We start from the raw sequence: 44850 nt of genomic DNA, 5'->3' as shown, positions 1-44850 counted from the left end.
GCCCGCCCGGAACTCCGGATCAAAGCGCCGCCGCGTGACTGCTGCCACGACCAAACCTCTCCCGGTTCGGTCTCCACGCTATGAGGGGAAGGCCACCTGTGCGGCTGGCGAGAATGCCACAGCCACCGATCAGCGGGCCGCCGTCGCGATGGCGAATGCCGTACCAGACAAAGCCATACTCCTGCTTCGTCTTGAGCCTGCGCTCAAGCCAGTCCACCGTCTCAGCCCGCGACGTGAACGGCCCCGCCCCGATCGTGTGGGTTAGCGGATCGCTGAATAGGCCGTGGAACTCGTCAGTGTCGTTGAGCGTGCAAGCAGTCAGCCGCAGCCTGATGGTCTCAATCTTGTCGCGCACGCGATGCCCTTCTCGAACGCCTCCAGCTCCGGGATGATCGCGAAAGGAAGAGGTCCATTAGCGGCTGAGGTGGAAGCTGATCACCTCGCCCGCCATCGATCCAGGCCAAGCCGAGCAGACCAGGGCCACCAGCGTGGACTCCACCTTGTCCCCGTGGCTCTGGCCCGCTTCCCCTGCTGGCATGAACCCCGGCCTCAAGCTCTTCACAGTTGCTACACGCGCGGATCAACCGGATCTGCCATCAGCACCACCCGGTCAGCCTCGATGTCGAACCCAAGATCCGGATGGTCGCGAGATCCCTCCGCGGTCATCAACACGGACTTCCCGAGACGCCGTCCAATCGCGCAGAAGAAATCCACCAGGACGTCCAACCGCTCCTGCCCCTGCAACTCTCTGAGATCGACGTCGAAGTCGATGGACTCGGTCTGATACATGCGGAAGATCATCAGCATGTCGGGGCTCGGCCAGATTCTCAGCTCGGGCGTGACTCTCAGCTCGGGCCTGCCGCCGGCGTAGGCAGCCGCGGCCATGTCAGCAGCCGAAGTGAGCTCCATCGGCTCGCCATCTACCGAGAAGGCGTACTGCCAGCCCTGCGCCCGGACAAGATCCAGCAGCACCTGCCAGTCCTCGACAGTCGTCCCCTCTACGATCACGTCAGGCAACGCTCCGGTGACCTCAGGGTCGAAGAGAACCTTCACGTCATCCCAGAGCAGGTCAGGCACAGCACTCATCATCCCTTAAGAACGCGTCTCCGGCGGGGGCTTCGGCTTCTGGATGATCAGCCGGGCGAGGTGCGCGCGTCGCGCGGAAGACCAGGTCGCGGGCCTACGCCTCTACGGGCCAAGATCCCGGCAATTCCCAAGCTGACACAGCGGGTTTGACTTCCGTCACCTGCTCTCATGACGAAGGCTCGACCGGCTTCGCGCCGGGTGCCGCGCACGGTCAACCGGATGCTGTCGGGAGCCCCTTCCTTCTGCGACCACCAGGTCCGCCGCCGACGGCCGCGTCGAGTCCGGTCTTGCGCCAGCCGGTGATGAACACGTGTGCGCCCTCGACCGCCAGCCGTACGGCACTGGCCGGCTAGTATCTTCCGCATCGATCGTTGCAGAAGGGTTAGACTGCGGGAGTGGAGACCAGGCAGCGCCGCCCAACCGGCCGACCGCGGGGATTCGACGCCGACGAAGTGCTCGAGCGCGCCCTGCTGGTGTTCTGGGAGCAGGGGTACGAGGGGGCCAGTCTGGCCAACCTGACCGACGCGATGGGCATCTCCACCACCAGCATGTACGCCACCTTCGGCAACAAGGAAGAGCTGTTCCGCAAGGCCCTGGAGCGCTACACCGAAGGCCCGAGCGCATACCTGGCCCGAGCCCTGGACGAGCCGACCGCCCTCGGTGTCGCCACGGCGATCATTGCCGGCACTGTTCGAACCACCACTCGCCCGGCAGGTCCCCACGGGTGTCTGGGTGTCCAGGGTGCCCTGGCCACCGGCGACTCCAGTCGTGGAGCCCGAGACCTCCTCGTCGCGTGGCGCGACAGTGGCTACTCCTGCATTCGAGAACGGTTCCAACGAGCCGTCGATGACGGCGACCTGCCACCGGAGGTCAACCCGGCACTGCTGGCCCGCTACATCACCGCCTTGGCCTATGGCATCGCCGTGCAAGCCGCCAGCGGCGTCGGCCGCGACGAACTCCAGGACATGGCCGACGCCGCCCTGCGCAACTGGCCGCCCTGCTGAGAGCCGCCCGGTGTTCGTCTTCGCGAACAACCGTGTCATTGCCAACCTGGGTTCGCGCCAAGGACTTCAGGTACTGCTGGCGGAGAGTCCCTTGCCAGGTGCCCGGCTGACCCCTGAAGCAACGACTCCTGCGTTCTGCGCAGCCTGTCCGGGCTGTGACGCTTCCTGATGTTCACGAGCGAGCCGTCCCGGCCAGTTCCGCATGTCTCCATCCCCACAGGTCCGCGCACTTCCGCAGTGATCGATGCAGAACGTGCTACGGTGGAATTCCGCATCGATCGATGCGGAAGTTGTGGTAGGTCGCCTCCCGTGGGACTTCTCGAGGGCAAGCACCGGGATCGCCATACCCGGTGCCGTACAGAAAGGGACAGTTGATGTCCGACAGTGATCTGCGTGGGTTCTACCTGCGCTACATCAGTGAGCTCAACGCCCACAGGTTCGATCAGATGGACAAGTACATCGACGACCGGACCACGTTGAACGGTGAGCCCGCCACCCGGGACGACCTCATCGCCGTGCAGAAGGCTGACGTCGACGCGGTTCCGGACCTGCACTGGGAGCTCAAGGAACTGCTCTTCGACGGTGATCGCCTGGCCGCGCGGCTGGTCAACACAGGAACGCCGGTGAAGGAGTGGCTCGGGGTGGCACCCACCGGCGCCTCGTTCGAGATCACCGAGTACGCCATCTACCAGGTGCGCGACGGGCGGTTCGTGCACATGACGGCCCTGCACGACGCCGGTGAGCTACTCCGGCAGCTTACCGGCTGACCCTTCGGGGCCGACGTCGGCGACGTGGAGAGCAGTCGCATCCAACGGTCCACTCGGGCCACACATTTCGAGAGGGAACCCATGACCGTCACACTGATCACCGGAGCCAACAAGGGCATCGGTTTTGAGACAGCCAAACAACTTCTGGAACTGGGGCACACCGTCTACATCGGTGCGCGCGACATCGAGCGAGGCGAGAAGGCCGCAGCCGCCCTCGGCGCACGGTTCGTGCAGCTCGACGTGACCGACGACGCCTCGGTGCGCAGCGCGCTGGCGACGATCAACGCGGCCGAGGGACAGCTCGACGTCCTGGTGCACAACGCGGGCATCCTCGGGAACGAACCCCTCGACGGTCCCACGGCCCTGCGGGTGTTCGACACCAACGCGGTGGGGATCGTACGCGTCACAGAAGCGGCACTCCCCTTGCTGCGCAAGTCCTCGAACCCCACCGTGGTCACCGTATCGAGCAGCGCCGGATCGTTCTGGGCGGTGAACAACCCTGACCGGCCTGAGTTCCACCTGCCGCTGGCGCTCTACTCCGCGTCCAAGGCGGCGGCGACCATGCTGACGGTCCAGTACGCCAAATCCCAGCCCGGCATCAAGTTCAACGCCCTGGAGCCCGGCACCACAGCCACCGACATGACCGCGGCCTTCGGGATCGGAAGATCGCCGGAGGAGAGCGCCAGAGCCGTCGTACGCCTGGCCACTCTCGATGTGGACGGCCCGACAGGAACCTTCCAAGACGAGACCGGGGAACTGCCCTGGTAGTCGCCACGCGGGCGTAGTCCGGTGGCGGCGAGGAGCCGGTGGAGCGAGTCTCCTCCGACCAATTCGTGGCAAGCGGCATGCTCCCGGAGCGGCGGGAAGACGAAGGCCCCTTCTCCTGGTGGAACGAGATGCGGCCACGGTTCTTCAAAGGCTTTCACCGATGCCTGCCTGCCCTTGCGACCGCAGGCAACGACTTGATCCTGGAACATGTCATCGAATACCGGACCTGGCGCGAGGAACTATCACGCCTATTGACTGACTTCGACGTGTTCCTGGTCGGGGTGCATTGCGATCTTGCGGAGATCGACCGAAGAGAACACGAGCGCGGGGACCGTCGTGCCGGGGAAGGCCGTGGGCACGTCGAAATCAACGGCATGCATACGTTCGGTCCGTACGACTACGAGGTGAACACTACGAACGGCGTATCAACCACCCTCGTGCAGTCAGTCGTGACCGCTTGGCGCTCGAGAGGCGCGCGACGTGCGCTGACCACCTTTTAATGCCTCCGGCGAGGGCACTTCGACTCCTGGCCCGCTTCCCCCTCAGGGGAGACGGCAGCAGTCGGGAGGATGAGACGGATGGCGTTTGCGCGTTGGTCGCAGGCTGATCGTCGTGCCATTAGCAAACATCGGCAGCGGGAGGCCCTTGATATCCAGCCGGCCGTGGCTAAAGGATCGCGCGCTAGCATGCGGCGATGGACTGGGGCGCCTTCGAGAAGGCATGGCATGACAGCGGATGCCGCATCCTGAGTGACCTTGCGGCGGCGTGTCCGGGCGAGCGGCTGTACGGCGCGGCGTTCCATCTTTTCTACATGGACGGTGCCAAGATCCTCCCGCCCGCCCTGGCCGCCAACACTGAGGCAGCGGTGCGCGAGGACTATGGGTACTCGACACGGTTCGTCCCGCCGGAGTGGCGGTGGGATGTCCTGGACGCCGCGAGCGATGCGATGTCGCCGTGGTATCAGCGTCTCACTGAGGAGTATCTGGCGCCCGCTACCACCGAGCCCGAACGGGATGCGGCGATGGACGCACTCGAGGCGGCGCACGACAGCGCGATGGCCAATGCCTGCAAAGCGATGACCACGACAGCGCGCCGGGGCGGCATTCACGGCTCGCTTCCGCCCGGGTTCGTCGTCGTCATCCTCGAAGGGCAACGCGGGGATGAGGAGGCCGGTCTGATCCGGAAGAGCGTCGACCCGCAGACGCTGCCGACGGTCCCCGAACTGGCCGGGTATCTGCGGCAGCTCGACGAGACGTGAGCCCCGGCCTGGCCTTGCTCATTCCAGGGGCCGTCTTCTCCGAGTCCTGAGAGGTCCTGGCCCGGTCGCAGTGCCATGCAAGACCTTTTCAGGTAAGCCTCCGGCGATTACCGGCTCTATCAGCGACTATGCCAACCTCTATGCCCATGCAGATCAGATCCGGTACCCAAGACGACGCCGAGCAGATCGCAGAGCTCCACACTCGTAGCTGGCTGACTGCCTATGCCGGGATCATGCCCGCCAGCTATTTGAATGGGCCGCTGCTCGACGAGCGCAAGGCCATGTGGAGCATCCGACTCGCCACCCTCGCCTCGGAACCGGATCGCGCCCGCTGCCTGCTCGTTGCCGTCGATGGCAACGTCCTGCTGGGATTTGCCTATCTCGACGCCGGAACCGACGGGCGCCTCTTGCTCGATAACCTGCACGTCCAGCCGGAGCGCAAGCAGTCCGGCATCGGTCGCCAACTCGTGTACCACGCTTTTGGCTGGGCCTCCGAGCAACACCCTGACAAGACGGTCTACCTGGAGGTGTTGCGCGATAACGTGGCCGCGATCACCTTTTACCGGCGTCTCGGCGGCCATCCCACCAATGAGTTCATGGAACGCTTCCCTACAGGATTCGAACTACCTGTCGTCGAGTACACATGGGGTCCTGACATCGTCCGAACCCTTGCCGACAACCGTTCCACTACCGATCAGCTCGCGTCCTAGAGGCGCCCGGCGGGGCATTCTGGCTCCGAGATGATCGACGCGTCGGGATTGAGATCCGTGGACGGCTGAGGTGGAAGCCTTCCGATGCGCCGGCGGACGCGTACTCCGTCTTCAGTCGCCCCGGTAGAGGGCCGTGAGCAGTTCGATCGCCGCCTGGATCGCCGGATGCGGGTCGTCTCGCCACCAAGTGAGGCGTACGGCGATGGGCTCGGCGTCGCGGACCGGCCGGTAGACGACGCCGGGCCTGGGGTACTGGTGCGCGGTGGACTCCGCCGTCATGCCGACACAGCGTCCACTGGAGATCACGGTCAGCCAGTCGTCGACGTTATGGGTCTCCTCAGTCGCCGGGCGGGAGCCGGGCGGCCACAGCTCGGGTGTGGTGGTGCCGGTCCGCCGGTCGATCAGGAGGATGCGCTCGCTGAGGTCGGCAAGGCGTAGCGACCGGCGTGTGGCCAGGGGGTCCTCGGCGGACAGGCCACACAGGCGCCGCTCCAGACCGATGATGGCACTCTCGAAGCGGCGGTCCTCCAGGGGATTGCGGATGACGGCGAGGTCGCAGGCGCCCTCCGCCAGGCCGGCGGTCGCGGAGTTGACGCGTACCAGGTGCAGATCCGTCCCGGGGTGCGTCGCGGCCCAGCGGCGCTGGAACGCGGGCGTGTGGCGGCCGACCGCCGACCAGGCATAGCCGATCCGCAGGATGCTGTGGCCCGAGGTGGCCTCCTGGACCAGGTTGTGCACCTCACTGAGCACTCGCCTGGCCTGGGCGACCACCCGCAGCCCGGTCGTGGTCGGTGTCACCTCGCGTGAGGTACGCCTGAGCAGCCTCACCCCCAGGGCGCGTTCGAGCGAGGCCAGAGTCCGGGACACCGCCGCCTGGGAGACGCTCAGAGCGATGGCCGCGTCGGTGAAGGTGCCCTCGTCGACGATGGCGACGAGGCACCGCAACTGCCGCAGCTCCACATCATCCATGACTCAAGTGTATAGATCCCGCAGTAAACGCATTTTGTGCAAGCATCGCCAGGTCCCACCATCTAGTCATGCGAAGCGCGTCCGACACGGTTTCCCTGTCTTCGGGGCCCTTGATCCCAGCGCCGTCCAGGGGGCGGCTGGCCGGCGTGGTCACGATGGCCGGCAGCGGCCTGTCGAACCAGGTCGGCGCCGCGATCGGTGCTCTTGCCTTCCCCGTACTTGGGCCCGTGGGCGTCGTCGCGGTCCGCCAGTACGTCGCCGCGTTCGTCCTGCTCGCCGTCGGCCGCCCCCGTCTGAGGGACTTCACCTGGGCGCAGTGGCGGCCGGTGCTGGGGCTCGCCGTGGTGTTCGGGACCATGAACCTGTCCCTCTACACCGCCATCGATCGCATCGGCCTTGGCCTGGCGGTCACGTTGGAGTTCCTCGGCCCGCTCACGATCGCCCTCGCCGCCGCGCGTCGCCGCGTCGACGCCTTCTGCGCGGTGATCGCCGCGGCCGGTGTCGTCGTACTGATGCGCCCCCAGCCCTCGGCCGATTATGTGGGGATGGGCCTGGCCCTGCTGGCCGCGTGCTGCTGGGCGGCGTACATCCTGCTCAACCGCACCGTCGGCCGCCGCATCCCGGGTGCGCAGGGCTCGGCCACGGCGGCGGGGATCTCCGCGCTGATGTTCCTGCCGGTCGGCATCATCCTCGTCCTGCACCGGCCGCCGACCGCCGCGGCCGTCGGCTATGCCGTCGCGGCCGGTGTGCTCTCCTCGGCGGTGCCCTACCTCGCCGACCTGTTCACGCTGCGTCGCGTACCCGCCCAGGCGTTCGGGCTCTTCATGAGCGTCAACCCGCTCCTCGCGGCCCTCGTCGGCTGGATCGGCCTGGGCCAGAACCTGGGCTCGACGGAATGGGCGAGCATCGGCGCCATCGTGGCCGCCAACACCCTCAGCGTCCTCGTACGCCGCGGCTGAATCCGCGCTATTACGCGGCGATGACGGCGACCCCGGTCCTGCCCCCGTCGACGTCCACCACGGTTCCGTGTACGAAGGCCGCTTCGTCACTGGCGAGCCAGACCACGGCATGCGCGATGGCATCCGGTGTGCCGATGCCGCCGGCCGGGGTGCCCTTCATCATGATCTCGCCCGGATGGGGCTCGCTGCCTTTCGCGGCCGGGGGGAGGATCACACCCGGCGAGACGGCGTTCACCCGCACCCCCATCGGGCCGAACTCCGCGGCCCATGCCCGCGTGAGCGTCTCCATGGCGCCCTTGGCGGAGCTGTAGAGTGCGCCGAGCGGAACGCCCAGGCGAGCGATCCACGAGCCGAGGTTGATGATCACTCCGCCACCTGACTCAATCATGGCCGGAACGACGGCGGCGGTGAGGAAGAACGGCGCCTTCACGTTCACCCCGTAGACCTTGTCGAACGTCTTCTCGTCAGTGGCGGTGGTGCTGGGGGCCGGATAGATGCCGGCGTTGTTCACCAGGATGTCGATCCGCCCGCCCAAAGTCTCACGGGCCCGATCTGCCAGGTCCTGGGAGGACTCCACGCTGCCATCGAGGTCCGCCACCAGGAAATCGGCCCGGCCACCGGATGCGCGGATCCCTTCGACGACCTGTGCCCCGCGTTCCTGATTGCGCCCCGACACGATGACGTGGGCCCCCTCGGCGGCGAACGCTTCGGCGATCGCCTGTCCGATATTGCTGGTCGACCCCGTGACCAGCGCCGTCTTGTTCCGCAGTCGTTCACTCATGACGCGACCTCCCTTGTCTCGCAGTGCGTGGCCAACTGTGCCTCGCAGAAAATGGACCGGCAAGTCCAGAGTCGCTCGGACCTTATGCCAGTAAAATGGACCCGTTAGTCCAATGATCTGGAAGGGGCTGGATGCCGGACGCGCCGACCGCGAAGGGCCGCGCCACGCGTGCCCGCATCGTCATGGGCGCGGCCGAGTTGCTGCGCGAGCAAGGTGTCGCTCTCACGACGCTCGACGACATCCGCGGCCGCACCGGTACGAGCAAGAGCCAGCTGTTCCACTACTTCCCCGCTGGCAAGGACGAACTGCTGCTGGCGGTGGCCCAGTTCGAGGCGGACCGCGTCCTGGAGGACCAGCAGCCGTACCTGGGGCGCCTGGACTCGTGGGAGTCCTGGCATCAGTGGCGGGACATTGTGGTGGAACGCTATGAACGCCAGGGCGACCACTGCCCTCTGGGGTCCCTGTTCCTGCAGGTCGGGCGGTCAACGCCCGGTGCACGGGCAATCGTGACGGAGCTGATGCGCCAATGGCAGCGGCAGCTCGCCCGCGGCATGCGGGCCCTCCAAGCGAACGGACTGGTCGGGCCGGCCCTTGAGGTGGACCGGACGGCCGCCGCGTTGCTGGCGGGCATCCAGGGAGGCGTGACCATCATGATGGCCACGGGCGACTCGACCCACCTCAAGGCGGCGCTCGACACCGGAATCGAACACCTCCGTGCGACCACTTGATCGCCGTGAGATCTAACTACATCGGTCTGAAGAACGTGCGGAGAAGCGTTCTGTGAGCGGCTTGTAGTCGTGCTCGGGGAACAGGACCGGCAACGCGTCGAGCATGTTCTCCATGCGATCGCGCACGCCCTCGAACTCTTCATTGTCCAGCGGCGCTCGGGTGAACAAGAACTGCCAGGAGAAGGCGCCCTTTGTCAGCTGAAGCATCTCCAGGTACTCCGGGTAGCCAACGTCCATCTTCCAGGCGCCATAGCGAGGCTCGGCCACCCACCAGATTTCGGGTTCGTCCCCGCCTGGAAGCAGCCGCAGCGCGGCATAGTGACCCGTACCCGTGATGGGGTGGCAATCGATAACGCGCAGCTGCGATGACGGGAAAAGCTCCTTGCCCGTCCACGACTCAATCCACTCCTCGCCCAGCCCCGGGCTGCCCGCCCGTGCGAGGTGGGTGAGGTAGAACTCACCGTTGACGTACGGCCGCCCTTCACCCATCCACTGGCGCCCCAGCTCCCGAAAGCGCAGATCGCACTGCTCCAGCGCGGCGGGCGCCTTGACCTCCTGCTCACCCACGAGAGCCGCCCACGAGGCGGCGACATCGGTGAAACCCGTGTCGAGCTCACCCTGCGAGGCGTGAAGGATCTTGATCTGGGGATGGTTGTCCAGGTCGCGGCAGACCTTGCTCCAGCCACCTTCGTACGTCGTCAGTTCCGTCATCACGTACCGTCCCAACCTGCTATAGGCCGAACAGGGTCGCTGCGTTGTCGTGGCATACGGCCCGCAGCCAGTCCGGTCCGAGTCCCAGTCGTTCCAGGGCCTGGAGCTGGTGCAGGTACGGGTAGGGGGTGTTGGGGAAGTCGGAGCCGAGCAGGATGCGGTCGCCAAGCGCGGTGAGACGTGGCAGGGCTTTGCGGGGGAACGGCATGAATTCTTCGGTGAAGTCGGTGAACGCCATCGTCGTGTCCAGCCGTACCTGGTCGTACCGTTCGGCGAGGTCGAGAAACTCCTCGTACTCGGGCATGCCCATGTGCGCGACGATCAGCCGCAGTTTCGGGTGGCGGGCAAGCACCCGCGCGATGGGCTCGGGGCCGGTGTGCTTGCCGGGCGCCGGCCCGGAGCCGCAGTGCATCACCACGGGGATGCGGGCCTCGGCCAGCAGCGCCCATGTCCGCTGGAGACGTTCGTCGGCCGGATCGTACGCGCCCACCTGCACATGAGCCTTGAACACCCGCGCCCCTGCTTCAACGGCCTCGCGGGCGTATGTCTCGACGTCCGGCTCGGGGTAGAGGGTGGCGGTGTACAGGCAGTCGGGGGTACGGCGGGCGAAATCGGCTGCCCATTCGTTCAGCCACCTGGCCATGCCGGGCTTGTGGGGGTAGAGCATCGCGGTGAAGGCCCGGACCCCGAACTCCCGCAGCAGAGCCGTCCGCTCCGCCTCCTGCTTCCGGTAGGTGATCGGCCACTTCAGCCCACCGATCAGCGGCCCGGTGCCGTCGAAGTAGTCCCAGACCTTGTGCAGGACACGCTCTGGCATGAAGTGGGTGTGGACGTCGATCAGCCCGGGGAGACCGAGCCCGGCCCAGAAACGGTGGACCTCAGCGGCCTCCTCGCCTAAGGCCATGGGGGTGGAACTCACCCGGTACCGCCTTTCTTGTCGAACGACCGGACGGTGCTCTTATCTCGCCACCTACGCATGGCCCCGATCTCTAGACGACGACTCTATGCACAATGAGATGCCATCGCCGTGCTGAGGGCAGGGCCATAGGCGGCTCTTCAGACGAAAGGAGGCACGGTGCGTATCGCCATACCGTTGTTCGATCGGTTCACAGCGTTGGACGCGGTCGGCCCGTACGAGGTGCTGAAGTTCCTTCCCGATGTTGAGATCGTCTTCGTGGCCGCGGCGTCCGGGCCCATCCGGGACGTGCCGAAGTGGCTGGCCATCACCGCTGACGCCACGTTCGCCGAGGTTGACTCATGCGACGTGCTCCTAGTGCCCGGAGGCCCAGGCAGCAGGGCGCTGCTGGACAACCGCCCGCTTCTGGACTGGATCGGCCGCATGCACAAGGGAAGTTCCTGGACGACCTCGGTGTGCACCGGCTCGTTGCTGCTCGCCGCCGCCGGACTGCTCCATGGGCTGCCTGCGACAACTCATTGGGGAGCGGTCGACGTGCTGGAGTCGTTCGGCGCGACCTACACCCCCGAAAGGGTGGTGTTTCATGGCAAGATCGTGACCGCCGCCGGCGTCTCCTCCGGTATCGATATGGCGCTGGCGCTTGTGGCGCGCATCGCTGACCAGACAACCGCGGAGGCTGTGCAACTCGCCATCGAGTACGACCCCCAACCACCCTTCGACGCAGGCTCACCGGCGAAGGCCCCTCAGGCCGCCAAAGACCTGCTCGCTCGTGGAATCCGCTGAAGGGGGTTCGGCCCCGGACGCACGGGCGTCCGGGGCCGGTCAATGGCGAGAACGCCGTCAGGAGAGGCGCTGGATGGTCCACATGTTCTGGGAGATCCGGGATGGGTGGCCACAGCTCGACGGGTCCCACTCGGTGTTGATGGTGACCCAGCCGGCGGGCAGCTGGTTGGAGCAGACGGTCATGATCGTGCCGACGGGCTGGTCGTAATAGGACGCGATGTTCCACACGTTGTAGGTGATCCTCGACGGATTTCCGCAGCGCGTCGGATCCCAGAAGTCGTTCGTCTTGACCCAGCCGGTGGGCAGGCTTCCGGCGCAGACTGTATTGACGGCCGCGCCGGCCGGGCTGACAGGCAGGAACAGGAGCGCGGTCAATGCGCTCAAGATCACACTGATGAACTTGAGGCTTTTCAAGGTCTTACCCCCTTTGACTCGACCTCCGCCGGTACGGCGGCTGGCTTGATCACCATTCGCCTCGAGCGGCGCGCTGGATGAGATCCGCCGTGAGTCGGTATGACGCCTCGGGTCGTGTAGGGCGGCCTCAATGCTGGATCAGACCGCCGACCGGGACCGGAGCGACGTGGCCGGTCGCCGAAACGGTCTGCGCCAGGGCGAGGCCGATGTCGACGAGCGATGATCGACGCCGACAAGCGACGGCGGCGGGGATCACCCTTGAGCCCACGCCCAGCAGGCGTTCCACCACCTCGTCGTAGCCGGTCTCCTCAGCGACCTCCCGGATCACCGCGTCGAACGGATCCTCCCCGTGTTCGACCCTGCCGCCGGGAAGAGTCCAAGCAGATTCGCCTATGGGTGGTACGTGACGAGCGAGCAGCACCCGCCGGTCCTCGATGCACACGGCGTACGCCGCCAGCCGGAAACTCATCCGCACCTCTCCTGACGCACCGGCACTTCGTGCCGCTGAAGCGTTTCGTTACCGCGTGTTGGCAGAATCTCCTTATGCCTAACCTGGCCAGGGTTTTAGCACAGGTACTGATAAGCGCTGTCGCGCTCTCCCTACTGACGGCCTGTGGAACCGAAGCACCGCCAATCGCGGACCCACCCGTGAACAGGCCCAGCTCGTCATCTCCCAGTCCCAGTCGCGCCATCCCCTACGACGAATCGACACGCGGCGGCGGAGACGTGGCACCGCATCAAGCCGAGAACAACGCGTGGAAGTATCCCCCAGACCTAACACCTTCCCAACAGGGGATCGCCGACGCCGCCGCCAAGCGAATACGCCCAGCTCTGCAGAAACTGCGGGCCGCGCAGGACTTCGATCCAGACTCAGTAAAGGCTGCCTTTGAAGCGCTGGGCTACCCAGCGGATTCGATAGGAGCTCATGCATTTGACATCCCGACATTGTGGACGGAGCCTACGCCACCACCTGGAGTGGTCTTTGGCCTCAAAGTACGAGTCGGAGTTTGCCTCACCGGAGACGTACGCCCCGAGCGAGTGCTGATCGAATCGCGCGGCCCAAATGTAGAAACGGGCTGCATGCCTCTGCCGGTAACGCATTAGCTGTGCGTCAACAGCTCAACCGAGCGGCTCACCTTGCTCGGCTTGGGGCCGCTCGCACGAAGATGCCAACTGGCAGACATCCCCCCAGGCGGGCGCTGGTCTATCTGCAGTCCTCTTGCGCTACCCAAGCGCATCGCGGCATGGCATGATTCATTGCGATCATTCGACACAAAGGGGGAGCTTCCGAATGAATGCCAAGGCGCTGATATTCGCTGGGTTACTTATGGCCGGCTCCGGCGTTCTCACGGGTATCCTTCCGGTCACCTCGAGTGGAGAGAGATGCGGATCCGCTTTCGTTGGAGTGCCGCACGATGAGTCTCTTCGGATGTACTCCGAAGAATTCATGATTGCCGGATGCGACGACGTTCGGAACCTTGTGAGGATTCCAGCGCTCGTCCTTATAACAGCCGGTGGCGCCACAATCTGTGCGGCAGGCGCAACACGTTGGCGCATCAGCCTGGCAAAAGGCTAAAGCCTCCCAGCGGGCCGCTCCGTTGAAAGCTCCCAGGCCCGCGGCGGTGATCACGATCGCCCCGACCACCCACCGTGCCTTCCTTGCCCACACCGATGGGAAAAAGGACATCCAGTGACACCTCAGGTTCAGTGGCCGCAGCGACGTGAGGACGTTCTCGAGGCACTACGCGTCTTAGGCGACCACGACTTCCAAAACCACCACTGGCGATCAGGGCGGGGATGGCCAGACCTCACCGCTGCCGTGCACTGGTTGATCGACGACACGTTCATCGACCAAATGGGGGCCCACGCATTGATCCCCTACCTCTTCAGCGATGACCAAGAAGCCGACCTCGTACAGACCGTGGTCGATGCCCTCTTGCCCATACTCGATGACCTCGGCCCTACCGCTCCAGGCAATGCCTATCTCGCCCATCCTGGGTGGATCAACGTCCTGAACTCGGCTGGCGCCGCCTACCTGGCCTTGTCCGCCGGCAAGCTATAGGAGCAGCTCCCGTAGAGGGCTGTCACAGAAGCCTTCGCGAAGTTGCTCAGGAGTGCCGACAGTCCAGGTCACTGATCAGGTCGGCGTCACTTCGATCTGAGCGATCAGATGGGCAGGGTCGCGGCCAGTGGTGCGCCGACCTGGATGTTGAAGGCGCATGCTTCGACAAGCGAGTTCGTGATCTCTCGGGCAAGCTTGGCTTGCTCTGCGAATATGTCCTCGTCGGTGTCGAAGTAGGCCTTGCCGTGCTCGGCCAGGAGGCCCTGCCAGTGCGCGGACACCAGCGCGGTGCCGGGTTGATCCGAACCGGCGAGCTTCGCTGCCAGGTGAGCTCGGCCGCTTCTTCGTCATGATCCCGCCGGCTGGTGTCCGTGTAGAAGTGTCCGACTCCCGGTTAGGTGAAGACCTCCACGACGGCCCCCGCGTCCATGGCGGCCTTCTCCCATGCGACGACAGCGGCGGGAAGCGCGAACTCATCCGGATCGGCGACGTGCAGCTGCACGGGTAGATCGGCCCGCGCTGACGCGGGAATCCCTGTGATGCCGTGCAGGAGCAGCACACCGGCCGTGTCACGTCGGTCGGGCAGCAGTTCCCCGACCACCCCGGCGCCCATCGAGACGCCGGCGAGGACCGTGCTCGCGGGCATCTTCCGGACCGCGTCGCGGGCTCGCTCCACGATGACCTTCCAGCCGACCCGATTCATCAGGGTGAACCCATGGTCGATCGTCGTAGCGACCTGGCCTTCGTACAGGTCGGCGGTGACCACTTCGTGGCCGGCGGCACGAAAACGCTCAGCCAAGGCCGTCCGCCGGATCAGGGAGCTGCCTCCCCAGACGAGCGAGAGGGGACAGGGCCATGAACACCGGAGACAGGGCCAGAGCGACAGCGGTCAGCAGCAGGCTCGTTCGCAGCCCCAGCGCGCCGGCCAGATAGCCGCCGAGAAGCGACCCGAGCGGGGTCAGGCCCATGCCGACGAAGTTGAGTGTCGCGACGACTCGCCCCTGGATCGGGATCGGGGTGATGGCCTGGCGCACTGTCACGACGGTGACGTCGACCACCTGGCTGAAGACGCCGAACAGGAAGTTGACCGCCATCAGCGCGCCGATCGTGACCGCGGAGGAGCCGCGCAGCGCGGGGACGCACAGCATCACGCCATCGGCGAGCACCGCGGCGGACACCAGTACGACTCCGTACCCGTACCGCCTCGGCAACCTGGCCGACAGCAGGGAACCCACCAGCGCGCCCGGCCCCATCGCCGCCACTACGAGCCCGACGGCGGCGCCCGACAGGTGCAGCGTACGCGGCAAGAAGAGCAGATAGATGGTCATCACGGCGGCGAAGGAGAACTGGAAGAGGGCCGAGGCGATCCCTACCGCCCGCAATGAGGCGTCGTTGACGACGAGGCGCAGACCCTCGTGGATCTGCCGCCACACGCGCGCCTGCCCTGCGGCCGGCCTGGGCATCGACTCGGGACGGCGGATCCGCCGGATCGACAGGACGGACAGGGTGAAGGAGAAGACGCTCGCCAGGATGGCGATCGGCGCGGTGACGAGCGACACCAGCGCGCCGCCGATCGCGGGGCCGGCGATCTGCGCGGCGGATCTGCTGGCTTCGAGCACGCTGGTGCCCTGGGCGAGCTGGTCGCGTTTCACCAGTCGTACGAGGGAGGTCTGGGAGGCCACGTCGAAGTACACGGAGAGGGCGCCGACGAGGAAGGCGACCAAAACGAGCAGCGGGATGTCGAGCATGCCGAGGAGGTAGAGGACCGGGACGACGGCCAGCACCACGGTACGGCCGACGTCGGCCAGCACCATCACGTCGGTGGAGCGTCGGCGATCCACCCCGGCGCCGGCGAAGAGCGAGAGCAGCAGGATCGGTGCCTGCTGGCCGGCGCGGAGGAGGCCGACCTGTTCGGTGCCGGCGCTGAGCGCGACGACGGCGATGAGCGGCAGGATGACCTGGGCGGCCTGAGTTCCCAGCTGGGAAGTGGTCTGGCCGATCCAGAGCCGGCGGAAGTCACCGTCTCGCCACACGCTGGGCGGAGTCGGGTCGGGTCCCGTCATCGGCGGCCTCGCATGGGCGAGCGCGCGAGCACGGCAAGGGATGCGAGCACGGCAGGGGACGCGGGCACGGCAGGGGAAACGTACGGCACAGGGGTCCTTGAGTCGCTGAGAAGGGTGCCCGTCCCGCAGGATCTGGGCAGGTGGGTGCGCTGTGCCGCAATTCACGTGCAGCACGCGGTGACAGGTCGGGAAGTGACCTAGAACGTCAGCGCGTGCTCGATTGACCGGGCATCTCAGCTCCTCGAAGGATCATTGGCTGCTCGAGACTAGCCGTCGGCCCATGCGGCGGACAAGGCAATTTGATGACCTGGCGCTCGGCCGGGTGTCATTGGAGTTCGTAGATCGCGGAGGTTCCTTTGCCCTGCTTGGCGTGGACCCATAGGCGGGTGGTGCCGGCCGCTGGCGCGATGTCAACGATGCTGACGGGCTGCTTGCTCGGCGGAAGAGTAGACCGTGTCCACTTGCCGTCGCGCAAATTGAGCACATAGGGCGCCGCCTGGGCGGGATTCGCGGCGATCCAGACACCGCCGACAGGGTCGGTACGCACGGCCACCAGCGCTGTGTGGTCGTTCACGGTTAATTTCACCTGGTTCCAGGCGGTGCCGTTCCAGTGGAGGACGACCGGGAGGGCGCCGTCGGCCCAGTTGGGGCCGACGGCCCACACATCGTCATCGTCGAAGTGAAGGAGTTCCATCTCGATGCCGTGGCCTCCGAGTACAGACTTCATCGGGTGCATCAGGCGGAGCTCGAGCTCGAACTTCCCATCAGGGTGACCGTCCCGTTCCTCGCACTGACCGCTCCCTGAGGGGAGATCGGTCACAAAGTGCTCCTACGGTCGCGGGCCGCGATGGCCAAGGCGATGAACTCGCGGAAACGCGCGAACTCCTCCTGGCTCATCTTCAGTTTCACCCCGCCGTAAACCTGGTCGTCGCCCTGCCTGCTGCCGAGATGGACCTTGAAGCCGTCGCCGTGCGGCCGGGCGTCGACTCCGACAAACGCCACGTGGTAGCGCATGCTCTCGGACAGGCCCCGGTGAAAGATTTCCAGGGTCCTGCCGTCCTGCACCAGGATGTAATCGCCGAGCTCGAACTCTGCCGCCATAGCTCCCGCTTCGAAACCGTATGCATACCGGATCCTAGAGAAGGCCCACCGTACGCTGTGCCAGCACGCGGGAGGCCATTCTCTCGGCGGGCCTGCCGAGCACCTGTTCCAAGTCGGGGGTCTGCCTCTCCAGCGCGCCGGCTCTCACCTGCGCGTTGAGCCAGCTCATGGGTCCAGGAGCGGTGTCCGGCACTTCGCGATAACTCACGCCCAGTGCCTCGGCCACCTCCGGGTGACTCCACAGAGGGCCGGTGAAATCGTAGGCCTGGCCCAGATGTCCCTCGCCAGTCAGTACGTTGGCCGCTGCCTCGGCCAGATCGGACCGAAAGGCGGTGTTCAGTCCTCGGCCCCCGGTGCTGCCGGTCAGCTCTCCGCCGGAGATCCGCGGGATGAACGCATCGCTGTAGAAGGGGTGACGCAGGATCGTGTACGGCAGCCCGCTGCGGAGTATGGCCTGCTCCGTGGTGTGATGGGCCTCCGCCATTCCGGTGGCGACAGTGTCGGCCTCCAGAAAGCTGGTGTAGGCGATGGCGCCGACGCCCACCTTGACGGCGGCGGCGCACCAGACGCGGCCGAGATAACGATCATGGAACTCCCTCTGGAAGGCAGCTCAAAGTGAAGCGCCGATGGGGAGCTGGAGGCCACTCATTTTCCTGCGGTCGGCCGCGGGAGAGGACTCAAACCGGCCGAAGTCGATCAGCTAGCCTGTGGGCTGTGATTCAGAACGATGGCGTCGAAAGCAGCGATCAGAGCATCCTGACCGGTTTTGGGGGAGATTCCGGTCGCGTGACCTTGCGCCGGATGACCGTCGATGATCAGGACGAGTTCACCGAGCTGGTCAGGGCCAGCGCCGACCTGTACGGCCCGTACATGTCCCTGCCCGCCACGCCGCAGGATTTCCACACCTTTCTCGGGAAATTCGCCGACCCGCTGCTGGCCGAAGGCCTGGTGGTCTGCTTGCGCGACACCGGTGCCATGGCGGGCAACATCAACATCAACAGCATCATCCGCGGGCGCGCCCAGACCGCCTCCCTCGGCTACGCGGCCTTCGCCCCCACCGCCGGTCAGGGGTACATGTCCGAAGGGCTCCGCCTGGTGATGCGTTACGCGTTCGAGGAGCTGCGCCTGCACCGGCTGGAAGCCCAGATCCAACCCGACAACCACGCGTCCCTGAAGCTGGTCCAACGCCACGGGTTCCGCAGCGAGGGTTGCTCGCCGGAGCTGCTCTTCATCGACGGCGCCTGGCGGGATCACGAACGGTGGGTCATCACCAACGCCATGGCCGGCATGGTCCCCAGCGAGCCGCATCCGACCCAGCCTGTGCGTTGAGGATTCCGTCGGGTCCGAACAGCCCACCGAGCTATGAACGGCTCGTCGAGCAGGCCACGGAGGCATCCCTCGGCGGGTGGGACTTCGGCTGGCTGCGCGGGCGGACGAGCGGTGGACAACCGTCGTGGGTGTACGCCGAGCGAGCCTCGTCGCTCCTTCCAACGGCGCGGCGACTGCTCGACATGGACACCGGCGGAGGTGAGCTGCTCGCTTCGCTGTCTCCGCTTCCTCGGCACACGGTCGCCATGGAGGGCTGGCCGCCCAACGTCCCCATCGCCGGCGAGCGGCTGAGACCGTTGCGGGTGGCCGTATTGGGCGCTGCCGCCGATCGGATTCCCGTCCGCGAGGCCACCTTCGACCTCGTGCTCAACAGGCACGGCGCGCTGAATGCCGCCGAGATCGCGCGCGTTCTCGCCCCAAATGGACGGCTGCTCACCCAGCAAGTAGGCAGCCGTAATGGGTTGGAGCTGAATGACGCCCTGGGCGCACCGCCGCCGATCGATCCGGCGAGCTGGACTTTGGAAGTCGCGGTCGATCGGCTCCGCCGCGCCGGGCTGCGCGTGCTGGACGCGCGTGAGGAGATGGTCGACTACGTCTTTCACGACATCGGCGCTGTCGTCTTCCAGTTGCGCGCGGTCCCATGGCAGGTCCAAGACTTCGACCTCAACCGTTATGACCAGCGGCTACGCGCGCTCCATGAGCGCATCTGTTCCCAGGGCGCTTTCACCGCTCGCGATCATCGCTTTCTCATCGAAGCCGAGCTCCCCTAGCGAAGGTGCTCGTCGATGAGCTTCGAGTACAGGTACATGTCGCGACGTTCACCGCCCACCTCCTGCCAGCTGCGCAAGAGCCCCTCCCGCAGGAACCCCGCTCCCTCGGCGGCCTTCCAGGACGGCGTATTCCACGGCTCCACGTGCAACTGCAGCCGTGGAATCCGCAGCCGCTCCAAGCCCCACGACGAGATGGCCCGCAGGGCGGTGCCCGCGACGCCTTGGCCGCGGGCCGACTTCGCCACCCAGTAACCCACCGAAGCCCGCCCGTGAAGACCCGGCCACAATCCGATCTGACCTACGGCTCGGTTGTCGCCGGCATTCGCTATCGCGAAGGAGTAGCCGATCCCGTCGGCGGCCTTACTCCACTGGCGGTGGATGAAGGCGATGCCCTCGGCGGCCGAGTAATTCGGTGGCACGCCGGTGACCAGGGGGATGTAGGCGTCCTCGGAAGCCTCCTGCACCGCCGCGACGTCGTCCAGCCGCCATGGGCGAAGCAAGAGCATGTCGCCTGCCGGAAGTTCGGGAACTACCACCATTCCCGCATCATGCCACCCGAGCTGAACAAAACCCGTCAGCCCTTGAGGCCGGTCGTGGAGATGCCCTCGGTGATGCGCCGTTGGAAGATGAGGAAGAAGCCCAGGATCGGCACGAGCGACAGCACGGCCATGGCCAGCATGGGCCCCCAGGTGGAGCCGCTGCTGGAGTCGAGGAAGGCCCGCAGCGCCAGCGGCACCGTGTACGTCGACACGTCGCTCAGGTAGACGAGCTGGCTGAAGAAGTCGTCCCAGGTCCAGATGAAGGTGAAGATCGCGGTGGTGATCAGCGCGGGACTCGACAGGGGCAGGATGATCCGCCAGTACACCTGGATCGGCCCGCAGCCGTCGATCCTGGCCGCGTCGTCGAGCTCCCTGGGCAGCGACCGGATGAACTGCACCATCAGGAAGACGAAGAACCCGTCCACGGCCAGGAACTTCGGCACGATCAGCGGCAGGAACGTGTCGACCCACCCCAGCGCCTTGAACAGGGTGTACTGCGGCACGATCAGCACGTGGATCGGCAGCATGATCGACCCGAGCATGACGCCGAACCAGACGCCCTTGAACCGGAACGACAGCCTGGCGAACGCGTAGGCCGCCATCGAGCACGACATGACGTTACCGATGACGGCCGCCGTCGCCACGATGAACGAATTGGCGAAGAAGCCGGTGAAGGGCACGCCGAGCGCGTTCCAGCCATCGGTGTAGTTGTCCGTGACGACGGTTTGGGGCACCAGGCCGGGATCGGCGAAGATCTCGTCGTTGGGCTTGAACGACGAGCTGATCATCCAGAACAACGGGTAGAGCATGGCCAGCGCGCCCACGACGATCAGCACGTGAACGGCCCAGCGTGACCTAGTCGGCATAGTGCACCCAGTACCTCGACGAACGGAAGGCCACCGCGGTGAAGACCGCGGTCACGAGGAGCAGGAGCCAGGCCAGGGCCGAGGCGTAGCCCATACGGAAGTTCCCGAACCCCTCCTGGTAGATGTAGAGCGTGTAGAAGAGCGTGGAGTCCGCGGGGCCGCCCGTCCCGCCGCTGAGGATGAACGCCGGGGTGAACGCCTTGAACGCGTTGACCGTCTGCAGCACCAGGTTGAAGAAGATGATCGGGCTGAGCATGGGCAGCGTGATCCGGAAGAAGGCGCGCACCTTGCCGGCCCCGTCGACCGCCGCGGCGTCGTACAACTCGGCCGGGATCTGCTTGAGGCCGGCCAGGAAGATCAGCATGGGCGAGCCGAACTGCCAGATGTGCAGCGCCACCAGGGTGTAGATGGCGTACTCAGGCGTGGAGATCCAGCTCGGCCCGACGATCCCGAAGGCCGACAGCACGTCGTTGACCAGCCCGTCCGGCCCGAAGATCTGCCGCCACAGGATGGCGACCGCCACGCTGCCGCCCAGCAGCGACGGCAGGTAGTAGGCCGCGCGATACACGCCCACGCCGCGCATGGGCCGGTTCAGCAGCACCGCCACGAGCAGGGCGAACCCGCCTGAAAGCGGCACCGAGGCGACCACGTAGATCATTGTGATCCGCACCGCGTTGCCGAAGTGCGGATCGTCCATGATCCGCGCGTAGTTGTCCAGGCCCACCCAGGAGGGCGACGTGAGCAGGTCGAAGTCGGTGAACGAGAGGAACAGCGAGGCCAGGATCGGCCCGCCGGTCAGCAGGAGCAGCCCCGCGAACCACGGCAACAGGAAGAGGTACGCCGACCGCCCTTCTCTCCTCTTGACCGTTATTTCAGTACGCGGCGCGCTTCGTCGAAGAATCGGGACACCCCCTCGGCAATGGACAGCTTCCCGAAGCCCACCTGCTGGTTGACGTTCATGAGCACCTTGTTGTGCAGTTCGCCCGCGCCGAGCGGCTGCGGAGGCGGCAAGGGGCCGACCTTGTCGGAGAGCGACTCGATGTAGGCGTAGACGAGCTTCTCCGACGGCGACGCCTTCGGCTCCAGCGCGGCGCGGATCGCCGACGAAGGCGGTACGCCGCGTTCCGAGCCGAGCGGCGTGGCCACGTCCACGTCACTGACCAGCGCGTTGACCAGAGCGATGGCGTCCTGCGGCCGTTTGGTGGCCGCGCTGACCGTCAGCAGCATGGACGGCTTGTAGTACTGGCCAGGCTTGTCCCCGGTGGGGAAGGCGTGGACCGCTATGTCGTCCTTGGTGACGCTCATGTAGGCGGTGAGCTGATTGGACCAGGCCCAGTCCATCACCGCCTTACGGGTGGCGACCAGGCTGTTCTGCACATCGCCCGCGGCCGTGGCCTGCACGTCGGGCGGGGCCGCCGCGCCCGCCTTGCGTAGCCCGTCCCAGAACGTGAACCACTCGGTGAGGTCCTTCTCGTCGTAGGCGAGCTTGCCGTCGGCGGTGAAGAACATCTTGCCCCGCTCCAGCAGCCAGTTCTCGAACGCACCGCCGTCCTGGGCGCCGTCCTCGCTGGCGTAGACGCCCTTGGGCGCCTTCTCGGCGATCTTCTTGGCCAGTTCGCCGAACTCCGGCCAGGTGAAGGTATCGGGCACCTCGACGCCGATCTCCTTGGCCAGCGTGCGGTTCCAGATGAGGGCCATGGAGTTGATGCCGAAGTTGACGCCGTACTGCTTGCCGTCGATCTTCCCTGCGTCGACGACGTCCTTCGCGAAGCCGGACAGGTCCAGGCCCTTACCGAGGTACGGGCCCAGGTCGAGCAGGCTGCCACGCCGGGCGTACTCCCCGATGTAGGAGTAGTCCATCTGGATCACGTCGGGGGCGTTGCCGCCGGCGGTCTGCGTGGCCAGCTTCTCCCAGTAGCCGTCCCAGCCGGAGAACTGCGTCCTGACCTGGACACCGGGCCGCTTCTTACGGAACGCCGCGAGGGCCTGCTGGGTGGCGTTGTGCCTGGCGGTGCTGCCCCACCAGGCGAACTGCATGCTGGCCGCCCCGCCCGATCCGCCGCCGCCACCCGCGCAGCCTGCCAGGGCTAACGCCCCGGCAGCCACACCGACCTGCAGGAATCCACGTCTGCTCAGATCGCTCATGGCCACGTCCGTTCGTTACGCCCAGGCAATATTTAACTTAGGACGGTAATGAAAGGGCTACGGGACGTCAATCATTTGCAGTGGGTTGTTTCCCCCGCAAATCAGCCCCACCCGTGTTGGGCGGAAAGTTGACCTCACGTCCGTATCTCGGCATCGTGAACCGGGTGACCAGCGATGAGACGCGGGACGGAGTGTCGCTGACCAATCTCGACCAGCCGCTGTTCGACGGATCGAACGCGACGAAACGGGATCTGGTCGACTACCTGGACGCGGTACGCGACCGCATCATCCCGGTCCTGCGGGACCGCGCGCTGTCGGTGATCCGCGTACGGCCCGGCCAGGCGCCGTTCATGCAGAAGAACGTGCCCAAGTACGCCCCCGACTGGATCCGTACGATCTCCGTCTGGGCCGAGGCGTCGCACCGGCAGGTGTCCTACGCCCTGTGCGACGACCGCAGGACCCTGCTCTGGTTCGCCAACCAGCGGGCGGTCGAATACCACCCGGCGCTGTTCCGTGGCGAGCATCCCACCCACCTCGTGCTCGACCTCGACCCGCCGGAAGGGGACGCGTTCCCGCAGGTCGTCCAGGCCGCCAGGTTGGTACGCCAAACCCTCGACGACACGGGGCTGGCCGGGGCGGTGAAGACGAGCGGGGCGAAGGGGCTGCACGTGTTCGTGCCCGTGGTGGCGGGGACCGCGATGGACGACCTGGCCGCGGCCACCCGAGCCCTGGCCGCGCGCGCCGAACGCGTCGACCCGGCGCTCGCCACCACGGCGTTCATCCGTGAGGACCGCGAGGGCAAGGTGTTCCTCGACTCGACCCGGGCGGGTGGGGCGACGGTGGCGGCCGCCTACAGCCCGCGCATTCGTCCGGGTACGCCGGTCTCCTTCCCGGTGGCGTGGGAAGACCTCGACCGGGTCGTGCCGGCCGACTTCACCGTCCACACCGCCGCGCGGCTGCTCGCCGACGGCGATCCCTGGGCGGAGCTCATGCCGGAGCCGCAGCGGCTGCCCGCGGACCTGGTCGAGGAGGGGCACACGATCCCGATCGCCCGCGTCCAGGCGATGCACGAGGGCAAGCGCCGGGCGAAGGCCAGGAGAGAGGGATGATCACAGGGTGTACGCGAACGCCGCTTCCGCGATCACCAGCAGCGGCACGAGCGGCACGGCGTACAGGGCCGCCTGACGAGCGCCCGTGTGCCGCTCGGGGAGGGCCGTGAGCAGGGCGAGCAGCACCGCGCAGCCGATCGGCGCGAGCAGCCAGGTCGAGAGGGTGATCGTGCCCCACGTGCTGGCCGCGTCGCATTCCGCGGTCTGGTCATAGGTCAGCGCGCCGAGTTCGCACGCCTTGTCCCCGAGGAGCGACACGGCCATCCAGGCGACGAAGCCCGCCAGCCAGATGACGACGGCGAGGACGGAGACCAACGCGACGGTCGTGCCGCTCGGCGAAGTCGTCCGGCTGAAGGACGGGGAGGGGGCGATCACGCCAGGACTCTAATGCTGATCAACCTCGGCGTGGCCGACTTTGATCAACCTGGCGCCCGGCGGCCGGTCCTCAGCGCCCGATCGCCACCGAAGGACCCGCCGCGCGACGTGGCGCGGCGCCGAGGGCCCGAGGGGGCCTCTAACCCTCAGCGCCTTCAGCGCCCTCAGCGCCCTCAGCGCACGACCGCCACCCCGCCCGCGGGGACCGCGCCCGTGAACGGGCCGCCGGTCAGCAGGTCCGTGCCGGTCAGGCCGGGCACTGTGACGGGCATGTCTCCGTGGTTGATGAGGAAGACGCAGGCGCCGCGCCGTACCAGCTCCAGGGTGTCGGGCACGTCGCGCGGCCGGGAGACGCCCGCGCGGTCGAGCACCTCGCCCAGCAGGGCGCGCAGGTCGTCGCCGCCGAGTGCGGCGGCCAGGTAGCTCGCCGTGCCGCCGCCGAACGCGTTGGCGGTCATGGCGGGATGCCCGGCGTCGGGGCCGTCGGTGAAGTGCCGCACGGCCACCGCGCGTTCGAGGCGGACCCGCTCGGACCAGATCCGGCCGGTGGCCCCGCCGGTGAGCGTCACGGTCTCCAGCTCGCGCAGCGGGTGGAACTCCTCGACCGACAGCCCGAGCACCTCGCGCAGCGCGCCGGGGTAGGCGCCCGCGTGGACGGTGTCGTTCTCGTCGACGATGCCGGAGAAGTACGACACGAGCAGGTGGCCGCCCGCCTCGACGTAGCGCTGCAGGTTCTTGGCCGAGCTTTCGGCGAGCAGGTACGAGCTCGGCACAACAACCAGCCTGTATCCCGAAATATCGGCGGAAGGGTGGACGAAGTCCACCGTGACGTGCTCCCGCCAGAGCGCCTCGTAGAAGGCGTCCACCCGTTCGCGGAAGCGCAGGTCGCCCGAGGGCCGCCACTCCAGCTCCAGCGCCCAGTACGACTCCCAGTCCCAGACCATCGCCACCTCGCTGGTGACCCGCTCGCCCTTGACCGGGGCCAGGCGGCGCACGTCGGCGCCTAGCGAGACGACGTCGCGCCAGATCTGCGAGTCGGTCCCCGCGTGCGGGATCATCGCCGAGTGCCACTTCTCGGCGCCGTACCGCGAGGCACGCCATTGGAAGAACAGCACCGAGTCCGAGCCCCTGGCCACGTGGGCGAGGCTGTTGCGGCGCATCTCGCCGGGCCGCTTGGCGATGCCGCGCGGCTGCCAGCTGATCGCGCTCGTCGAGTGCTCCATGAGCAGCCACGGCCCGCCGCCGGCCAGGGAGCGGCTCAGGTCGGCCGACATGGCGAGGTGGATGTGGTTGTCGGGCTGCTCGCCGTTCAGGTAGTGGTCGTTGGCGATGACGTCCAGCTCGGGGGCCCACCGCCACAGGTCCATCGACTTGCAGTTGACCGTGCCCGCGAAGTTCGTGGTGACCGGTTTGCCGCTGCGGCGCAGGATGTCGCGCTGCAGCCGGTAGTGGGACAGGTGCTCCTCGTTGGCGAATCGGGCGTAGTCGAGGCGCTGCGCCGGGTTGACCACGGTATGACTCCACCGGGGCGCGTCGATCTCGTCCCATTCGCCGTAGTGCTGGCCCCAGAAGGCGGTGCCCCAGGCGGCGTTGAGCGCGTCCAGGCTCTCGTACCGGTGCCGGAGCCATTCACGCCAGGCGGCCACGCTCGACTCGCAGTAGCACTCGCCGAGCGGCGCCCCGTACTCGTTGTGCACATGCCACATCACCACGGCCGGATGCTCGCCGTAGCGGGCCACCAAGCGCTCGGCCAGGCGCGCGCTGGCCGCGCGGAACGCCGGGTGGCTGGAGCAGGCGGTCTGGCGAGCGCCCGCGCCCACGCGGATGCCCTCGCGGGTCGTGGGGGAGGCGTCGGGGTACTTTCTGGAAAACCAGGCGGGCGGCACCGTGGTCGGGGTGCCCAGGTTCACCGAGATGTCCGCGCTGTGCAGGCGGTCGATGATGGTGTCGAGCCAGCCGAACTCGTACTCGCCCTCGGCGGGCTCCATCAGCACCCACGCGAAGATGCCCAGGCTGACCAGGTTCACCCCGGCTTGCCGCATCAGCCGTACGTCCTCCTCCTGCACCTCCAGCGGCCACTGCTCCGGGTTGTAGTCCCCGCCGAACGCGATGCCCTCGATCATGTAAGTCCCCCATTTTTCATGCCTTGACGGCGCCGCTGCTGAGGTCGGTGCGCCAGAACCGCTGCATCGTGAGAAAGAGCGCGATCAGCGGAATGAGTGCCAGAAACGTCCCGATGAGGATGAGGTTGTACAGACTCGGATGGTTGGCCCCGGCGGCCAGCATCGTGTAGAGCCCGACCGTCAGCGGGAACTTGCCGTCGTCGCCGAGCATGATGAACGGCAGCAAGAAGTTATTCCAGATCGCCACGAACTGAAACAGGAAGATGGTCACCATCCCCGGCCCCATCAGCGGCAACGCCACCCGGGTCAGCAGCGTCCAGTGCGAGGCCCCGTCGATGCGCCCGGCCTCGAGCAGCGAGTCGGGGATGGCCGCGCCGGCGTACACGCGGGCCAGATAGATGCTGTACGGATGCAGGATCTGCGGCAGCAGGACCGACCAGTACGTGTCCGCCAGCCCGACCTTGGCGAACAGCAGATATTGCGGGATCGCCAGCACCACCGCGGGCACCAGGATGCCGCCGATCAGGATGTTGAAGATCAGGTTTCGGCCGGCGAAGCGGTACTTGGCCAGCGTGTAGCCCGACACCGCGGACACGGCGGTCGACAGCAGCGCCCCGCCCCCCGCGTACAGCAGGGTGTTGAGCATCCACAGCCAGTACACCCCCTCCCGATAGGCGGCGAGATCGGCCAGGTTCTGGAAGAACCCGGTGCCGGGGGAGAACGTCGAGGTCGAGAACAGCTCGCCGGACGTCTTCGTGGCGGCGATCACCACCCAGCTCACCGGGAACAGGCAGTACACCGCGCCGACCAGCAGAACCCCGGTCGGGACCAGCCCGTACGTTGAAGCGGAGCGGGCCATCACGTCTCCCCGAACGCGCGGTTCTTCACCACGCGCAGGAACCCGAACGACAGCACCAGCGAGATCCCGGCGATCACCACGGCCGTGGCCGCCGCCGAATACAGGTCACCGGTCACGAAGGCGTCCCGGTAGATCTTCATCAAAGGGCTCCAGGTCGAGCTGATCGTGTTCGTGAGCGGCCGGAGCGTGGTGGGCTCGGTGAACACCTGGATCGTGGCGATGACCGAGAAGACGGTGACCAGGATGATCGCCGGAGCCAGGATCGGGATCTTGATCCGCAGCGCGATCTGCGGCTCCGACGCGCCGTCGATGCGCGCCGCCTGGTACAGGTCCTGCGGCACGGCTCGCAGGTTCGTGTAGAGCACCAGCATGTTGAAGCCGGTGCCGCCCCAGACCGCCACGTTGGCCATCGAGTACACGATCGTGCTCTGACTCAGCGGCGCGACCCCGAACAGCTCGCTGATCGGGCTGACGCTCGGCAGGTAGAGGAAGCCCCACATCAGGCTGGCGGCCACGCCCGGCACCGCGAACGGCAGGAAGATCGCGATCCGGGAGAAGCGCGCCAGCCGTACCCTCGCCGCGTCCAGCATCAGCGCGAACACCAGCGCCAGCCCCAGCATCACGACCAGGACCAGCACGCCGTAGCCGAGCACCCGCAGCCAGCCGGTCCACAGCTCGCCGTCGCCGATGGCGGCGGCGTAGTTGTCGAGCCCCACGAAGATCTCCCGCTTCGACCCCTTACCGAGCCCGAGCCCCGACACCTTGGTCCGGCGCAGACTGAGGTAGACGGTGTAGCCGATCGGCAGGGCCAGGAACAGGGCGAACAGAGTGACGGCCGGGGTCAGGAACAGGTACGGCGCCCAGCTTTTCCTTGGGGTCATTGGGCGAGCTTGAAGCCGGACTTGGTCATGTCCGCGACCGTGGCGTCCTGGACGCTCTGGAGGGCGCCGCTGAAGGAGGTCTTGTTCAGCGCGGCCTTGTCGAAGGCGTCCTTGAAGGCGTTGTAGGCCACATTGACGTTCGGGCCGAAGGTGAAGCCGCGCGCTCCCGCGCCGAAACCGGCCGCCTGCTTCCAGAAGTCGGGGATGTTCGAGAAGTACGCGGGCGGCTCGGAGAGCAGGTCGGCGCCCTTGGTCGCGGCGGGATAGACGGAGCCCTCCTTCACCAGCAGGGCGAGCGCTTCAGGGTCGCTGTTGAGCCAGGTGGCGAACTTCGCCGCGGCCTCCTTGTTCTTGGAACCCGCCGACACGGAGACGGCCGAGCCGCCCCAGAAGCCGCTGAAGTTCTCGCCCGCGTTCCACTGCGGCAGCTGCGCGATCGCCCATTTGCCCTTGGACTTGGGCGCGTTGGTCGCCAGGGGACCGGGGGCCCAGATGGCCGACGGCCAGGTCAGGAGCTTGCCGTCGTTCAGGGCCTTGTTCCACTCGGGGGTGAAGTAGGGCATGTTGTCGATGACGCCCTCTTTGACCAGGCCGCCCCAGTAGTCGGCGAGCTTCTTGCTGGGCTCGTCGTTGATGGCGACCTTCCACGCCTCGCCGCTGATCGACCACCACTGCCCGCCCGCCTGCTGGGCCAGGCCCGCGAAGGAGCCCGGGTCCTTGCTGGAGAACGTGCCGAGGTACACCTTCGGGTCCTTCGCGTGCACGGTCCTGGCCGCGTCGGCGTACTCCTGCCAGGTCTTCGGTACGGCTATGCCGTACTTCTTGAACAGGTCTTCGCGGTAGTAGAGCAGCATCGGGCCGCTGTCCTGCGGGATGCCGTAGACCGCGTCGGTGCCGAGCGTGACCAGCCCCCAGATGCCCTCGCTGAACTGCGCCTTCACCGGATCCGCCGCCGTCTTGATGTCCGCCACCGCCTCGGCCGCCACGAACGACGGCAGCGCCTGGTACTCCGCCTGGACGAGATCCGGCGGGTTCCCGGCCTTGGCGGCGGTGAGGAACTTGGTGGCCGAGTCGTCCCCGCCCGCCTGGGTGCTGGAGGTGACCTGGATGTCGGGATGCGCCGTGTTCCAGACCGCGACGACCTTGTCCATGCCGGGCACCCAGTTCCAGTAGGTCAGGGCGACCTTCTGCGTGGTGGAGCTCGACGGGGCGGCACTCTGCTGAGCGCCACCGCTGGAGCAGCCGGCCACGAGGGTGACGGCCGCGGCGACAGCGGCAAGCCTGTTCATGTGCATGGGTACCTCGACCTGGGGGAGTCAGCGTCCTGGAGGGTCTGTGAACGTTCACAGCGTGTGTCCGGCCATCTGCGCTGTCAACCCCTCGTTACGGTGTCGTTAAACGGCCCAAAAGGTGTGTGCACGTTCACAGTGCTTCAGCGGTGGACCGTGAGATGCTGAACGCGTGAAAAGGCCGACCATCCATGACGTGGCCGCGGCGGCCGGGATCTCACGCGGCACCGTCTCGCGGGTCCTGAACGGCGACCGTTATGTGAGCCCAGCGGCCCGGATCGCCATCGAACGCGCCATCGCCGAGACCGGCTACGTCGTCAACCGCAACGCCCGCAACCTGGTCAGACAGCGCGCCGGATCGGTCGTCATGGTCCTGTCCGAACCCCCCTTCGAGGACCCCAACTACACCACCACCATCCGCACCGCGATCCGCCGCCTCGGCGAACGCGACCTGTCGCTGGTCATGATGATCGCCGGCGACGACAGGGAGCGCGAACAGGTCCTCCGCTACGTACGGGGCGGCCACGCCGACGGCGTCTTCCTCCTGTCCACCCACGCCGGCGACCCCCTGGTCGACACGCTCCACGGCGCCGGCATCCCGGTGGTCTCCTGCGGCGCCGTCATCGGCAGGGAGACGGTGATCCCGTACGCGGCCTGCGACGAACGGGGCGGCGCCCGCCAGATGGCCGAATACCTGGTCTCACGGGGCCGCAAGAAGATCGCGATGATCACCGGCCCGATGGACACGCCGGGCGGCATCCAGCGCCTCGAAGGCTTCGCCGACGTCCTCGGCCGCAAGGCATCCAAGAAGCTGATCGAACACGGCGACTGGACCCACGCCAGCGGCGAGACCGCCATGGCCCGCCTCCTGGAACGCGTACCAGACCTGGACGCGGTCTTTGCCGCCTCGGACGTGATGGCCTCGGGGGCCCTGCACACGCTGCGGGCGGCGGGCCGGCGCGTACCGGAGGACGTGGCGGTGGGCGGCTTCGACGACTCATCGGTGGCGATCTCCACCCATCCACCGCTGACCACGATCCGGCAGCCGCTGAGGGACGTGGCTCAGGAGACGGTACGCTTACTGCTGGCCCTGATCGACGGCGCCGAGCAGGTCGACTCGATAGCCCTCCCCACCAGCCTGATCGTCCGAGACTCAGCCTGAAGGCCCTCCGCTTCGCTCCGGACGCTCTCCCAGGCGGGCTGACGCCCGCCCCCTGAAGGGCCTCGCTGCGCTCGGACTGCCTTCCCAAGAACGCTTCGCCGGATCGGTTGGCTGGAGCGGGACAAGATGGACTGGCACATCGGGACGAGACCCGGCCCGTTCCGCTTCACGACGAGAGCCACGCCCGGCTCTTTGACGACCGCCGGACCGCCTCCATGGACGTCTTCAACGCCATGGCTGAGATCCGCATGGTCGCCTCACGGGCGCTGGCGCGCCTGCACAAGCAACAGATCCGGACCTGCACTCAGTTACGGGCTTTGGCGGTGCCTGCCCAGACTGTCAGGGAAGACTTGCCCGGCTTCTTACGGGGAGAACCGCTCCGGACGGAAGTCCGCAAGCAGCTCATCTCTCTCCCCACCGACGATCTCCGAAGCGAGCAGCCGGCCGATTACCGGCCCGAGCGTGATGCCGCTGTGGGAAACGGCCTCGTAGTAGCCGGGCACAGACGGCACCGCGCCCACCGAAGGGAATCCGTCGGCTGGGATGGGCCGGTTGGATACCCGTGTCTGGACGACGCGGGAGTCGGCGAACTCGGGAACGACCTGCCGCGCCAATTCGTGGAGCAGCCGCGCGAGTTCCGCCGGATCCTCGACTGTGTCGATGAGTGCGTCGATCTCGCGGCTGTGGAGGACCACCGAAGCGTCTCCGTCAGGACGGATCTCGATGTGCGGCGCGTGCATGGCCCGGTGGACCGGGACCTGAGCACAGCCGATCCGGGTCACGACGCCGGGTTCCCGGCGCATCGGCACGTGCCGTGCGATGAGCCCGGCGACGTGCGAGGCGCTGGGGCCCGCCGCGTTCACGACGATGTCGACGTCGAGACGGCTCCCATCGGAGAGAGTAACTGTCCGGATGCTCTCGTCGGCACCGGTGCCGATGTCACTGACCGTGGTGCCGAACCGGTGCTCGGCGCCGGCCGCGACGGCCTGGCCGACCAGGCGGCCGACGAGATGACGTCCATGCACCCAGGCTTCGTCGGGGTAGAACACGACGGGAGCCTCATCGGCCATCGTGAGAGCGGGTTCGAGGCGGCGGCGCACCTCGGCCCCCGTGCACACCTCGACCCGGTAGTCCCAGCCGGCCAGCAGCCCGGCTGTTTCCAGGAGCTTCGCCTCCGCCGCGGGATCGTCTGTCCAGCGCAGGTGGCCGCTGGGATACCACCATGAGTCCGGCCCGATGGTTCCGGCGAGCTCACGGTAGGCGGCCATGCCCGCGACGTTCAGGTCGAAGTAGGACCTGCGCGCGGTCTTGTTGCTGGCGTTGACCCACGAGAAGGACCAGTTGGTGACGCCTTCGCCCGGCTGGCCCGCGTCGATGAAGATCACCTTGGCGCCGTGCCGGGACAGGTTCCAGCCCACGCAGGCTCCGAGGATGCCCACTCCGATGACCGCAACACGTTCAGGCCGCTTCACGGATCCGATCCCCACGAACGCCCCTTTCCTAGATCACGGGCGAACTCTCATTTCTAGCACGCAAGCCCTATGAACGGGACTGGCAAAGGCTCCGAAATCGGGTATCGAAGCGGCGGGCACGGGGTTATACCTTTCAGGCGCCGGCGCCGCCATCCACCGGCACGATCGCGCCGGTCACCATCGATGCCCGGTCGCTGAGCAGCCACGCCGCCACCTCGGCGACTTCGTGGGGCTCGGCCATCCGTCCGAGCGGGACCGATGCCTTCACCTTCTCGACGATGCCGGGGGTCGCCGCCTCCCAATCGTCGATCATCTTCGTGGCGGTGCCGCCGGGGGTGATGCCGTTCACCCGGATGCCATCACGGCCCCAGCTCACCGCGGCGGTCTCGGTGATGCTGTTGAGCGCGCGCTTCATGGCGCCGTACGCGGGGAGTGCGGGGTTCGCGCGGCGGCTGCCGATGCTCGAGGTGTTGACGATCGCCCCGCCACCGTCGCGTCGCATGAGTGCGGCCTCAGCCGTCATGGCGGTCCAGTGCGCCCGGAAGTTCACCGCGAACTGCTGCTCTATGTCCTCATCGCTCGTGGTGTCGAGCGGACCAGGCCGCTGGATCACCGCGCCGTTGTTGAACGCGCCGTCGAGCCGTCCGTGCAGCTCCTCGACGCGGTCGACCGCCGCGCGGATGCTCGTACGGTCGGCGAGGTCCAGGGTGACGGCGTCGGCGACGCCGCCGTCGGCGCGGATCTCGGCGACGATTTGCCGCAGGGCGTCGGTGCCGCGGGCGGCGAGTACGACGGCGGCCCCCTCGGCGGCGAAGAGCCGGGCCGCGGCCGCCCCGATGCCGCGGCTGGCGCCGGTGATGAACACGACCTTGCCGGTGAGCAGGCCGATGGGTGCGATGTCAGTGGTGTTCGTCATGACGACAGTGTCAGGCCGGCGACCAGGCCGGATGCAGGCACAGACGGTACCAGGATCGATCGCCGCGCAGCGTGCACACTGGGGATATGGACAAACAGGAACTCGGGGCGTTCCTCCGGAGCCGTCGCGAGCGGCTCCGGCCGCAGGACATCGGACTGTCCTCGGGCCCGCGACGCCGGACACCGGGACTTCGCCGCGAGGAGGTCGCGGTCCTCGCGCACATCTCCACGGAGTACTACGTCCGGCTCGAGCAGGGCCGGGCGCCGCGACCGTCGGGCGAGGTCCTCGCCGGGATCGCGGACGCGCTGCGGCTCACGGACGCCGAGTCCGACCACCTCCACGTCCTCGCGGGAACCGCGCCGAGGCGTACCGGACTGCACCGGCGCGACGTACGCCCGAGCATCCTCGCGCTCCTCGAGCGGCTGCCGCAGACGGCCGCTTTCGTGATTTCGGCCACGTTCGAGGTGCTCGCGTGGAACGACCTCGCGGCCGCGCTCATGGAGGACTTCGCCGAGCTCGCCCCGCGGGACCGCAATCTCGCGCGCCGGGCATTCCTCGGCCCTGCGCGCCCCGATGCGACGTTGTACGGAATCTCCGACGCCGTGGAGTTCCGGCACCAGGTCGTCATGGGGTTGCGATCCACCCTCGCCCGCTACCCGTCCGACCCCGCGGTGATCGAGCTCGTCGACGAGCTCCGCGATGCCAGCCCCGAGTTCGCCCGGCTCTGGGAGCGGCACGACGTGCAGGCCGCGCCAACGCTCATGAAGACGTTCCGGCACCCGGTCGTCGGGGAGATCGCCGTTGACTGCGACTCGCTCGCGCTCACGGAACGCGACCAGCACCTCGTGCTCTACAGCGCGCCCTCAGGATCCCCTGGCGTCGAAGCCCTGGCTCTGCTGAATGTCCTTGGCGCGGAGTACGTCAAGGCGAACAGGCCACGCTGACCCACTCCGGCCCCAGGCGGCGACCTGTCATCCCGCTACGGGCTCGTCGTCGGTGCCGGGCTCGTTTCGACGACGCCGTCGAGCACCTGATCGATGCGCCCCAGAAGATCGGCGTCGAGCCGGACTGGTGCCGAAGCGCGCGGCGGCGGTGGTCGGCCAGCACGTTGCGTGCTGCTCCGTACGCCCAGAGCCTCGCCTCCGCGCCTGTGCGAACACCCTCTTCGTTGGTCGATGCGGCCGTGCCATTTCGCCGCAAAACCAAAATCTCGAGCGTCGTCGACCCTGTTGACTTTGTCGCAAGCCATGACGCAACATGTTGATACAAACCTTGCGACAAAGGAGACGGTATGGCGAACAGTTCCATGCCGGGCGCCGGCCCGCGGCCGGCGGAGGTCCGACTCACGGAGACCTGGCTGCGGCAGCACGGCCTCGGCGACGGCCCACCGACACCGTTGCTGACCACGCGACTGGCGGTACGGCGGCGGGCGCGGCTAATGGGCAGTGTCCTGCTGGCCGCGCTGTATATCGCGGCCGCGCTGGCACAGGCCACTGACCTGATGGCCACTGCCGCATCCGGCGGACTTTGGCCGGCGCGGCCGACGCTGGTGCTGGCCCTGAGCGTGTTGATCATCGGGCTGGTGCTGGCCCGGATGCTGCTTGACGCCTGGGTACGGCGTGTCGACCGGCAGGCCGGGGCGGCACTGGCGCGGCGAGTGGCCCATCCGGTGCAGCTCGGCTGGCGGACCCTCCTTGGAAGGAGGTACGCCGTGCTGGTGGCCGGCATCTTCGCCGGTGCGTTCGCGCTGGGGGTGGGCGCACTGGCCGTCGATGAGGGCAGAGTGCGGTACATGGCTGTCGTGCTGCTGATCGCCGTGGCCGGGGCCGGCCTCGGCTTGGCCCTGCAGCTGCGCGAGGTGCTGGCCCGGCCGGTCGTGGCCGAGGACGAGGTGTCGCTGACGGCCGACGTCATCATGCGCATCGAGGACGCACGCGATAGCAACGCGCCGAGCGTGCTGTTGGGGTTGCCGGTGGTGTTGCTGTCCGGGTCCGCGCCCGGCTGGTGGACCGCCGCCTCACTAGGCTTCATGGTGCTGGGTCTCGCCGCCATCATCGCCGCCCATGCCAGGACGCCGTCGTGCGCGGACACAGCGCGGCACGTGGTCGGCGTCGAATGATCGTCATCGACGCGGGCTCGCCGGTGCCGCCGTTCGAGCAGCTGCGGGCCCAGCTCGCCCGGCAGATCCACGACCGTACGCTGGCCGTGGGCTCCCGGCTGCCGACCATCCGCCGGCTCGCGGCCGACCTCGGCCTGGCCGTCAACACGGTCGGCCGGGCCTACCGGGAGCTTGAGGAGGCCGGGCTGATCGAGACCCGGGGGCGGGCCGGGTCGTTCGTGTCCGCGGCGGGGGAGGAGGCCCGCGAACGAGCCCGCCAGGCCGCCGCCGACTACGCGGCCGTCGTGGCGAGCGTCGGCATCGACGAGACCGAGGCGCTCTGCATCGTCGAGGCGGCCCTGAGATCCGGCGACGCAGCCGCTTCCGCCTCATTCTGACTCGGCGCTCGGGCCTGTGCGGCCCGAGCGCCGAGCGCTTGGGCTTGTGAGGCCATGGTCCGCCCTGGGATCAGTCGCAGACCTGAGTGCTGACGGGCTTGGTGGCGGTCGCGGCCTCGCGGGCGTCGGCGGCGACTTCGCTGGCGGTCAGTACGTAACCGATGTCCTCCTGGCTGGTGACGGCGGCGAAGGCCACGCCCAGCACCCGCCCGTCGGTGGCCAGCAGGGGACCGCCCGAGTCGCCGTGCTCGACCTTGCCCCGAATGAGGTACACCTCCCGCGTCACCTCGGGCCCTCGGTAAATGTCGGGGATGGAGGCGCTCTGCCGCGCCGCGACCCGGGCCGGCTGCGGAGTGAACCCGCGGCCCTGGGGGTAGCCCGCGATGATGGCGTCCTCGCCCTTGTCCGCCTCGCCGTCGAAGGTCAGGTGCGGCAGTCCGAGGCCCGGTACGTGCAGGACCGCCACGTCCCGTCGCGGGTCGTACAGAACCACCACCGCTGGGTGAGGGCGCTGCTCGTGATCGATGATCTGCAACTCCGCGTCCACCCCCGCGACCACGTGCGCGTTGGTCATGATGTGATCGGGCGCGTACACGAATCCTGAGCCGGTGATGCGCTTGCGGCACGAGCTCGCCGTCCCCTGCACCTGCACGATCCCGGCCCGCGACTGCTGTAACGCGGGGCTCTTCAGCACTGCCGCGCTCGGCGGTGGAACGTCGATGAGCGGCTGGCCGGCGATCACGTCCAGCACCGGCGGGAAGCCGGACCGGTCGATGAACTGCTTGAACGGTTTCTGCCAGTCGCGCGCCGCGTCCGGGACCGCCTGATCGACCGTGGCCAAGAGCAGTGAGCCACGAATCTGTTCCACGACCGGCACCAGCGAGGTGGATACCAGCAGGCTTCCGACCAGCCAGGCGATGACCAGCACCGAAAAGGCGGCGACCAGCATTCCGCCCACCGCGTCCAGCCTCCGGGCAGGTTCGTCCCGCAGATGGGAACGCAATACCGCCCCCACGGTAGATGTGATGAACTGACCGATCATCGCGGCCAGAAGCACGATTACGAGGGCCAGTAATAACTGCGGGACGTCTCCGTCCACAACCGCGCCCGCGATGGGCGGCGCGAGATTAATCCCGAACACACATCCGCCGATGAAACCGATGAAGCCGGCCGCCCCGACGACGAACCCTTGGCGATATCCGGAGAAGCCGAAGGCGATCACCAGAGCGACCAACACGATGTCGAGCAGATCACCGTTCACTAGGCAAAGGTAAACCCGATTTTTGCCTCTGCGCTCGAGCAGAGGGCCGATTGGCGTTGAACGTGGCCATTGACCCCACTGGCGGAGCCGAGGCCATTACCTCTTCGGGCGGAAGTAGTGCCCGACCATGTAGGCGGTGACCTGGCCGCCGATCTTCGCGCCCTGCACGTCGGCCGTGCGGGTGTGGATACCGCCCCAGACGCGGGCGTTGACGACCTCGGCGATCGCCTGGGAAAAGCCGCGGAAGTACCTGGTGGTACCCGAGGCGGCGCTGTACCCGCTGAAGGAGATGTCGTCCCGGCCGAAGAAGTACGCCAACGCCGACATGCTCGCCGCGGTGAAACAGGCATGTCCCGATGTGAAGTCGGGGTGCGGCGGCGTAACGAGCAACGGTGTCCAGTTGGGGTCGGCCGCCGTTGCCGGGTTGCCGTCGGTGTCGGCCAGCTGGATCGCGGTGATCGGCCGCCAGAAGCTCCATGCCGCCTTCTCGTTGAAGCAGGCGGTCGTGGCATCGGCTTCGGCCAGATCGACCATCGCGAACATCCGCGCAGTCTGAAGCGTGGTCAGTCCCTGTGTCGTCGCGAGCTGGCGTTTGATCTCCCATTCGACGAGATGTCGATCATGCCACCAGATCGCGGCTTGCGTCTGGTCGGCCGTCCTGACGGTGCTGGTCGCCGAGCCGATCGTCTTGACCTCGTTGAAGTCCCGGGCGTACTGGCGGCTGGTGAGCGATGGCGGGCCGGACGTGCGGAACATGGACGCGCGGGGGATGAGGAACGGTTTGAGGTCACCCACCCATGCCCCGTCGGAGGCGAAAGCGGGAGGCGTCGGCCGCCACTGGCCGGGTTGGGTGCCGACGGTCCAGGTCTGGCTGCCGAACGCGCCATCGTTGCGCCGCGCGGCGATCATCGCAGCGGCCGCCTGCTCGCCCACCGTGATCCCGCGCCGCTTCGCGGCACTGTCGGGGATCGCGGCCAGCGACTCGTCGTACTGCGTCTCCAACCTCGCCTGCTGAGCCGGGAACAGCGCGTTCAGCACGCGGAAGGCCGCGGTCGCGACGGCCGCGTCCGTCGACTCGGTCCCTTTGGCGGCCGGTGCGATCAGGTACGGCTGATAGGGAGTGCCGGCTATCGCGTTCACCGCGTCGTAAACGGCTCCGTGCACCATCGCGAAGCTGCGTGCCTGGACTTGCGGCTGCTGCGCGGCGATATCCCAGATGGCTGTCTGAGCGTTGCCGTCCCAGACAATGATGGCATTGGCGGGTGCGGGTGAATCCGAGGCGTACGCGAATGACGGGACCGGCGAACCGGAAATGATGACTCCGGCGACGACCGGCCAAACGGCCATGCGCCGCAGGATGGCGACCCAGCCCGCATTGCGTGATCTAAGCACTGAAGCAAAGTACTATGCCGGCCTCGGCCGTTACAGCGGCTGAACGGGCGAAAAGCTGATAATGGCGTAGCCGGAAATACGAAGCAGAAAGTGTCCGTTTCAACGATCCGCGCTTTCTGGAATGCCTCCTCGTCTCACAAACTCTTCGCCGGCCGACCGGCCCGCCCGCCCGCCTGGGGTATCGGCGGGCCGGCCGGCGAAGCTCCTCACGATCGCCGGTGTCGCGGGCCATCGTGAGGCCCGGTCACGCGACCAGGCGCAGCCAGGCAGCCGCGAGTGCGGCGTGACCGGCCGGTGTCGGGTGCGCGCCGTCCGCGGCCCAGTACTCCGGTCCGGTCGTCGCGGCGAGCTCGGCGAACATGCCGTCGGCGGCGAGCAGGTGCGCGCCGTACTTGCGGGCGAGTTCGCGGACGACCTGGTTCTTCGGGTCCAGATCGGCCCGCCACTCCTTCCGCTCCTTCTCGCCGATGTGCACGTCGCCGACCTCGACAAGGCCGCTGATCGGCAGGAGGGACGTCTCGATGAGGATCAGCTCGACGCCGGCCGCGGCGAGGGGCGCGAGCAGGCGGTCGTAGCCTGCCGCGTACTCCTCCGTGGAGATCACGTAGCCGTCCGGGTCGTACGTGTGCCAGGCCACGTCGTTGCCGCCGACGAGGATCGACACCACGTCCGGGCGCGCGTCGAGCACGTCCGCCTGCCAGCGGGCTTCGAGGTCCATCACCTTGTTGCCGGCGATCGCGGAGTTCAGCCAGGTCACGGGCCGGTCCGGGTGCCGCAGTCCCCACTCGCCCGCGACGCGCAGGGGGTAGCCGAAGCCGAGGCCGTCCTCGCTCTCCAGTCGTTGGCAGTCGGTGACCGAATCGCCGGTGAACATTACGGTGCTTCCGGGTCGGAGGGTGATCGTCATGTGTGTTCCTGAGTCTCGGTTGAGGAGAGGAAATGTCATTTCGGGGGAGTGCGGCGTTAAATCGCCGGGCTACCGAACCAATGGCCGGCGGCCCGCTCGAACGCGTCACGATCAGGGGCGCGATCACCGGCCCAGGCGACTATGCCGTCGGGCCGGACAAGCAGGGCCCCGAATCCGAGGTCGTTTCTCGCCGGACCGGCTACATACCGCATCCGGCTTTCCCAGCCCCTCGCTGAATCGTGCAGGCGCCGGTCGGTGCTGAAATCGAGCGCGACGCCTCGTCCGTCCCGCATCAGTTCGCCGAGGCGAGTGCCGTCCTCAAGACGAAGATCCGGGGCATTGCGGCCGACCAGCGACTGCTGCTCGCTGCCGAGGTCGTAACGGAGCGACGATCCCGATGTCTTCTCGAATACGTACGTCGTTCCGTCACGGGTCCCGAGCAGGTCGCGGACCACTCCTTGGATCGCCTGGGCATGCGGGTCCGGCCGCATGACCGCCGCCTGGGCGCGCGTCCAATCGAGCACCCAGGCGCCGATCGGATGGCGCTCGCGGGTGTAGGTGTCGAGCAGCCCGTCCGGCGCGTACCCCTGCACGGTCGCCGCGAGCTTCCAGCCCAGGTTCGAGGCGTCGCCGAGGCCGAGGTTGAGTCCCTGCGCCCCAAGGGGAGAGTGGATGTGAGCGGCGTCGCCCGCGAGCAGGACGCGTCCCTGCCGGTAGGTCGTCGTCTGCATCGCCCGATCGGTGAAGCTTGAAGCGAGATGGACGTCGCTCAGCGTCACGTCGGTGCCGGACACCCGGCGCAGAACCGCCTGGAGATGGTCGCGAGTCGGCGGCCGCGAGCGATCGAACGTGCCGCCGTCGAAGTCCAGCATGCCGATGTACCCTTCCGCGGGTGTCCCGAGGTACATGCCGGTCGGCGTCAGGTTGAATCCGGGGCGCAGCTTCTCGGGATCGGCGATGGTGGCGAGCACGACATAGCCGGTGAACTGCGGCTCGGTGCCGACGAAGTCGAAGCCCGCGAGCCCGCGCACCGCGCTGCGTCCGCCGTCGCAGCCGACGAGCCAGCGCGCCGCGTACTCGTGCTCGCCGGCTCGTGCGACCACGCTCTCATCGGTCCGCGCGATGGCTGAGACCGTGACGCCGCGCCTGACCTCCACGCCGAGCTTGGCCGCCCACTCGGACAGCACCGCGTCGACCGCTTCGAGGTTCGTCATCACGCCGTCCATCGCCGGGCTGGGCAGCCGGAACGGCAGGGCGGCGACGTCGACCTTGGCCGGATCGAGCATCATGCCGGCGAAGTGGCCCACGCCACGAGGGGGTGACGGCTCGTCCGTGTCGGGGTTCCCGCCGGAAGGGACGCCTGAGGCCGTCAGCAGCGCGTGCAGCATCCCCCGGCGATAGAACGCCTCCACCGACGCGGCGGACAGGCCCCGCATTCCGAGCGGGTCCGCCTTCCACGGGGAGCCGGGCTCCGGCTCCCGCTCAAGCACCAGGACAGAGCAGCCCGCGAGACCAAGCTCGCAGGCAAGGAACAGACCAACCGGGCCGGCGCCCACGATCACTACATCGTGCACGGAAGCCCCCTTTCCGCAACTTATTGGAACGCTATTCCAGAGCGTTTTGCGCAGTCCTTCCGCGCGCCCCCGACGTTCTCCGAGGCATACGAAGACTGACGCGGGCCGCTCACACGGGGCACACACGGCCCTCACATGAGGACAAATCCTGATTTGGACACTCGTCGGCACGCGCGCGAAGATTCGGAAGATGGACGGGGATGCGAGGCTTCGCGTCACGCTGCTCGGCGCCTTTCAGGTGTCTCGCGGTGACGCCGCCCTGCCCGTTCCCGGCGCGCGGTCGCAGGGCCTGGTCGTACGGCTGGCGCTGGCCGGCGGGCGCGTGGTCGAGCAGGGCGTCCTGATCGACGCGATCTGGGCCGATGACCCTCCGGCCGACCCCGCCCATGCCTTGCAGGCCCTCGTCTCGCGGCTGCGCCGGTCTATCGGCTCGGCCGGCGACGTCGCGCAGGCCGCGGGCGGCTACCGGCTGAACGTGGACGCGGCCGAGGTGGACGCGCTGCGCTTCGAGCGGCTCGCCGCCGCCGGTCGTGACCGCCTGCGCGCCGACGACCCCCATGCCGCGGCGGCCGTGCTCGGCGAGGCCGTGGCGCTGTGGGGCGACCGTCCCGGAACCGAGCCCACGGTCGTCGCCGCGGTCGCGCCCACCGTCGCGACCTGGCTGGCGCACGCCTCGATCGAGGCCGTCGCCGACCTCGCCGACGCCGAGCTGTCCCTGGGCCGTGCCGACGCGGCCGCCGCCCGCCTGACCGCCCTGCTCGCCGAGCACCCCGTCCACGAACGGGCGGCCGCGCTGCTCATGGACGCGCTCGCCGCCCAGGGCCGCCAGGCCGACGCTCTGGCCCTGTACGAGCGGGTCCGCGAAGCCCTGGCCGACGCCCTCGGCACCGACCCGGGCACCGCCCTGCACGAACGCCACCTGCGCCTGCTGCGCGCCGAGCGGCCCGCCCCGGCCGCCGACACCGCGCCGACCGGGCCGAGTAACCTGCCCGCGCCGCCGACCGGGCCGAGCAACCTGCCCGCGCCGCTGACCAGCTTCATCGGGCGCGACGACGACCTCGCCCGGATCGACACGCTGCTCGCCACCGGGCGCCTGGTCACCGTGCTCGGTCCCGGTGGCGCCGGCAAGACGCGCCTCGCCGTCGAGGCCGCCCGCCGCCACCGCCTCGACTACCGCGACGGCGCCTGGCTGATCGACCTCGCCTCGGTCACCGAGCCGGCCAAAGTCGGCGCGGCCGTGCTCGCCGGGATCGGGCTGCGCGGCGGCGCGCTGTTCGAGGCCCGGACGCGGGTCGAGGGCGACGAGCTGGACGTGCTCGCCGACCGGCTCGGCGGCCGGGAGATCCTGTTGCTGATCGACAACTGCGAGCACCTTGTCGACGCCGTGGCCCACCTGGTCGCGGCGCTGCTGTCCCGCTGCCCTGAGCTGCGCGTACTCGCCACCAGCCGCGAACCTCTCGCGGTCGACGGCGAGGCGCTGGTGCCGCTCGGCCCGCTCGCGCTGCCCGGCCCGGACGACGGCGTCGAGCAGGCCCGGCGGGCGGCGTCGGTACGCCTGTTCACCGAGCGGGCGGCGGCCGTACGCCCGGGCTTCGACGTGGACGACACGACGCTGCCCGAGGTCCGGCGGGTGGTCCGCGGCCTGGACGGGATGCCGCTGGCGCTGGAGCTGGCCGCCGCCCGGCTGCGGACGCTGTCGTTGCCCGAGCTGGCCGACGGGCTGTCCGACCGGTTCCGGCTGCTCACCACCGGCAGCCGTACCGCGCTGCCCCGGCACCGCACGCTGCGCGCGGTCATCGCCTGGAGCTGGCAACTGCTGAGCGAGCACGAGCGTACGGTCGCCGAACGCGTCTCGATCCTGCCCGGCGGCGTCACGCCGGCCTCGGCCACCGCGCTCTGCGCCGGCACCGCGGTGCCGGCCGCCGAGATCCCCGAGCTGCTCGCCGGCCTGGTCGACCGGTCACTGTTGCAGCTCGCGCCCGACCCGGGCCGCTACCGCATGCTGGAGACGCTGCGCGAGTACGGCACCGACCGCCTGGCCGAGACGGGCGACCTCGGCACCGTCCGCGACCTGGCCGCCGGCCACTTCGCCGAGCTGATGGCCCGGTACGACCCGCGGCTGCGCGGGCCCGGCCAGCTGACGGCCATCCGGGTCATCAGCGCCGAGTACGACAACGCGCTGGCCGCCCTGCGCCGACGGTGCGACACCGGCGACGCCACCGCCGCGGTCGCTCTCGCCCTGAACCTGACCTGGTACTGGCAGATGTTCGGCCGGCACCCCGACGCGACCTACTGGCTGGGCGAGGCGCTGGCCGTGCCCGGCGGCGGCGAGCCGACGCCCGGCCGCGACTGCGCCCACGCGATCCACCTGATCAACCGGGCCGACACCCGGCCGGGGCTGACCGCCGAGGAGGTCGCGGACGACCAGGCGCGGCTGCGCGAGCTGGCCGACCGGCTGCTCGCGTACCCGGAACTGCCGGGCCCGTGCGGCGCGCTCACCGCGCTCACACTCGCGTTCCTCCAGGAGGAGGAGACCGTGTACGCGAAGATCGCGCGCCTGGCCGACGGCGACGACGTGTGGCTGTCGGGGCTGGCCCGCATGTTCCGCGCCCAGTTCGCCGAGAACGCGGGCGAGTTCGACACCATGCGCGCCGACGTGGAGGCGGCCCTGGCCTGCTTCCGGCAGGCCGGCGACCGCTGGGGCCAGGCCACCGTGCTGCCGATGCGCGCCCAGCAGCGGCAGTACGACGACGACCTCGACGGCGCGCTGGCCGACCTGCGCGAGGCGCAGTCGCTGGCCGGCGAGTTCGGCTCGCTCAGCCTCAGCGACGAGGTGTTTCTCCATCTGCGCTGGATCGACCTGCACCTGCGGCGCGGCGACACCGACTCGACGATCGCGATGGTCGGCTCGGCCCGGGAGCTGGCGCTGCGCGCGGCCTCGCCGGAGCTGTCGGCCCTGGTCGACGCGTGGGAGGCCGCCTTCCGGGTGCGGCGCGGCGACCTGGACCGGGCGCGGGACCTGCTCGACGACGCCGAACGAGCTCTGCTCGGTGACACCACGTTCCCCGGTGACCACGCGCGGGCGCTGGCCGGCAGCGTACGGGCCGCGCTCTGCCTGGAGCTGGGCGACCTGGCCGGCGCGGAGAAGATGCTGGCGAAGGCGTACGCGGCGGCGCTGGACGCCCGGGACCTGCCGATCCTGTCACTGGGGGCGGTGAACGCGGCCGCGCTCGCCCAGGCGCGCGGGCGGCATCACGAGTCGGCCGTCCTGCTCGGCGTCGCCTCCCGGCTGCGCGGCACGCACGACCGCACCGACCAGCAGGTCCGCGAGCTCACCCGCCGAGGGCGGGCCGCGCTGGGCGAGGAGGCCTTCGCCACGGCGTACGGGAAGGGCTGGGAGCTGGACGGGAAGACAGCCGTGACCGAGGTCGACCCGGCCCGGCTGCGCCGGGAACTCGGGACGGCTGCCCCAGATCCCGAGTGATCAGTCAGTTACTGGATGGGCACCGCGGTGCCGGAGACCGTGACGCGAGAGTCGCCGGGAATGGTGCTACAGGTCAGGAGGCTGGGCCGCCCCATGTCGACGCCCTGGTGAATGGTGAGAACGGTGCCGTCTTCGAGGCGTCCCAGCGTACGCAGGTAGCCGGTGAAGGCGGCGGCCGCGGCGCCGGTGGCGGGGTCCTCGACGACGCCGCCGGGTGGGAACGGGTCGCGGGCGTGGTAGACGGTGGGGGATTCGGGCCAGAAGAGGTGGACGGTGGTCCAACCCAAGTCAGCCATGATCTTGCCCAAGGCCTCGAAGTCGTAGTCGAGATCGGCCAGGCGGCTCCGGCTGGCCGCGGCCAGGACGAGATGGTCGTTGCCGGCGTTGGCGACGTGGGCCGGGTAAGCGGGGTCCAGGTCGTCGGCCGACCAGCCCAGTGCGGCGAGCACGGGCCGTACCTCCTCTTCGGAGGCTTGGCGGGTGGAGGTCGGCGGACTGGTCAGAGTGGCGGTGATCTCACCGGTCGGATCCGCGGCGATGTCCACCGGGACCGGGCCCGCCTGGGTGGTGAGGTTCACGGTTCCGGGGCCGATCCGCTCGCCGAGCGCGACCGAGGCGGCGATCGTCGCGTGGCCGCAGAAGGCGACCTCGGCCAGAGGGCTGAAGTACTGGATCCGGTACTGGCGCTCGCCCGTGGGGTGCAGGAAGGCGGTCTCGGAGTAGCCGAGTTCGGCGGCGATGGCGAGCATCTCCGCGTCTGACAACTCCCGGGCATCCAAGACCACTCCGGCGGGGTTGCCGCCGGTGGGAGTGGTGGTGAA

The 44850-nt window shown here is 68.1% G+C and carries 49 protein-coding genes (1 of these 49 only partly in view); 18 read left to right on the top strand and 31 right to left on the bottom strand.

Annotated elements, in window-relative coordinates; translation table 11 throughout:
• Window positions 1–19 precede the first annotated feature (19 nt).
• The 3 genes from AB0C30_RS51565 to AB0C30_RS51555 are packed head-to-tail and all read right to left on the bottom strand — an operon-like array spanning window position 20 to window position 1077.
• Window positions 20–355, bottom strand: coding sequence for a GNAT family N-acetyltransferase (locus tag AB0C30_RS51565; RefSeq protein WP_357958290.1), 336 nt, complete (start codon window positions 353–355; stop codon window positions 20–22).
• 57 nt (window positions 356–412) lie between these two features.
• Window positions 413–538 (bottom strand): hypothetical protein, encoded by a 126-nt coding sequence (locus AB0C30_RS51560; RefSeq protein WP_357958288.1) that lies wholly within the window; start codon window positions 536–538, stop codon window positions 413–415.
• Window positions 539–567: 29 nt separating this feature from the next.
• A complete protein-coding gene (locus AB0C30_RS51555; RefSeq protein ID WP_357958286.1) occupies window positions 568–1077 on the bottom strand; it encodes a hypothetical protein in 510 nt (169 codons plus the stop codon).
• Between the two features lie 404 nt (window positions 1078–1481).
• Between AB0C30_RS51555 and AB0C30_RS51550 the strand changes: the two genes are divergently transcribed.
• The 6 genes from AB0C30_RS51550 to AB0C30_RS51525 all read left to right on the top strand — a co-directional run bounded on the left by AB0C30_RS51550 (window position 1482) and on the right by AB0C30_RS51525 (window position 5593).
• Window positions 1482–2090 (top strand): TetR/AcrR family transcriptional regulator, encoded by a 609-nt coding sequence (locus AB0C30_RS51550; RefSeq protein WP_357958284.1) that lies wholly within the window; start codon window positions 1482–1484, stop codon window positions 2088–2090.
• 374 nt (window positions 2091–2464) lie between these two features.
• On the top strand, window positions 2465–2857 hold the full coding sequence (locus tag AB0C30_RS51545; RefSeq protein ID WP_357958282.1) for an ester cyclase: 393 nt from the start codon (window positions 2465–2467) through the stop codon (window positions 2855–2857).
• Window positions 2858–2938: 81 nt separating this feature from the next.
• Window positions 2939–3625: an SDR family NAD(P)-dependent oxidoreductase gene (locus tag AB0C30_RS51540; RefSeq protein WP_357958280.1), complete on the top strand. Its 687-nt coding sequence runs from the start codon at window positions 2939–2941 to the stop codon at window positions 3623–3625.
• A 38-nt stretch (window positions 3626–3663) separates the two neighbouring features.
• Window positions 3664–4125 (top strand): hypothetical protein, encoded by a 462-nt coding sequence (locus AB0C30_RS51535; protein ID WP_357958278.1) that lies wholly within the window; start codon window positions 3664–3666, stop codon window positions 4123–4125.
• A 194-nt stretch (window positions 4126–4319) separates the two neighbouring features.
• Entirely contained in the window at window positions 4320–4883 is a 564-nt protein-coding gene (locus tag AB0C30_RS51530) for a DUF4303 domain-containing protein (RefSeq protein WP_357958276.1), read from the top strand.
• 146 nt (window positions 4884–5029) lie between these two features.
• Entirely contained in the window at window positions 5030–5593 is a 564-nt protein-coding gene (locus AB0C30_RS51525) for a GNAT family N-acetyltransferase (protein WP_357958275.1), read from the top strand.
• A gap of 111 nt (window positions 5594–5704) precedes the next feature.
• Here AB0C30_RS51525 and AB0C30_RS51520 read toward each other — a convergent pair whose 3' ends face one another.
• Entirely contained in the window at window positions 5705–6562 is an 858-nt protein-coding gene (locus AB0C30_RS51520; protein ID WP_357958273.1) for a LysR family transcriptional regulator, read from the bottom strand.
• 68 nt (window positions 6563–6630) lie between these two features.
• Here AB0C30_RS51520 and AB0C30_RS51515 point away from each other — a divergent pair, with 68 nt between their 5' ends.
• The gene (locus tag AB0C30_RS51515; RefSeq protein ID WP_357958271.1) at window positions 6631–7521 is read left to right on the top strand and encodes an EamA family transporter; all 891 of its coding nucleotides are present in this window, start codon (window positions 6631–6633) and stop codon (window positions 7519–7521) included.
• 10 nt (window positions 7522–7531) lie between these two features.
• On the opposite strand, the gene AB0C30_RS51510 is transcribed toward AB0C30_RS51515, so the two are convergent.
• Window positions 7532–8302, bottom strand: coding sequence for an SDR family oxidoreductase (locus AB0C30_RS51510; RefSeq protein WP_357958269.1), 771 nt, complete (start codon window positions 8300–8302; stop codon window positions 7532–7534).
• Between the two features lie 131 nt (window positions 8303–8433).
• Here AB0C30_RS51510 and AB0C30_RS51505 point away from each other — a divergent pair, with 131 nt between their 5' ends.
• Window positions 8434–9030, top strand: coding sequence for a TetR/AcrR family transcriptional regulator (locus AB0C30_RS51505; protein ID WP_357958267.1), 597 nt, complete (start codon window positions 8434–8436; stop codon window positions 9028–9030).
• A gap of 12 nt (window positions 9031–9042) precedes the next feature.
• Here AB0C30_RS51505 and AB0C30_RS51500 read toward each other — a convergent pair whose 3' ends face one another.
• Entirely contained in the window at window positions 9043–9744 is a 702-nt protein-coding gene (locus AB0C30_RS51500; RefSeq protein WP_357958265.1) for a hypothetical protein, read from the bottom strand.
• Between the two features lie 16 nt (window positions 9745–9760).
• Window positions 9761–10645: an amidohydrolase family protein gene (locus AB0C30_RS51495; protein ID WP_357958307.1), complete on the bottom strand. Its 885-nt coding sequence runs from the start codon at window positions 10643–10645 to the stop codon at window positions 9761–9763.
• A 171-nt stretch (window positions 10646–10816) separates the two neighbouring features.
• On the opposite strand from AB0C30_RS51495, the gene AB0C30_RS51490 reads away from it, so the two are divergent.
• Window positions 10817–11440, top strand: coding sequence for a DJ-1/PfpI family protein (locus tag AB0C30_RS51490; RefSeq protein WP_357958263.1), 624 nt, complete (start codon window positions 10817–10819; stop codon window positions 11438–11440).
• A 57-nt stretch (window positions 11441–11497) separates the two neighbouring features.
• On the opposite strand, the gene AB0C30_RS51485 is transcribed toward AB0C30_RS51490, so the two are convergent.
• Window positions 11498–11824, bottom strand: a complete 327-nt coding sequence (locus AB0C30_RS51485) for a hypothetical protein (RefSeq protein ID WP_357958261.1) — start codon at window positions 11822–11824, stop codon at window positions 11498–11500.
• Window positions 11825–11981: 157 nt separating this feature from the next.
• The gene (locus AB0C30_RS51480; RefSeq protein WP_357958259.1) at window positions 11982–12323 is read right to left on the bottom strand and encodes an NUDIX domain-containing protein; all 342 of its coding nucleotides are present in this window, start codon (window positions 12321–12323) and stop codon (window positions 11982–11984) included.
• Between the two features lie 1359 nt (window positions 12324–13682).
• On the opposite strand from AB0C30_RS51480, the gene AB0C30_RS51475 reads away from it, so the two are divergent.
• A complete protein-coding gene (locus AB0C30_RS51475) occupies window positions 13683–13916 on the top strand; it encodes a hypothetical protein (protein WP_357958257.1) in 234 nt (77 codons plus the stop codon).
• Between the two features lie 104 nt (window positions 13917–14020).
• Here AB0C30_RS51475 and AB0C30_RS51470 read toward each other — a convergent pair whose 3' ends face one another.
• From AB0C30_RS51470 to AB0C30_RS51445, 6 genes are all read right to left on the bottom strand, one after another.
• Window positions 14021–14197: a hypothetical protein gene (locus tag AB0C30_RS51470; protein ID WP_357958255.1), complete on the bottom strand. Its 177-nt coding sequence runs from the start codon at window positions 14195–14197 to the stop codon at window positions 14021–14023.
• Between the two features lie 113 nt (window positions 14198–14310).
• Window positions 14311–14715, bottom strand: a complete 405-nt coding sequence (locus AB0C30_RS51465) for a dienelactone hydrolase family protein (RefSeq protein ID WP_357958253.1) — start codon at window positions 14713–14715, stop codon at window positions 14311–14313.
• Window positions 14708–15979, bottom strand: a complete 1272-nt coding sequence (locus AB0C30_RS51460; protein ID WP_357958251.1) for an MFS transporter — start codon at window positions 15977–15979, stop codon at window positions 14708–14710. Before AB0C30_RS51460 ends, AB0C30_RS51465 begins: the two co-directional genes overlap by 8 nt.
• Window positions 15980–16304: 325 nt before the next feature.
• Complete coding sequence (locus AB0C30_RS51455) at window positions 16305–16706, bottom strand: hypothetical protein (protein ID WP_357958249.1); 402 nt, start codon at window positions 16704–16706, stop codon at window positions 16305–16307.
• 89 nt (window positions 16707–16795) lie between these two features.
• The gene (locus tag AB0C30_RS51450; protein WP_357958247.1) at window positions 16796–17080 is read right to left on the bottom strand and encodes a hypothetical protein; all 285 of its coding nucleotides are present in this window, start codon (window positions 17078–17080) and stop codon (window positions 16796–16798) included.
• Between the two features lie 34 nt (window positions 17081–17114).
• Entirely contained in the window at window positions 17115–17624 is a 510-nt protein-coding gene (locus AB0C30_RS51445) for a hypothetical protein (protein WP_357958245.1), read from the bottom strand.
• Between the two features lie 242 nt (window positions 17625–17866).
• Between AB0C30_RS51445 and AB0C30_RS51440 the strand changes: the two genes are divergently transcribed.
• Together AB0C30_RS51440 and AB0C30_RS51435 are read left to right on the top strand one after the other, a co-directional pair.
• Window positions 17867–18409, top strand: a complete 543-nt coding sequence (locus AB0C30_RS51440) for a GNAT family N-acetyltransferase (RefSeq protein ID WP_357958243.1) — start codon at window positions 17867–17869, stop codon at window positions 18407–18409.
• 182 nt (window positions 18410–18591) lie between these two features.
• Window positions 18592–19179: a methyltransferase domain-containing protein gene (locus AB0C30_RS51435; RefSeq protein WP_357958241.1), complete on the top strand. Its 588-nt coding sequence runs from the start codon at window positions 18592–18594 to the stop codon at window positions 19177–19179.
• On the opposite strand, the gene AB0C30_RS51430 is transcribed toward AB0C30_RS51435, so the two are convergent.
• From AB0C30_RS51430 to AB0C30_RS51415, 4 genes are all read right to left on the bottom strand, one after another.
• Window positions 19176–19685: a GNAT family protein gene (locus tag AB0C30_RS51430; protein ID WP_357958239.1), complete on the bottom strand. Its 510-nt coding sequence runs from the start codon at window positions 19683–19685 to the stop codon at window positions 19176–19178. The two genes, AB0C30_RS51435 and AB0C30_RS51430, sit on opposite strands and share 4 nt — an antisense overlap.
• A gap of 68 nt (window positions 19686–19753) precedes the next feature.
• Window positions 19754–20584, bottom strand: coding sequence for a carbohydrate ABC transporter permease (locus tag AB0C30_RS51425; protein ID WP_357958237.1), 831 nt, complete (start codon window positions 20582–20584; stop codon window positions 19754–19756).
• A complete protein-coding gene (locus AB0C30_RS51420; protein WP_357958305.1) occupies window positions 20574–21485 on the bottom strand; it encodes a sugar ABC transporter permease in 912 nt (303 codons plus the stop codon). The genes AB0C30_RS51425 and AB0C30_RS51420 overlap by 11 nt, the downstream gene beginning before the upstream one ends.
• On the bottom strand, window positions 21452–22729 hold the full coding sequence (locus AB0C30_RS51415) for an extracellular solute-binding protein (RefSeq protein WP_357958236.1): 1278 nt from the start codon (window positions 22727–22729) through the stop codon (window positions 21452–21454). Before AB0C30_RS51415 ends, AB0C30_RS51420 begins: the two co-directional genes overlap by 34 nt.
• A 164-nt stretch (window positions 22730–22893) precedes the next feature.
• Between AB0C30_RS51415 and AB0C30_RS51410 the strand changes: the two genes are divergently transcribed.
• Window positions 22894–23838 (top strand): ATP-dependent DNA ligase, encoded by a 945-nt coding sequence (locus tag AB0C30_RS51410; protein WP_357958234.1) that lies wholly within the window; start codon window positions 22894–22896, stop codon window positions 23836–23838.
• Here the strand turns inward: AB0C30_RS51410 and AB0C30_RS51405 are convergent, their stop codons facing one another.
• The 5 genes from AB0C30_RS51405 to AB0C30_RS51385 form a co-directional block, all read right to left on the bottom strand.
• On the bottom strand, window positions 23839–24213 hold the full coding sequence (locus AB0C30_RS51405; protein WP_357958232.1) for a hypothetical protein: 375 nt from the start codon (window positions 24211–24213) through the stop codon (window positions 23839–23841).
• Window positions 24214–24386: 173 nt separating this feature from the next.
• On the bottom strand, window positions 24387–26336 hold the full coding sequence (locus tag AB0C30_RS51400; protein ID WP_357958230.1) for a beta-galactosidase: 1950 nt from the start codon (window positions 26334–26336) through the stop codon (window positions 24387–24389).
• Window positions 26337–26352: 16 nt separating this feature from the next.
• On the bottom strand, window positions 26353–27195 hold the full coding sequence (locus AB0C30_RS51395) for a carbohydrate ABC transporter permease (RefSeq protein ID WP_357958228.1): 843 nt from the start codon (window positions 27193–27195) through the stop codon (window positions 26353–26355).
• Window positions 27195–28076 (bottom strand): sugar ABC transporter permease, encoded by an 882-nt coding sequence (locus AB0C30_RS51390; protein ID WP_357958226.1) that lies wholly within the window; start codon window positions 28074–28076, stop codon window positions 27195–27197. The genes AB0C30_RS51395 and AB0C30_RS51390 overlap by 1 nt, the downstream gene beginning before the upstream one ends.
• Window positions 28073–29365, bottom strand: a complete 1293-nt coding sequence (locus AB0C30_RS51385) for an extracellular solute-binding protein (RefSeq protein ID WP_357958224.1) — start codon at window positions 29363–29365, stop codon at window positions 28073–28075. The genes AB0C30_RS51390 and AB0C30_RS51385 overlap by 4 nt, the downstream gene beginning before the upstream one ends.
• A gap of 172 nt (window positions 29366–29537) precedes the next feature.
• Between AB0C30_RS51385 and AB0C30_RS51380 the strand changes: the two genes are divergently transcribed.
• Window positions 29538–30527 carry a LacI family DNA-binding transcriptional regulator gene (locus AB0C30_RS51380; RefSeq protein ID WP_357958222.1) on the top strand — a complete coding sequence of 330 codons (990 nt, stop codon included), beginning with the start codon at window positions 29538–29540 and terminating at the stop codon, window positions 30525–30527.
• A gap of 362 nt (window positions 30528–30889) precedes the next feature.
• Here AB0C30_RS51380 and AB0C30_RS51375 read toward each other — a convergent pair whose 3' ends face one another.
• Window positions 30890–32014: an FAD-dependent oxidoreductase gene (locus tag AB0C30_RS51375; RefSeq protein ID WP_357958220.1), complete on the bottom strand. Its 1125-nt coding sequence runs from the start codon at window positions 32012–32014 to the stop codon at window positions 30890–30892.
• 118 nt (window positions 32015–32132) lie between these two features.
• A complete protein-coding gene (locus AB0C30_RS51370) occupies window positions 32133–32915 on the bottom strand; it encodes an SDR family oxidoreductase (RefSeq protein WP_357958218.1) in 783 nt (260 codons plus the stop codon).
• 86 nt (window positions 32916–33001) lie between these two features.
• Here AB0C30_RS51370 and AB0C30_RS51365 point away from each other — a divergent pair, with 86 nt between their 5' ends.
• From AB0C30_RS51365 to AB0C30_RS51355, 3 genes are all read left to right on the top strand, one after another.
• Entirely contained in the window at window positions 33002–33859 is an 858-nt protein-coding gene (locus tag AB0C30_RS51365) for a helix-turn-helix transcriptional regulator (RefSeq protein WP_357958216.1), read from the top strand.
• Window positions 33860–34206: 347 nt separating this feature from the next.
• The gene (locus tag AB0C30_RS51360) at window positions 34207–35034 is read left to right on the top strand and encodes a hypothetical protein (protein ID WP_357958214.1); all 828 of its coding nucleotides are present in this window, start codon (window positions 34207–34209) and stop codon (window positions 35032–35034) included.
• Window positions 35031–35411, top strand: coding sequence for a GntR family transcriptional regulator (locus AB0C30_RS51355; RefSeq protein WP_357958213.1), 381 nt, complete (start codon window positions 35031–35033; stop codon window positions 35409–35411). Before AB0C30_RS51360 ends, AB0C30_RS51355 begins: the two co-directional genes overlap by 4 nt.
• A 70-nt stretch (window positions 35412–35481) precedes the next feature.
• On the opposite strand, the gene AB0C30_RS51350 is transcribed toward AB0C30_RS51355, so the two are convergent.
• The 4 genes from AB0C30_RS51350 to AB0C30_RS51335 all read right to left on the bottom strand — a co-directional run bounded on the left by AB0C30_RS51350 (window position 35482) and on the right by AB0C30_RS51335 (window position 40545).
• Window positions 35482–36672, bottom strand: coding sequence for a MarP family serine protease (locus AB0C30_RS51350; RefSeq protein WP_357958211.1), 1191 nt, complete (start codon window positions 36670–36672; stop codon window positions 35482–35484).
• A gap of 96 nt (window positions 36673–36768) precedes the next feature.
• Window positions 36769–38019, bottom strand: a complete 1251-nt coding sequence (locus AB0C30_RS51345; protein WP_357958209.1) for a vanadium-dependent haloperoxidase — start codon at window positions 38017–38019, stop codon at window positions 36769–36771.
• A 289-nt stretch (window positions 38020–38308) separates the two neighbouring features.
• Window positions 38309–38971, bottom strand: coding sequence for a GDSL-type esterase/lipase family protein (locus AB0C30_RS51340; protein ID WP_357958207.1), 663 nt, complete (start codon window positions 38969–38971; stop codon window positions 38309–38311).
• Between the two features lie 56 nt (window positions 38972–39027).
• Window positions 39028–40545, bottom strand: coding sequence for an FAD-dependent oxidoreductase (locus tag AB0C30_RS51335; RefSeq protein ID WP_357958205.1), 1518 nt, complete (start codon window positions 40543–40545; stop codon window positions 39028–39030).
• A 190-nt stretch (window positions 40546–40735) separates the two neighbouring features.
• On the opposite strand from AB0C30_RS51335, the gene AB0C30_RS51330 reads away from it, so the two are divergent.
• Complete coding sequence (locus tag AB0C30_RS51330) at window positions 40736–44029, top strand: BTAD domain-containing putative transcriptional regulator (protein ID WP_357958203.1); 3294 nt, start codon at window positions 40736–40738, stop codon at window positions 44027–44029.
• An 8-nt stretch (window positions 44030–44037) separates the two neighbouring features.
• On the opposite strand, the gene AB0C30_RS51325 is transcribed toward AB0C30_RS51330, so the two are convergent.
• Window positions 44038–44850 carry the 3' portion of a PhzF family phenazine biosynthesis isomerase gene (locus AB0C30_RS51325; protein WP_357958201.1) on the bottom strand. The gene runs 543 nt beyond the window's last position, so the window shows 813 of its 1356 coding nt (coding positions 544–1356); its start codon lies beyond the right edge, outside the window; its stop codon occupies window positions 44038–44040.

Origin of the sequence: Nonomuraea sp. NPDC048901 (assembly GCF_040649695.1) — a bacterium.
Taxonomy (GTDB): domain Bacteria; phylum Actinomycetota; class Actinomycetes; order Streptosporangiales; family Streptosporangiaceae; genus Nonomuraea.
The sequence above is the reverse complement of the archived record's forward strand: the minus strand, read 5'-3'. Positions and strand labels throughout refer to the sequence as shown.

Bases quoted from the DNA above. Each gene is read 5' to 3' on its own strand.
- AB0C30_RS51560 (WP_357958288.1), bottom strand. From the start codon at position 538: ATGCCAGCAGGGGAAGCGGGCCAGAGCCACGGGGACAAGGTGGAGTCC.
- AB0C30_RS51545 (WP_357958282.1), top strand. From the start codon at position 2,465: ATGTCCGACAGTGATCTGCGTGGGTTCTACCTGCGCTACATCAGTGAG.
- AB0C30_RS51540 (WP_357958280.1), top strand. From the start codon at position 2,939: ATGACCGTCACACTGATCACCGGAGCCAACAAGGGCATCGGTTTTGAG.
- AB0C30_RS51530 (WP_357958276.1), top strand. From the start codon at position 4,320: ATGGACTGGGGCGCCTTCGAGAAGGCATGGCATGACAGCGGATGCCGC.
- AB0C30_RS51525 (WP_357958275.1), top strand. From the start codon at position 5,030: ATGCAGATCAGATCCGGTACCCAAGACGACGCCGAGCAGATCGCAGAG.
- AB0C30_RS51520 (WP_357958273.1), bottom strand. From the start codon at position 6,562: ATGGATGATGTGGAGCTGCGGCAGTTGCGGTGCCTCGTCGCCATCGTC.
- AB0C30_RS51515 (WP_357958271.1), top strand. From the start codon at position 6,631: ATGCGAAGCGCGTCCGACACGGTTTCCCTGTCTTCGGGGCCCTTGATC.
- AB0C30_RS51510 (WP_357958269.1), bottom strand. From the start codon at position 8,302: ATGAGTGAACGACTGCGGAACAAGACGGCGCTGGTCACGGGGTCGACC.
- AB0C30_RS51505 (WP_357958267.1), top strand. From the start codon at position 8,434: ATGCCGGACGCGCCGACCGCGAAGGGCCGCGCCACGCGTGCCCGCATC.
- AB0C30_RS51495 (WP_357958307.1), bottom strand. From the start codon at position 10,645: ATGGCCTTAGGCGAGGAGGCCGCTGAGGTCCACCGTTTCTGGGCCGGG.
- AB0C30_RS51480 (WP_357958259.1), bottom strand. From the start codon at position 12,323: ATGAGTTTCCGGCTGGCGGCGTACGCCGTGTGCATCGAGGACCGGCGG.
- AB0C30_RS51460 (WP_357958251.1), bottom strand. From the start codon at position 15,979: ATGACGGGACCCGACCCGACTCCGCCCAGCGTGTGGCGAGACGGTGAC.
- AB0C30_RS51455 (WP_357958249.1), bottom strand. From the start codon at position 16,706: ATGAAGTCTGTACTCGGAGGCCACGGCATCGAGATGGAACTCCTTCAC.
- AB0C30_RS51450 (WP_357958247.1), bottom strand. From the start codon at position 17,080: ATGGCGGCAGAGTTCGAGCTCGGCGATTACATCCTGGTGCAGGACGGC.
- AB0C30_RS51435 (WP_357958241.1), top strand. From the start codon at position 18,592: ATGGACACCGGCGGAGGTGAGCTGCTCGCTTCGCTGTCTCCGCTTCCT.
- AB0C30_RS51430 (WP_357958239.1), bottom strand. From the start codon at position 19,685: ATGCTCTTGCTTCGCCCATGGCGGCTGGACGACGTCGCGGCGGTGCAG.
- AB0C30_RS51425 (WP_357958237.1), bottom strand. From the start codon at position 20,584: ATGCCGACTAGGTCACGCTGGGCCGTTCACGTGCTGATCGTCGTGGGC.
- AB0C30_RS51415 (WP_357958236.1), bottom strand. From the start codon at position 22,729: ATGAGCGATCTGAGCAGACGTGGATTCCTGCAGGTCGGTGTGGCTGCC.
- AB0C30_RS51400 (WP_357958230.1), bottom strand. From the start codon at position 26,336: ATGATCGAGGGCATCGCGTTCGGCGGGGACTACAACCCGGAGCAGTGG.
- AB0C30_RS51395 (WP_357958228.1), bottom strand. From the start codon at position 27,195: ATGGCCCGCTCCGCTTCAACGTACGGGCTGGTCCCGACCGGGGTTCTG.
- AB0C30_RS51390 (WP_357958226.1), bottom strand. From the start codon at position 28,076: ATGACCCCAAGGAAAAGCTGGGCGCCGTACCTGTTCCTGACCCCGGCC.
- AB0C30_RS51385 (WP_357958224.1), bottom strand. From the start codon at position 29,365: ATGAACAGGCTTGCCGCTGTCGCCGCGGCCGTCACCCTCGTGGCCGGC.
- AB0C30_RS51370 (WP_357958218.1), bottom strand. From the start codon at position 32,915: ATGACGAACACCACTGACATCGCACCCATCGGCCTGCTCACCGGCAAG.
- AB0C30_RS51365 (WP_357958216.1), top strand. From the start codon at position 33,002: ATGGACAAACAGGAACTCGGGGCGTTCCTCCGGAGCCGTCGCGAGCGG.
- AB0C30_RS51360 (WP_357958214.1), top strand. From the start codon at position 34,207: ATGGCGAACAGTTCCATGCCGGGCGCCGGCCCGCGGCCGGCGGAGGTC.
- AB0C30_RS51355 (WP_357958213.1), top strand. From the start codon at position 35,031: ATGATCGTCATCGACGCGGGCTCGCCGGTGCCGCCGTTCGAGCAGCTG.
- AB0C30_RS51345 (WP_357958209.1), bottom strand. From the start codon at position 38,019: ATGGCCGTTTGGCCGGTCGTCGCCGGAGTCATCATTTCCGGTTCGCCG.
- AB0C30_RS51340 (WP_357958207.1), bottom strand. From the start codon at position 38,971: ATGACGATCACCCTCCGACCCGGAAGCACCGTAATGTTCACCGGCGAT.
- AB0C30_RS51330 (WP_357958203.1), top strand. From the start codon at position 40,736: ATGGACGGGGATGCGAGGCTTCGCGTCACGCTGCTCGGCGCCTTTCAG.